Source organism: Glutamicibacter sp. BSL13 (genome assembly GCF_052928425.1).
Genome location: NZ_JAVGCZ010000009.1, coordinates 1 through 56,646, shown reverse-complemented (window position 1 = coordinate 56,646; position 56,646 = coordinate 1). Strand labels below are relative to the sequence as shown.

52 protein-coding genes and 5 tRNA genes are annotated in these 56,646 nt (G+C 64.8%); 25 read left to right on the top strand and 32 right to left on the bottom strand.

Translation table 11 applies throughout. From position 1 onward, the window contains the following. Positions 1–104: 104 nt before the first annotated feature. Positions 105–851 carry a formylglycine-generating enzyme family protein gene (locus RCJ92_RS03000; RefSeq protein WP_446753736.1) on the top strand — a complete coding sequence of 249 codons (747 nt, stop codon included), beginning with the start codon at positions 105–107 and terminating at the stop codon, positions 849–851. Between the two features lie 349 nt (positions 852–1,200). On the opposite strand, the gene RCJ92_RS02995 is transcribed toward RCJ92_RS03000, so the two are convergent. Together RCJ92_RS02995 and rpoB are read right to left on the bottom strand one after the other, a co-directional pair. Continuing rightward, positions 1,201–5,091, bottom strand: coding sequence for a DNA-directed RNA polymerase subunit beta' (locus RCJ92_RS02995; protein WP_138177170.1), 3,891 nt, complete (start codon positions 5,089–5,091; stop codon positions 1,201–1,203). Positions 5,092–5,204: 113 nt separating this feature from the next. Further along, positions 5,205–8,711 carry a DNA-directed RNA polymerase subunit beta gene (gene rpoB / locus RCJ92_RS02990; protein ID WP_138177167.1) on the bottom strand — a complete coding sequence of 1,169 codons (3,507 nt, stop codon included), beginning with the start codon at positions 8,709–8,711 and terminating at the stop codon, positions 5,205–5,207. 400 nt (positions 8,712–9,111) lie between these two features. Between rpoB and RCJ92_RS02985 the strand changes: the two genes are divergently transcribed. Both RCJ92_RS02985 and RCJ92_RS02980 read left to right on the top strand, forming a co-directional pair. Continuing rightward, a complete protein-coding gene (locus tag RCJ92_RS02985; protein WP_446753735.1) occupies positions 9,112–10,302 on the top strand; it encodes an acetyl-CoA C-acetyltransferase in 1,191 nt (396 codons plus the stop codon). A 49-nt stretch (positions 10,303–10,351) separates the two neighbouring features. Next, positions 10,352–10,855 (top strand): aminoacyl-tRNA deacylase, encoded by a 504-nt coding sequence (locus tag RCJ92_RS02980; protein WP_446753734.1) that lies wholly within the window; start codon positions 10,352–10,354, stop codon positions 10,853–10,855. Here the strand turns inward: RCJ92_RS02980 and RCJ92_RS02975 are convergent. The 8 genes from RCJ92_RS02975 to RCJ92_RS02940 all read right to left on the bottom strand — a co-directional run bounded on the left by RCJ92_RS02975 (position 10,809) and on the right by RCJ92_RS02940 (position 17,036). Then, entirely contained in the window at positions 10,809–11,981 is a 1,173-nt protein-coding gene (locus RCJ92_RS02975; RefSeq protein WP_138177158.1) for an acyltransferase family protein, read from the bottom strand. The two genes, RCJ92_RS02980 and RCJ92_RS02975, sit on opposite strands and share 47 nt — an antisense overlap. 154 nt (positions 11,982–12,135) lie before the next feature. Continuing rightward, positions 12,136–12,513, bottom strand: a complete 378-nt coding sequence (gene rplL / locus RCJ92_RS02970) for a 50S ribosomal protein L7/L12 (RefSeq protein WP_138177155.1) — start codon at positions 12,511–12,513, stop codon at positions 12,136–12,138. Positions 12,514–12,593: 80 nt separating this feature from the next. Then, positions 12,594–13,115 (bottom strand): 50S ribosomal protein L10, encoded by a 522-nt coding sequence (rplJ, locus tag RCJ92_RS02965; protein WP_138177152.1) that lies wholly within the window; start codon positions 13,113–13,115, stop codon positions 12,594–12,596. 1,063 nt (positions 13,116–14,178) lie between these two features. Continuing rightward, on the bottom strand, positions 14,179–14,880 hold the full coding sequence (gene rplA, locus RCJ92_RS02960; RefSeq protein WP_138177150.1) for a 50S ribosomal protein L1: 702 nt from the start codon (positions 14,878–14,880) through the stop codon (positions 14,179–14,181). A gap of 130 nt (positions 14,881–15,010) precedes the next feature. Further along, positions 15,011–15,442 carry a 50S ribosomal protein L11 gene (gene rplK / locus RCJ92_RS02955; protein WP_054820895.1) on the bottom strand — a complete coding sequence of 144 codons (432 nt, stop codon included), beginning with the start codon at positions 15,440–15,442 and terminating at the stop codon, positions 15,011–15,013. Between the two features lie 128 nt (positions 15,443–15,570). Beyond that, positions 15,571–16,512, bottom strand: a complete 942-nt coding sequence (gene nusG, locus RCJ92_RS02950) for a transcription termination/antitermination protein NusG (protein ID WP_391495635.1) — start codon at positions 16,510–16,512, stop codon at positions 15,571–15,573. Between the two features lie 74 nt (positions 16,513–16,586). After that, positions 16,587–16,841 carry a preprotein translocase subunit SecE gene (gene secE, locus RCJ92_RS02945; RefSeq protein ID WP_421014034.1) on the bottom strand — a complete coding sequence of 85 codons (255 nt, stop codon included), beginning with the start codon at positions 16,839–16,841 and terminating at the stop codon, positions 16,587–16,589. 122 nt (positions 16,842–16,963) lie between these two features. Beyond that, positions 16,964–17,036 (bottom strand) — tRNA-Trp (locus tag RCJ92_RS02940). Positions 17,037–17,304: 268 nt separating this feature from the next. Here RCJ92_RS02940 and RCJ92_RS02935 point away from each other — a divergent pair. After that, the gene (locus tag RCJ92_RS02935; protein WP_421014035.1) at positions 17,305–18,504 is read left to right on the top strand and encodes a pyridoxal phosphate-dependent aminotransferase; all 1,200 of its coding nucleotides are present in this window, start codon (positions 17,305–17,307) and stop codon (positions 18,502–18,504) included. A 97-nt stretch (positions 18,505–18,601) separates the two neighbouring features. Here RCJ92_RS02935 and RCJ92_RS02930 read toward each other — a convergent pair whose 3' ends face one another. Together RCJ92_RS02930 and RCJ92_RS02925 are read right to left on the bottom strand one after the other, a co-directional pair. Next, positions 18,602–19,285, bottom strand: coding sequence for a LuxR C-terminal-related transcriptional regulator (locus RCJ92_RS02930; protein WP_446753733.1), 684 nt, complete (start codon positions 19,283–19,285; stop codon positions 18,602–18,604). After that, a complete protein-coding gene (locus tag RCJ92_RS02925; protein WP_446753732.1) occupies positions 19,278–20,552 on the bottom strand; it encodes an ATP-binding protein in 1,275 nt (424 codons plus the stop codon). The genes RCJ92_RS02930 and RCJ92_RS02925 overlap by 8 nt, the downstream gene beginning before the upstream one ends. 126 nt (positions 20,553–20,678) lie before the next feature. Here RCJ92_RS02925 and RCJ92_RS02920 point away from each other — a divergent pair, with 126 nt between their 5' ends. The 4 genes from RCJ92_RS02920 to RCJ92_RS02905 all read left to right on the top strand — a co-directional run bounded on the left by RCJ92_RS02920 (position 20,679) and on the right by RCJ92_RS02905 (position 23,933). Further along, positions 20,679–22,076: a PspC domain-containing protein gene (locus RCJ92_RS02920; RefSeq protein ID WP_421014037.1), complete on the top strand. Its 1,398-nt coding sequence runs from the start codon at positions 20,679–20,681 to the stop codon at positions 22,074–22,076. A 12-nt stretch (positions 22,077–22,088) separates the two neighbouring features. Beyond that, on the top strand, positions 22,089–22,334 hold the full coding sequence (locus RCJ92_RS02915) for a hypothetical protein (protein ID WP_138177132.1): 246 nt from the start codon (positions 22,089–22,091) through the stop codon (positions 22,332–22,334). A gap of 93 nt (positions 22,335–22,427) precedes the next feature. After that, positions 22,428–22,670: a PspC domain-containing protein gene (locus RCJ92_RS02910; RefSeq protein WP_054821522.1), complete on the top strand. Its 243-nt coding sequence runs from the start codon at positions 22,428–22,430 to the stop codon at positions 22,668–22,670. Positions 22,671–22,904: 234 nt separating this feature from the next. Next, on the top strand, positions 22,905–23,933 hold the full coding sequence (locus RCJ92_RS02905; protein ID WP_138177128.1) for a 6-phosphofructokinase: 1,029 nt from the start codon (positions 22,905–22,907) through the stop codon (positions 23,931–23,933). A gap of 134 nt (positions 23,934–24,067) precedes the next feature. Here RCJ92_RS02905 and ygfZ read toward each other — a convergent pair whose 3' ends face one another. From ygfZ to RCJ92_RS02890, 3 genes are all read right to left on the bottom strand, one after another. Next, positions 24,068–25,147, bottom strand: a complete 1,080-nt coding sequence (gene ygfZ, locus RCJ92_RS02900; protein ID WP_446753731.1) for a CAF17-like 4Fe-4S cluster assembly/insertion protein YgfZ — start codon at positions 25,145–25,147, stop codon at positions 24,068–24,070. Continuing rightward, positions 25,144–25,782 carry an FABP family protein gene (locus RCJ92_RS02895; RefSeq protein WP_346921558.1) on the bottom strand — a complete coding sequence of 213 codons (639 nt, stop codon included), beginning with the start codon at positions 25,780–25,782 and terminating at the stop codon, positions 25,144–25,146. The genes ygfZ and RCJ92_RS02895 overlap by 4 nt, the downstream gene beginning before the upstream one ends. 261 nt (positions 25,783–26,043) lie before the next feature. Then, positions 26,044–26,784, bottom strand: coding sequence for a hypothetical protein (locus RCJ92_RS02890; RefSeq protein WP_360028157.1), 741 nt, complete (start codon positions 26,782–26,784; stop codon positions 26,044–26,046). Between the two features lie 128 nt (positions 26,785–26,912). Here RCJ92_RS02890 and RCJ92_RS02885 point away from each other — a divergent pair, with 128 nt between their 5' ends. The 9 genes from RCJ92_RS02885 to asd all read left to right on the top strand — a co-directional run bounded on the left by RCJ92_RS02885 (position 26,913) and on the right by asd (position 35,278). Next, positions 26,913–27,575: a winged helix family transcriptional regulator gene (locus RCJ92_RS02885; RefSeq protein ID WP_138926614.1), complete on the top strand. Its 663-nt coding sequence runs from the start codon at positions 26,913–26,915 to the stop codon at positions 27,573–27,575. Positions 27,576–27,663: 88 nt separating this feature from the next. After that, complete coding sequence (mshD, locus tag RCJ92_RS02880; RefSeq protein WP_446753730.1) at positions 27,664–28,614, top strand: mycothiol synthase; 951 nt, start codon at positions 27,664–27,666, stop codon at positions 28,612–28,614. A 98-nt stretch (positions 28,615–28,712) separates the two neighbouring features. Continuing rightward, positions 28,713–30,932: an RNA degradosome polyphosphate kinase gene (locus RCJ92_RS02875; RefSeq protein WP_138177114.1), complete on the top strand. Its 2,220-nt coding sequence runs from the start codon at positions 28,713–28,715 to the stop codon at positions 30,930–30,932. Positions 30,933–30,973: 41 nt separating this feature from the next. After that, the gene (locus RCJ92_RS02870; RefSeq protein ID WP_138177111.1) at positions 30,974–31,939 is read left to right on the top strand and encodes an NUDIX hydrolase; all 966 of its coding nucleotides are present in this window, start codon (positions 30,974–30,976) and stop codon (positions 31,937–31,939) included. 128 nt (positions 31,940–32,067) lie between these two features. After that, on the top strand, positions 32,068–32,397 hold the full coding sequence (locus tag RCJ92_RS02865; RefSeq protein WP_054821456.1) for a GNAT family N-acetyltransferase: 330 nt from the start codon (positions 32,068–32,070) through the stop codon (positions 32,395–32,397). Between the two features lie 80 nt (positions 32,398–32,477). After that, positions 32,478–33,281 (top strand): thymidylate synthase, encoded by an 804-nt coding sequence (locus tag RCJ92_RS02860; RefSeq protein WP_138926616.1) that lies wholly within the window; start codon positions 32,478–32,480, stop codon positions 33,279–33,281. Next, a complete protein-coding gene (locus tag RCJ92_RS02855; RefSeq protein WP_446753729.1) occupies positions 33,278–33,844 on the top strand; it encodes a dihydrofolate reductase in 567 nt (188 codons plus the stop codon). The genes RCJ92_RS02860 and RCJ92_RS02855 overlap by 4 nt, the downstream gene beginning before the upstream one ends. Further along, positions 33,841–34,065: an NF038396 family protein gene (locus tag RCJ92_RS02850; RefSeq protein ID WP_054821454.1), complete on the top strand. Its 225-nt coding sequence runs from the start codon at positions 33,841–33,843 to the stop codon at positions 34,063–34,065. Before RCJ92_RS02855 ends, RCJ92_RS02850 begins: the two co-directional genes overlap by 4 nt. Before the next feature lie 94 nt (positions 34,066–34,159). Further along, positions 34,160–35,278 carry an aspartate-semialdehyde dehydrogenase gene (gene asd / locus RCJ92_RS02845; RefSeq protein WP_446753728.1) on the top strand — a complete coding sequence of 373 codons (1,119 nt, stop codon included), beginning with the start codon at positions 34,160–34,162 and terminating at the stop codon, positions 35,276–35,278. A gap of 133 nt (positions 35,279–35,411) precedes the next feature. Here asd and RCJ92_RS02840 read toward each other — a convergent pair whose 3' ends face one another. From RCJ92_RS02840 to RCJ92_RS02810, 7 genes are all read right to left on the bottom strand, one after another. Further along, positions 35,412–35,978: an AAA family ATPase gene (locus tag RCJ92_RS02840; protein WP_138926619.1), complete on the bottom strand. Its 567-nt coding sequence runs from the start codon at positions 35,976–35,978 to the stop codon at positions 35,412–35,414. A 63-nt stretch (positions 35,979–36,041) separates the two neighbouring features. Further along, positions 36,042–37,121 (bottom strand): UDP-N-acetylmuramate dehydrogenase, encoded by a 1,080-nt coding sequence (locus RCJ92_RS02835; RefSeq protein ID WP_138926620.1) that lies wholly within the window; start codon positions 37,119–37,121, stop codon positions 36,042–36,044. An 8-nt stretch (positions 37,122–37,129) separates the two neighbouring features. Continuing rightward, positions 37,130–38,335, bottom strand: a complete 1,206-nt coding sequence (locus RCJ92_RS02830; RefSeq protein WP_249354522.1) for an MFS transporter — start codon at positions 38,333–38,335, stop codon at positions 37,130–37,132. A gap of 2 nt (positions 38,336–38,337) precedes the next feature. Then, the gene (locus RCJ92_RS02825) at positions 38,338–38,778 is read right to left on the bottom strand and encodes a MaoC family dehydratase (protein ID WP_138177092.1); all 441 of its coding nucleotides are present in this window, start codon (positions 38,776–38,778) and stop codon (positions 38,338–38,340) included. 3 nt (positions 38,779–38,781) lie between these two features. Beyond that, positions 38,782–39,228 (bottom strand): FAS1-like dehydratase domain-containing protein, encoded by a 447-nt coding sequence (locus RCJ92_RS02820; RefSeq protein WP_446753727.1) that lies wholly within the window; start codon positions 39,226–39,228, stop codon positions 38,782–38,784. A gap of 57 nt (positions 39,229–39,285) precedes the next feature. Further along, the gene (locus RCJ92_RS02815) at positions 39,286–39,540 is read right to left on the bottom strand and encodes a hypothetical protein (protein WP_138177086.1); all 255 of its coding nucleotides are present in this window, start codon (positions 39,538–39,540) and stop codon (positions 39,286–39,288) included. An 84-nt stretch (positions 39,541–39,624) separates the two neighbouring features. Beyond that, positions 39,625–40,569, bottom strand: a complete 945-nt coding sequence (locus tag RCJ92_RS02810; RefSeq protein ID WP_446753726.1) for a DUF2797 domain-containing protein — start codon at positions 40,567–40,569, stop codon at positions 39,625–39,627. 347 nt (positions 40,570–40,916) lie between these two features. Here RCJ92_RS02810 and RCJ92_RS02805 point away from each other — a divergent pair, with 347 nt between their 5' ends. Beyond that, entirely contained in the window at positions 40,917–41,678 is a 762-nt protein-coding gene (locus tag RCJ92_RS02805; RefSeq protein WP_446753725.1) for a GTP pyrophosphokinase, read from the top strand. 119 nt (positions 41,679–41,797) lie between these two features. Here RCJ92_RS02805 and RCJ92_RS02800 read toward each other — a convergent pair. Continuing rightward, a tRNA-Met gene (locus RCJ92_RS02800) sits at positions 41,798–41,871 on the bottom strand. Between the two features lie 47 nt (positions 41,872–41,918). After that, a tRNA-Thr gene (locus RCJ92_RS02795) sits at positions 41,919–41,990 on the bottom strand. 503 nt (positions 41,991–42,493) lie between these two features. On the opposite strand from RCJ92_RS02795, the gene RCJ92_RS02790 reads away from it, so the two are divergent. Then, positions 42,494–42,568: transfer RNA gene (locus RCJ92_RS02790), tRNA-Thr, on the top strand. 281 nt (positions 42,569–42,849) lie between these two features. Here the strand turns inward: RCJ92_RS02790 and RCJ92_RS02785 are convergent. Both RCJ92_RS02785 and RCJ92_RS02780 read right to left on the bottom strand, forming a co-directional pair. Continuing rightward, positions 42,850–43,842, bottom strand: a complete 993-nt coding sequence (locus RCJ92_RS02785; protein WP_446753724.1) for an IS1249 family transposase — start codon at positions 43,840–43,842, stop codon at positions 42,850–42,852. Positions 43,843–44,280: 438 nt separating this feature from the next. After that, on the bottom strand, positions 44,281–46,182 hold the full coding sequence (locus tag RCJ92_RS02780; RefSeq protein WP_346921568.1) for a DEAD/DEAH box helicase: 1,902 nt from the start codon (positions 46,180–46,182) through the stop codon (positions 44,281–44,283). A gap of 304 nt (positions 46,183–46,486) precedes the next feature. Between RCJ92_RS02780 and RCJ92_RS02775 the strand changes: the two genes are divergently transcribed. After that, complete coding sequence (locus RCJ92_RS02775; protein ID WP_446753723.1) at positions 46,487–46,891, top strand: hypothetical protein; 405 nt, start codon at positions 46,487–46,489, stop codon at positions 46,889–46,891. A 108-nt stretch (positions 46,892–46,999) separates the two neighbouring features. On the opposite strand, the gene RCJ92_RS02770 is transcribed toward RCJ92_RS02775, so the two are convergent. Together RCJ92_RS02770 and RCJ92_RS02765 are read right to left on the bottom strand one after the other, a co-directional pair. Beyond that, on the bottom strand, positions 47,000–48,157 hold the full coding sequence (locus RCJ92_RS02770; RefSeq protein ID WP_446753722.1) for a cystathionine gamma-synthase: 1,158 nt from the start codon (positions 48,155–48,157) through the stop codon (positions 47,000–47,002). Positions 48,158–48,183: 26 nt separating this feature from the next. Next, positions 48,184–49,554 (bottom strand): pyridoxal-phosphate dependent enzyme, encoded by a 1,371-nt coding sequence (locus RCJ92_RS02765; RefSeq protein ID WP_446753721.1) that lies wholly within the window; start codon positions 49,552–49,554, stop codon positions 48,184–48,186. A gap of 157 nt (positions 49,555–49,711) precedes the next feature. Between RCJ92_RS02765 and RCJ92_RS02760 the strand changes: the two genes are divergently transcribed. Next, a complete protein-coding gene (locus tag RCJ92_RS02760) occupies positions 49,712–50,665 on the top strand; it encodes a DNA-3-methyladenine glycosylase family protein (protein WP_446753720.1) in 954 nt (317 codons plus the stop codon). A 6-nt stretch (positions 50,666–50,671) separates the two neighbouring features. On the opposite strand, the gene RCJ92_RS02755 is transcribed toward RCJ92_RS02760, so the two are convergent. Together RCJ92_RS02755 and RCJ92_RS02750 are read right to left on the bottom strand one after the other, a co-directional pair. After that, a complete protein-coding gene (locus RCJ92_RS02755; RefSeq protein ID WP_138177068.1) occupies positions 50,672–51,052 on the bottom strand; it encodes a thioredoxin family protein in 381 nt (126 codons plus the stop codon). A gap of 118 nt (positions 51,053–51,170) precedes the next feature. Further along, positions 51,171–51,252 (bottom strand) — tRNA-Tyr (locus tag RCJ92_RS02750). A 180-nt stretch (positions 51,253–51,432) separates the two neighbouring features. Between RCJ92_RS02750 and RCJ92_RS02745 the strand changes: the two genes are divergently transcribed. Beyond that, positions 51,433–51,921: a YajQ family cyclic di-GMP-binding protein gene (locus RCJ92_RS02745; RefSeq protein ID WP_054821547.1), complete on the top strand. Its 489-nt coding sequence runs from the start codon at positions 51,433–51,435 to the stop codon at positions 51,919–51,921. Positions 51,922–52,010: 89 nt separating this feature from the next. Here RCJ92_RS02745 and htpX read toward each other — a convergent pair whose 3' ends face one another. Both htpX and RCJ92_RS02735 read right to left on the bottom strand, forming a co-directional pair. Further along, positions 52,011–52,886: a zinc metalloprotease HtpX gene (gene htpX, locus RCJ92_RS02740; RefSeq protein ID WP_054821548.1), complete on the bottom strand. Its 876-nt coding sequence runs from the start codon at positions 52,884–52,886 to the stop codon at positions 52,011–52,013. 237 nt (positions 52,887–53,123) lie between these two features. Next, entirely contained in the window at positions 53,124–54,401 is a 1,278-nt protein-coding gene (locus RCJ92_RS02735) for an MFS transporter (protein ID WP_446753719.1), read from the bottom strand. 112 nt (positions 54,402–54,513) lie between these two features. On the opposite strand from RCJ92_RS02735, the gene RCJ92_RS02730 reads away from it, so the two are divergent. The 3 genes from RCJ92_RS02730 to RCJ92_RS02720 all read left to right on the top strand — a co-directional run. Further along, positions 54,514–54,945 (top strand): Fur family transcriptional regulator, encoded by a 432-nt coding sequence (locus RCJ92_RS02730; RefSeq protein WP_396277030.1) that lies wholly within the window; start codon positions 54,514–54,516, stop codon positions 54,943–54,945. 176 nt (positions 54,946–55,121) lie between these two features. Then, a complete protein-coding gene (gene rarD / locus RCJ92_RS02725) occupies positions 55,122–56,060 on the top strand; it encodes an EamA family transporter RarD (RefSeq protein ID WP_138926626.1) in 939 nt (312 codons plus the stop codon). Positions 56,061–56,141: 81 nt separating this feature from the next. Beyond that, a partial coding sequence (locus tag RCJ92_RS02720) for a GNAT family N-acetyltransferase (RefSeq protein ID WP_446753718.1) occupies positions 56,142–56,646 on the top strand: 505 nt, incomplete at its 3' end.

Sequence of the window (56,646 nt, the reverse complement as noted above, 5' to 3'; positions counted from 1 at the left end):
AGTCGGGCGTGCCCGGAAACCTGCCAGTTTTGCCAGGACCCGAAGTTGTCCGCACTTGTACCAGTGAACGACCGGCTTGCGGGACGGCATGGGAGCATTATGGAATGCTGACCTTTGACCTTCGTCCGCTACCAGCCGGACAAGTGGAATTGCATGATGCACGACGGAAACGTCGCTGGACCGTCGATCTAGAACCTTTCGAGATCGGGGCCACTTCCGTCACCACGGCACAGTACGCGCAACTGATGGGTACCAGCGAAACAGGCTCCCAGGAACCCGTGGTGGATATCAACTGGTTAGAAGCCATCATGTTTTGCAATGCAGCGTCAATGAATGAAGGACTTGCCCCTGCATACATCATCGATGCCGGTGAGGTGACTTGGCAGACCAACGCCTCTGGGTACCGCTTGCCCACGGAAGCCGAATGGGAATACGCCTGCCGCGCCGGCACAACGGGGCCACATTACGGCCCCCTCGATGCCATTGGGTGGACAGCAAATGACAAGGTAGAGAAACCGCAAGAAGTTGGTCAAAAACTACCCAATGCCTTCGGACTCCACGACACCCTTGGAAACGTATGGGAATGGTGTTGGGATCTACTCGATCCGGCCCGCTACGGAGAATACCGGGTCTTCCGCGGGGGAGGTTTCGCTGATAAGTCGTGGAGCGTGCGGGCTTCGACGCGTCGGGGTGGTGCGCCTGGGATGAGCCACCCGGACCTTGGTCTGCGCATGGCACGGGGTGTCTTCGATGACGCACAGGCAGCGCAAGGCTGGTCAGCCGATGCTGATTCTGAACGGGGAAAGATCACTGGCATGCTGCCATCGGGATGGACGCCCCGGCGATACTGAGACTGACCAAAGCAGGCCAGCCCATGTACACGGCGGCGGGTATCCCACAGAAGGTTCCCCTTGCGGACGGATCAGCCTAGTGCCGAGGACTGCGGACAAAAGTTCTGAGGAATTCGGAAACTGACAGTTGTCGTACTACGGTCCCCTCCCCTGCCCGCCTCACTCCGGCAACGCGCTCGCTCTACGCACGGGTCACCGATCCGAGGGTTGCCGGGTCCTGTTCACGGCTGAGCCACAGAGTTTGGTGTTCACCGCTGGGCAAAGTCCTTAACGGGCGAAGCCCGTCCCCACCGCAAAAGAGCGGTGGGCACGGGCTTCGCCATCTGGAGCCGACGGGGCTGCTTCCGGTTTAGCGGAAGTCCTGCCCGGTGTCGTAGTCATCCATCGAGATGGCCTGGAACTCGGGCGAGAGCCCGCCGTCCAGTCCGTCGTCGTACAGGCCCGAGGAGAAGGCCGAGGTGCCGGTGAACAACGTGGCCTTGGCCTCGTCGGTCGGCTCCACGGTGACCTGGGTGTAGCGGTCCAGGCCGGTACCGGCCGGGATCAGCTTACCGATGATCACGTTCTCCTTCAGACCCAGCAGCGGATCTTCCTTGCCCTCCATGGCGGCCTGGGTCAGTACGCGGGTGGTCTCCTGGAAGGAGGCCGCGGACAGCCACGAGTCGGTCGCCAGCGAGGCCTTGGTGATGCCCATCATCTCGTCACGGCCGGCTGCCGGACGCTTGCCCTCGGCCACGGCCTTGCGGTTCGCGGCGGTGAAGCGGGCACGGTCGGCCAGCACACCCGGCAGCAGGTCGGTCTCACCGGACTCAATGACGGTGATGCGACGCAGCATCTGGCGCACGATGACTTCCACGTGCTTGTCGTGGATGCCCACACCCTGGGACTGGTACACGTCCTGGACCTCGCGGACCAGGAACTTCTGGGCCTCACGCGGGCCGAGGACGCGAAGAACCTGCTTCGGGTCCAGGGTACCGCTGGTCAGCTGGGTACCGGCCTGCACGTGCTGACCTTCCTCAACCTCCAGGCGCGCACGGCGCAGGATCGGGTAGGCCTGCTTCTCATCCCCGTTGTCCGGGGTGATGATCACGCGCAGCTGCTTCTCGTCGTCCTCGATCGACACGCGACCGGTGACTTCGGCCATCGGAGCCACACCCTTGGGGGTACGGGCTTCGAAGAGCTCCTGGATACGGGGCAGACCCTGGGTGATGTCATCAGCCGAGGCCACACCACCGGTGTGGAAGGTACGCATGGTCAGCTGGGTACCGGGTTCACCGATGGACTGTGCGGCGATGATGCCCACGGCCTCGCCGATGTCCACGGTCTTGCCGGTGGCCAGCGAACGGCCGTAGCAGTGTGCACAGGTTCCCACGGCCGAGTCACAGGTCAGCACGGAGCGTACGCGGATCTCATCCACGCCCGCGTCGTACAGCTTCTGGATCAGCACGTCGCCCACGTCCGAGCCGGCTTCGGCCAGCACGTTGCCCTCGGCGTCCTTGACGTCGGTGGCCAGCGTGCGGGTGTACGCCGAGTTCTCCACGGTGTCGTGCAGCTTGCGGAAGCCGGCGATGTCCTCGGCGATCGGCACGGTCAGGCCGCGGCGGGTGCCGCAGTCCTCCTCGCGCACGATGACGTCCTGGGACACGTCCACCAGACGACGGGTGAGGTAACCGGAGTTCGCGGTCTTCAGCGCGGTATCCGCCAGGCCCTTACGGGCACCGTGGGTCGCGATGAAGTACTCCAGCACCGACAGGCCCTCACGGTAGGAGGACTTGATCGGGCGAGGAATAATTTCACCCTTCGGGTTGGACACCAGGCCGCGGATACCGGCAATCTGGCGCAGTTGCAGCCAGTTACCACGGGCCTTGGAGGTCACCATGCGGTTAATGGTGTTCAGTTCCTCCATGCCCTCCTTCATCGCGTCGGCGACCTCGTCGGTGGCCTTGGTCCAGATGTCAATCAGGTCCTGGCGACGTTCGGTGTCGGCGATCAGGCCCTTGTCGTAGGAGGCCTGCACCTTGCGGGCACGCTCCTCGTACGGGGCCAGGATGGCGGTCTTGTCCATGTTCGAGGTGATGTCCGAGATCGCCACGGTCACGCCCGAACGGGTTGCCCAGTGGAAACCGGCGTCCTTCAGGTTGTCCAGCGTCTCGGCGGCAATCACCTTCGGGTAGCGCTCGGCCAGGTCGTTGACGATCTCCGAAAGCGCGTCCTTGCCCGCCACCTTGGCAACCCACGGGTAGTCGGCCGGCAGGGTGTCGTTGAACAGCACCTGGCCCAGCGAGGAGTCGATCAGCGCCGGGGTGCCCTCTTCCCAGCCTTCCGGAGCAGGCTGCTCGGCGGACGGGACGAAGTTCTCCACGCGGATCTTGATCGGGGCGTTCAGGTGCAGGTCCCCACGGTCCATGGCCATGATGGCCTCGGCGACCGAGGTGAACACGCGCCCGGCACCCTTCTCCTGCTCACGCTTGGTGGTCAGGTGGTGCAGGCCGATGATCATATCCTGCGACGGCAGGGCGACCGGACGGCCGTCCGACGGCTTGAGGATGTTGTGCGAGGAGAGCATCAGGATGCGCGCCTCGGCCTGGGCCTCGGGGCTCAGCGGCAGGTGCACTGCCATCTGGTCGCCGTCGAAGTCCGCGTTGAACGCGGCACACACCAGCGGGTGCAGCTGCAGGGCCTTGCCTTCGACCAGCTGGGGTTCGAAGGCCTGGATGCCCAGGCGGTGCAGGGTGGGTGCACGGTTGAGCAGCACCGGGTGTTCGGTGATGATCTCTTCGAGCACGTCCCACACCTGCGGGCGGTAGCGCTCCACCATCCGCTTGGCGCTCTTGATGTTCTGCGCGTGGTTCAGGTCAACCAGGCGCTTCATCACGAACGGCTTGAACAGCTCCAGGGCCATCTGCTTGGGCAGACCGCACTGGTGCAGCTTCAGCTGCGGGCCGACCACGATGACCGAACGGCCCGAGTAGTCAACACGCTTACCCAGCAGGTTCTGGCGGAAGCGGCCCTGCTTGCCCTTGAGCATGTCGGACAGGGACTTCAGCGGGCGGTTGCCCGGACCGGTGACCGGGCGGCCACGGCGTCCGTTGTCGAACAGCGAGTCGACCGCTTCCTGCAGCATGCGCTTTTCGTTGTTCACGATGATCTCGGGGGCACCGAGATCCAGCAGGCGCTTGAGGCGGTTGTTGCGGTTGATCACACGACGGTACAGGTCGTTCAGGTCCGAGGTGGCGAAGCGGCCACCGTCGAGCTGAACCATCGGGCGCAGTTCCGGCGGGATCACCGGAACGGCGTCCAGGACCATGCCCTCGGGCGAGTTGTCCGTGGTGAGGAACGCGTTGATGACGTTCAGGCGCTTCAGGGCACGGGTCTTCTTCTGGCCCTTGCCGTTGTCGATGATCTGCTTGAGGTTCTCGGCCTCGCCCTTCAGGTCGAAGGTGGCCAGGCGCTTCTGGATTGCCTCGGCACCCATCGAGCCCTCGAAGTACAGGCCGTACTTCTCGCGCATGATGCGGTACAGGCCCTCGTCACCTTCCAGGTCGGCGACCTTCAGGCCCTTGAAGCGCTCCCAGACGGCGCGCAGGCGCTCGGCCTCGGCCTTGGAACGCTTCTCGATCTGCTGAACGGTCTTCTCCGCGTTGGTGCGGGCCTTGTTCAGCTCGGCACCCTTGGCCCCGCCGGCCTCCAGGCGCTCCAGCTCGGCTTCCAGGTCCGCCAGCACGGCACGCTTGTCCGCTTCGGCGTTGTTGGCCAGCTGGCGCAGCTCCAGGTCGTGCTGGGCCTGCAGGTTCGGCATCTCGGCGTGGCGACGGTCTTCGTTCACGCTGGTGATCATGTAGGCGGCGAAGTAGATGACCTTCTCCAGGTCCTTCGGCGCCAGATCCAGCAGGTAGCCCAAGCGCGAGGGAACGCCCTTGAAGTACCAGATGTGGGTGACCGGAGCGGCCAGCTCGATGTGGCCCATGCGCTCACGGCGCACGTTGGCGCGGGTCACCTCGACGCCGCAGCGCTCACAGATGATGCCCTTGAAGCGCACGCGCTTGTACTTGCCGCAGTAGCATTCCCAGTCGCGCGAGGGACCGAAGATCTTCTCGCAGAACAGGCCGTCCTTCTCGGGCTTCAGGGTGCGGTAGTTAATGGTTTCCGGCTTCTTGACCTCGCCGTAGCTCCAGGCGCGGATCTGTTCCGCGGTGGCAAGGCCGATGCGCATGAGGCCGAATGAGGAATCGCTGGACATATGGTCCTTATCTCTCTTCTCTGGTGTCTGAAGTCAGTACGTGATGGGTAAGTCGGTCTCACCGACCCGGCGCCGGGCACGCGGTGCGTGCCGCGGCGGCAGGCTGGTGGTTCCTAGACTTCCTCGACGGAGCTGGGCTCGGACCGCGAAAGGTCGATGCCCAGTTCTTCAGCGGCACGGAACGATTCCTCGTCCGATTCGCGCATCTCGATGGTGTTGCCGTCGGTACCCAGTACCTCGACGTTCAGGCACAGCGATTGCATTTCCTTGATGAGCACCTTGAACGATTCCGGAACGCCAGGCTCCGGGATGTTCTCGCCCTTGACGATCGCCTCGTAGACCTTCACGCGACCGTGAATGTCATCGGACTTGATGGTCAACAGTTCCTGCAGGGTGTAAGCCGCACCGTAGGCCTCCAGGGCCCACACTTCCATTTCACCGAAGCGCTGGCCACCGAACTGGGCCTTACCGCCCAGCGGCTGCTGGGTGATCATGGAGTACGGGCCGGTGGAACGGGCGTGAATCTTGTCGTCCACCAGGTGGTGCAGCTTCAGGATGTACATGTAGCCCACGGAGATCGGATCCGGGAACGGTTCGCCGGAGCGGCCGTCGAACAGGCGGGCCTTGCCGGTGTTCTTCACGAGCTGCTGGCCGTCGCTGGTCGGGTTCACCGAATCCAGGATGCCGCGGATCTCCTCCTCGGAGGCACCGTCGAACACCGGGGTGGCCACGGTGGTCGAACCGGTCTGGCGCGGCAGGTTCGGCAGGTCCTTGACCCACTCCGGCTCGTTCTCGATGGTCCAGCCCTGCTTGGCGGCCCAGCCCAGGTGGATTTCCATGACCTGGCCGACGTTCATGCGCCCGGGCACACCCAGCGGGTTCAGCACGACGTCCACCGGGGTGCCGTCCTCCAGGAACGGCATGTCCTCGATCGGCAGGATCTTGGAGATGACGCCCTTGTTGCCGTGACGCCCGGCGAGCTTGTCACCGTTGGTGATCTTGCGCTTCTGGGCCACGTAGACGCGCACCAGCTGGTTCACGCCCGGGGAAAGGTCGTCGTCGTTGTCGCGATCGAAGATGCGCACGCCGATCACGGTGCCGGACTCGCCGTGCGGCACCTTCAGCGAGGTGTCACGCACTTCGCGGGACTTCTCACCGAAGATCGCGCGCAGCAGGCGCTCCTCGGGGGTCAGCTCGGTTTCACCCTTCGGGGTCACGCGACCCACCAGGATGTCCCCGGCCTCGACCTCGGCGCCGATGTAGACGATGCCGCGGTCATCGAGCTGGGAGAGGATGTCCTCGGACACGTTCGGGATGTCGCGGGTGATTTCCTCGGCGCCCAGCTTGGTGTCGCGGGCGTCAACCTCGTGCTCCTCGATGTGGATCGAGGTCAGCACATCGTCGGAGACCATGCGCTGGGACAGGATGATGGCGTCCTCGAAGTTGTGGCCTTCCCAGGACATGAACGCGACCAGCAGGTTCTTGCCCAGGGCCAGCTCACCGGCATCGGTCGAGGGACCGTCGGCGATGATCGACTGGTACTCCACGCGCTCGCCTTCGGAGACGCGCACGCGCTGGTTGTAGGCGTTGCCCTGGTTGGAGCGGGCGAACTTCATGATCGGGTACATCGACTCGGTGCCGTCGTCGTTCATCACCACGACCAGGTCGGCCGAGACCTCGGTGACCACACCGGGCTTCTGCGCGACCACGGAGTCACCGGCGTCCACCGCGGCGTACTTCTCCATGCCGGTACCCACCAGCGGGGACTCGGAGGCCAGCAGCGGCACGGCCTGGCGCTGCATGTTGGCGCCCATCAGCGCGCGGTTGGCATCGTCGTGCTCCAGGAACGGGATCAGGGCGGTGGCCACCGACACCATCTGGCGCGGGGAAACGTCCATGAAGGTCACTTCGCCCGGCTCAACGAGCACCGGCTCGCCGCCGCCGCCCTTTTCACGCACCAGCACGGTGTCCTCGGCAAAGTGACCGTCCTCTGTCAGCGGTGCGTTGGCCTGGGCGATGAAGTGCTGCAGCTCGTCATCGGCGGTGAGGTACTCGACCTGGTTGGTCACCACGCCGTCCACGACCTTGCGGTACGGGGTCTCGATGAAACCGAAGGCGTTGATGCGCCCGTAGGTTGCCAGCGAGCCGATCAGGCCGATGTTCGGGCCTTCCGGGGTTTCAATCGGGCACATGCGTCCGTAGTGCGAGGGGTGCACGTCTCGCACTTCCATGCCTGCGCGGTCACGCGACAGACCGCCCGGGCCCAGTGCCGAGAGGCGGCGCTTGTGGGTCAGGCCGGCCAGCGGGTTGTTCTGGTCCATGAACTGGGAGAGCTGCGAGGTTCCGAAGAACTCCTTGATCGCGGCCACCACCGGGCGGATGTTGATCAGGGTCTGCGGGGTGATCGCCTCCACGTCCTGGGTGGTCATGCGCTCACGCACCACGCGCTCCATGCGCGACAGGCCGGTGCGGACCTGGTTCTCGATCAGTTCGCCGACCGCGCGGATACGGCGGTTGCCGAAGTGGTCGATGTCATCCACGGCGACCGGGACCTGAACGATCTCGCCCTCGCGGGTGCCTTCGATGGTGCGCTCACCGGCGTGCAGGGCAACCAGGAAGCGGATCATGGCGACGATGTCGTCGATGCTCAGCACCAGGGCGCTTTCGGCGTTGACCGGGGTCTCCACGCCGAGCTTGCGGTTCAGCTTGTACCGGCCGACCTTGGCCAGGTCGTAGCGCTTGGGCTCGAAGTACATGTTGCGCAGCAGGGCCTGGGCGGCTTCCACCGTCGGCGGCTCGCCCGGACGCAGCTTGCGGTAGATGTCCAGCAGGGCCTCGTTCTGGTCCTTGATGCTGTCCTTCTCCAGGGTGGCGCGCACCGAGTCGTACTGGCCGAATTCGGCCAGGATCTTCTCTTCGCTCCAGCCCAGGGCCTTGAGCAGCACGGTGACCGACTGCTTGCGCTTGCGGTCCAGGCGCACGCCGATCTGGTCGCGCTTGTCGATTTCCAGCTCGAACCAGGCACCGCGCGACGGGATGATGCGTGCGGAGTAGATGGTCTTGTCACTGGTCTTGTCCGGGGCGGACTCGAAGTAGGCGCCCGGGGAACGCACCAGCTGGGAGACGACCACGCGCTCGGTACCGTTGATGATGAAGGTACCCTTGTCGGTCATCAGCGGGAAGTCGCCCATGAAGACGGTCTGCTGCTTGATTTCGCCGGTTTCATTGTTCATGAACTCGGCCTTGACGTACAGCGGGGCGGCGTAGGTGGCGTCACGGTCCTTGCACTCGGCGATCGAGTACTTCGGGTCGGCGAATTCCGGCTCCGAGAAGCTCAGGGACATGGTCTCCTGGAAGTCTTCAATCGGGGAGATCTCCTCAAAGATCTCGGCCAGTCCGCTGACGTCCGGCACACTGTTGTCACCGACGGACACGGCGGCGGCCAGGCGCTCCTGCCACCGCTCATTACCGATGAGCCGGTCAAAGCTCTCGGTCTGCAGTGCCAGCAGGTTCGGCACTTCAAGGGGTTCGTGAATCTTTGCAAAAGAAAGTCGGCCAGCGTACGCAGCGTCGCGAGCCGAACTAGCGGTTTGGTTGTTAGAGGTGCTCGAGGCGACCAAGATGGATCCTTCCACAGACCGTCAGGTTTCCGAAGCGTCCCGTTGTGCTAAGGTTCCTGCCAGTGGCTGGTACCCTCGTTACATACGAACCCACCGCTATATGAAGGTCGCATGCGCATACAGTCGGGGCGCAAATTTCCACTGTACCCCATGCGCGCAAGCTTGTCGATAGCAATTTTCCATTTTCGTGTTATAGTTCTGCGCGCGCTTCGCCCCCGGTGAGCCCCCGGCCCGGATGAAGCGTTTCGGTTCCTAGTCAGCGCCCACACCGCCGGCGTTCTCGCGTCCCACACCCCGCAACACCATCCGTTTTCCTGTGGTGAAGTGCACATGGATTAGTCTTGTAGTGACAGAACATCACCCCAGTTTTCTGGTTGCTTTTCGAATGGAAGTGGTTGCCGTGTCCTCACCCCAAGATGCCGTGATCGTCGGCGGAGCCCGCACCCCCTTTACCCGTTTCAAGGGGGCCCTGGCCTCCCAGACCGCGGTCGACTTGGGGGCGGCGGCCATCGCCGGCGCCCTGGACAACGCCGGGGTCTCCCCCGAGCAGGTCCAGTCGGTCATCATGGGTCAGGTCGTCCAGGCCGGTTGTGGCCAGAACCCCGCCCGCCAGTCCGCCATCCGGGCGGGCATCGGCTGGGACACCCCGACGGTGACCATCAACAAGGTATGCCTTTCCGGGCTGGCCGCGGTCACCGACGCGGCGCGCATAATCCGCCTGGGCGAGGCCCAGGTGGTCATCGCCGGCGGGCAGGAGTCAATGTCCAACACCCCGCACCTGCTGCCCAAGTCCCGTTTCGGGTGGACCTACGGGGACATCACCGCGGTGGACTCGGTCGCCCATGACGGCTTGACCGACGCCTTTGACGGCAAGTCCATGGGACTGAGCACCGAGGAGAAGAACACCGAGCTGGGGATCGAACGCGGACCGCAGGACGAGGTGGCGGCCTCCAGCCACCAGCGGGCGGCCGCTGCACAGGGCAACGGGGTCTTTGACGAGGAGATCGTGGCGATCTCCGTGCCCCAGCGCAAGGGCGAGCCGGTGATCGTGGACAGCGACGAGGGCGTGCGCCCCGAGACCACCGCCGAGACCCTCTCCGGGCTGCGTCCGGCCTTTGACCGCGATGGGACAATCACCGCCGGCAACTCCTCCCCGCTCTCCGACGGGGCCGCGGCCCTGGTGGTCACCTCGCGCGACTACGCCGAGCAGCACGGGCTGAAAATCCTGGCGGTCATAGGCGCCCCCGGCCAGGTGGCCGGACCGGACAACTCGTTGCATTCCCAGCCCTCGCACGCCATCCAGGACGCCCTGGCCAAGGAGTCCCTGCAGGTCAAGGACCTGGACTTCATTGAAATCAATGAGGCGTTCGGCGCCGTGGCCTGCCAGTCCCTGGCCGACCTGGACTACCCGCTGGAGAAGACGAACATCCACGGCGGAGCCATCGCCCTGGGCCATCCCATTGGCGCCTCCGGGGCCCGCCTGGCGTTGACCGCGGCACTGGAGCTGTCGCGCCGGGACTCGGGGACCGCCGCGGTGAGCCTGTGCGGCGGCGGTGGGCAGGGCGAGGCCCTGCTGCTGCACCACGCCTAACCTGCCCTCCCCCGGGCAGCCTTCCCCGTCACGGAAAGCGAGTGCGCTGTTGACCGAATCCCCTGAAGCCCCGAATGAGGCGCTCACCCGCATCAGCCTGGATGCGAGCCGGCGGAACATCCCCATTGAGATTGTTCCGCGGGCCGCGGCCTCCTCGCTGCGTGAGGCGGCCGCGAATCTGGGCATCGCCGAGCACCGGCTGCTCAAGACCCTGGTGCTCAAGCGCAGCAACGGTACGTACCTCTTCGCGCTGATCCCCGGCGGCAGGAGCCTGAGCTGGCCCAAACTGCGCTCGGTGTTGGGGGTCAACAAGCTCTCCCTGCCCCACGGGGACACGGCGTTCGAGGTGACCGGCTATCGTCCCGGGACGATCACGCCCCTTGGCGCGTTGACCCCGTTGCCGCTGTTCATTGACGCCACGGTATTCCAGGGCGAGCAGCAGGCCATGGTGGCCCTGGGCAGCGGGGATCGGCTGCACGCCGTGCTGGTGGCGGCCCAGGATCTGGTCAGTGGATTTGACGCGACAGTGGCAGATATTTCCGTTCCGGAATGACCGGGCTCGGCTTGCGCGCGGCGAGGCTGCGCACCCACTGCACCGCCTGGGTGGCCCGCAGGGTGAATTCGTTGCGCAGCCACAGGCCTGCCGGCTTCTCCACGTACCGGGCCACAACATAGGCCAGCGCCAGCATCAGCGCGACGGTTCCGACCAGCAGCACGTATTTGTTGAGGACCGCGCTCAGGTGCGCGATGATCCACCAGCCCCACAGCTCGTGGAACAGGTACAGCGGGTAGGTGAGCATTCCGGCGGTCACCATCCAGCGGGCGTGGATCCTCTGCAGCGGGGTCAGCGTGCAGGCCAGCAATAGGGCAATGCACAGCAGCACCAGCAGTGAGAAGTGCCAGGCGGGGATCTGCACCCCCGATAGATAGGCCGAATCCTGTGCTCCCTTCAGGCCCGTGAAGTAGCAGGCGAGCAGGGTGTTGAAGCCGACCAGCAGCCAGCGCGCCGGGGTTTGCCGGTCCCGGTACATCAGGTAGACCACCATGCCCAGGCTGAACAGCGGGGCATACTGCCCCATTACCCATTCCTGGGCCTTGTCCGCCTCGGCCAGGTGCAGCGCCACGCCCAGCAGCGGCCAGGCGAAGCTCAACGCCAGGATGGCCCGGTTCTTGGCCAGTCCGAAGGCCAGCAGCACGGCCAGGATCGCGTAGAAGCGCAGTTCAACCCAGAGCGTCCAGTACACCCCGTCCAGATCCCTGACGCCCATTCCGCTTTGTGCCATGGTCAGGTTGGGAACAATATCGCCTTCGGTGCGTCCGTCCTTCAGCTCGGGCCAGAGCCGGAAGGTGAGCAGGGCGGCGGCGATGACGGCCAGCCAGTACGCCGGGTAGAGTCGGCCCAGGCGGGAGGCCAGGAATTGGATCAATCCCTTGCCCTGGATGGACATCAGGATCACGAAGCCGGAGATCAGGAAGAACAGTTGGACGCCGATACTGCCGTAGATGGTGAATTTGCCCAGCACCGGCCAGGCGTCGACGGCTTCGGCGCCCCAATAGCCGTGTCCCCACGCGGTGTAGTGGTAAAGCACGACCACCAGCGCGGCAGCGATACGAAGGGCGTCCAGCAGACCGAGCCGCGGGGCCGGTCGTATTGCGTTGGGCTGTTCATTCTTCGGCACATTAAACACCGTAAGCGACGAATATGAATAGCTCCTGTTAATAGAATCGTTATAGTCCGATAACGATTTTTTCCCCTTTAACGGCCCGGGGCCCCGTGGACGATTGCTCGTCCGCGGGGCCCCGGGGAGTAAGGCTGCGAGTGACCGCTGAAGCTTACTTGAGGGTGACGGTAGCGCCAGCGCCTTCCAGTGCTTCCTTGGCCTTCTCGGCGGCGTCCTTGTCGGCGCCTTCCAGGATCGGCTTCGGAGCGCCGTCAACGAGCTCCTTGGCTTCCTTCAGACCCAGCGAGGTCAGAGCGCGAACTTCCTTGATGACTGCGATCTTCTTGTCGCCAGCCGACTCCAGGATCACGTCGAACTCGGTCTTCTCTTCAGCAGCAGCTTCGCCAGCGCCGCCGGCCGGACCGGCAACGGCAACAGCAGCGGCGGTGACCTCGAAGGTCTCCTCGAACTGCTTCACGAACTCGGACAGTTCGATGATGGTCATTTCCTTGAATGCGTCGAGCAGCTCGTCGGTGGTGAGCTTCGCCATGGTGGCGTCCTTTCGGTTATGGATCCCAGATCTGGGAACCGTAATGATTTGGGGTTACGTTGCGAGAGAATCGCGTCAGCTTAGGCTTCCGCCGGAGCTTCCTCGGCAGCTTCGCCACCGTTCTCTTCGAGCTTGATACGCAGTGCGTCCACGATGCGTGCAGCGGCCGAGGCCGGGGCCTGCAGAACGCCTGCAACGCGGGCGAGCTGGTGTTCGCGGGACTCCAGTGCAGCCAAAGCGGCAATGCCAGCTTCATCCAGGGCGGAGCCCTCGAAGAAACCGGACTTGATGATCAGCTGCTGGTTGCTCTTGGCGAACTCCGTGAGGCTCTTGGCGGCGGCAACTGCATCGCCCTTAATGAAGGCGATAGCGGTTGGACCGGTCAGCTGGCCTTCGAACGCGTCGATGCCAGCTTCCTTTGCTGCGATTTCAGTCAAGGTGTTCTTCACAACCGCGTACTTAGTCTCCTGACCAAGCGAACGGCGCAGTTCCTTGAGCTGTGCAACGGTAAGCCCACGGTATTCGGTCAGGACAGCCGCGCTGGATTCCTTGAACTCGGCAGCGATCGACTGGATCGCGGCGTTCTTGGTCTGCGTTGCCATAACACTCCTTCCGGGGTTCAGTTCGGTACCGTTTCATAACCGGCGGAGCGCATAAAAAACGCCCCGCGCAGGAGCACAGGGCAGCTCAACTCACATAAGCAGTTGAGACAATCTATGTAACCTGCGTTGGCAGTCCTTGCGGACACTTCGGAGCGGTTCTCCAGTGGAAAATGCTCAACCGACGGTCTTCGGTTCTTCCATCCTAGTTTGAGCGCGCCCCATACTCCAAATCCCGGAGGTCGTCTTGGCCTATGATCTGAACCACGGCCGGGCCCAGCCCTACTCCCCCGCCGGCGGCCCACGTGTGGCAGTTTGCAAGACTTCACGGTCTCACCTGGACGATCCTCGGTCGGCGTTGCGGCCGGCCTGCGCTTCGCCGCACCCGGCTCAACTGGCGGTTAAAAGGACAAGGCCCATTGCCAGCACTTGGGGGACGCTGACAACAGGCTCTTGTCGACACGAAGCTTGGGGAAACTTCGGTGTCCAGTGATTGCATAGTCTTGGGGGTCCCATGCAATCACCGCCGATTCACATCGGTGTCTTCACAGTATCACCACCAACCCGTCTACATGCAACTCGGGGTTCAGGTCATCTCACGAGCCAATCATGCTGTCCCAGCAAGCACTTTTCCTCCCTTTGAACCAACAGTTTGCATTAATTTGGCGAACCTGGAAATAGCAAACCGACGTTCATTTCAGGGCATAAAGCCCGAGATTCTGCGGCAAAACGCCCCGGCGAGAGCGTGGAGCGCAATCCAACTCACAGGAGACTTCCAAGAACTCCCAGAAAACCTCAAGGTCGGTATGTCCGCTGGAGCCAGCCCACGGGCTCCGAAGGGCAGCTGGTCAAGTCCGGAATTTCGCCCAGAGCCAACTCCCCTGCGTGATAATTCTTCCAAAAGCTCATGTCGCAGCCGGATGGCAAGGAACTGGAGCGCGTGCCCAGGCTCCCGGCCCTGTGTTCCTGCCGCTGCCGGATTGGCTCAGGGACGGCAAAAGCCTCGGCCCCGAACCGCCACCATCAGGTGGCAGGCCGGGGCCGAGGCTTCAGTGGAACTGGGTGACTAGGCGCTCACGCGGGTCACGTTCGGGTCCAGGGCGATGCCCGGGCCGAAGGTGGTGGCGATGGTGGCCTTGGAGATGTAGCGGCCCTTGGAAGCCGAAGGCTTCAGGCGCAGGATCTCTTCCAGAGCGGCTGCGTAGTTCTCGGTCAGCTGCTTGGCATCGAAGGATGCCTTGCCGATGATGAAGTGCAGGTTCGAGTGCTTGTCGACGCGGAAGTCGATCTTGCCGCCCTTGATGTCGGTGACAGCCTTGGCCACGTCCATGGTCACGGTGCCGGTCTTCGGGTTCGGCATCAGGTTACGCGGGCCCAGGATCTTACCCAGGCGGCCAACCTTGCCCATCAGATCCGGGGTTGCCACGGCGGCGTCGAAGTCGGTCCAGCCGCCCTGGATCTTTTCGATCAGGTCGTCGGAGCCGACGAAGTCGGCGCCGGCGGCGCGGGCAGCTTCTGCCTTGTCGCCGTTGGCGAAGACAACCACGCGGGCGGTCTTACCGGTGCCGTGCGGCAGGTTCACGGTGCCGCGAACCATCTGGTCGGCCTTGCGAGGGTCAACGCCCAGGCGGAAGGCGACCTCAACGGTCGAGTTGGTCTTCTCGCCGGCGATCTCCTTGGCCAGGGCGATAGCCTCGGCTGGCTCGTAGAACTTGTCAGCCTGAATCTTGGCCGCGGCGGCCAAGTATGCTTTGCTGCGCTTTGCCATCTGCGTTTTCTCCTTATGCAGTCGTGGTCTTGAGGACCGCGCTCGGTCCTGCCACTGGCGGGGCCTGCCAGGCAGGTCCCCTGTTGAAATGTTGGTGGTTGCAGCCGTTGCGGGCTGCAGGGTGAGGGTCTTAGCCCTCGACGGTGATGCCCATGGAGCGGGCGGTGCCGGCGATGATCTTCGAAGCAGCTTCCAGATCGTTCGCGTTCAGGTCAGCCATCTTGGTGTTGGCGATTTCCTCAACCTGGGCCTGGGTCAGCTTCGCAACCTTGGTGGTGTGCGGGGTGGCCGAACCCTTGCCAACGCCTGCAGCCTTCTTGATCAGCTCGGCAGCCGGCGGGGTCTTGGTGATGAAGGTGAACGAACGGTCTTCGTACACGGTGATTTCAACCGGAACAACGTTACCGCGCTGCGACTCGGTGGCAGCGTTGTAAGCCTTGCAGAATTCCATGATGTTGACGCCGTGCTGACCAAGGGCAGGACCGATCGGAGGAGCCGGGTTAGCGGCGCCTGCCTGGATCTGCAGCTTGATAAGTCCGGTGACCTTTTTCTTTGGGGCCATGTCGGGTCCTTCTACTCTTGCGTTTCCCGCGGCACAGGAGCGTGACACGGGCTGATGGCCGCCGTGGCGCGGCGGCCGAACGTGCCCGGCTCACGCAAAGCAAACGTGAGGGGCACGAAGACTCAATACTACTGGATCTTGGTGACCTGGTTGAAGTTCAGGGTCACCGGGGTCTCGCGCTCGAAGATCGAGACCAGCACCACCAGCTGCGCGGCCTCCAGCTTGATCTCGGAGATCGTGGCCGGCATGGTTTCGAACGGTCCGTCGTTGACGATCACCGATTCGCCAACCTCGAAATCGACCTTGACCTCGGTGATCGGTGCGCGGCCCGGCTTCGAGGCGGAGGGCTGCTCGGTCGGATCCACCACGGTGTGCTCCAGCATGGAGAACACTTCATCCAGGGTCAGCGGATTCGGGTCGTGGGCGTTGCCCACGAAGCCGGTCACGCCCGGGGTGTGTCGAACAACACCCCATGAGGCGTCGGTTAGTTCCATGCGAACCAGCACGTAGCCGGGGATGCGCACGCGGCGCACGATCTTGCGCTGGGTGTTCTTGACCTCGACGACCTCTTCCATCGGGACCTGGATCTCATAGATGAAGTCATCCATGTCCTGGGTCTGGATGCGGGTCTCCAGGTTCAGCTTCACGCGGTTTTCGTAACCGGCGTAGGTGTGGATCACGAACCAGTCGCCGGGCTGGCGGCGCAGCTTGGCGCGGAACTCTTCCTTCAGCGCCTCAACGCTGACGGCCTGCTCGTCCTCTTCGGCAACGGCTTCGGCCACTGCCTCGCTGGCGTCCTCGTCGGCCTCGGCAACCAGTGCCGGATCATCGGCGGTGTCCGCGGCGATGTCATCGAGCTGTACAGGCTGCGAGGCTTCGTCGAGGGTTTCCTCTTCGTCCAGGGCGCCCTCGGCGTCCACGGTGCCTTCAACATCCACGGTGCCGTCGGTGTCGGAAGTGCCGTCGGCGAAGATGACATCTTCGGCATTGCCGGTCTGCTCGTCATTGGTCGCGACGAACTCGGCTTCTACCTCGTTGTTATTCTGCGGTTCGAGTTCCTGGTCGGACACTGCAGCTCCTGCTTTCTTCTACTGATGTACACCTGGGGCCCTGACGCGCCGCATGGCGGCTCGCGCAGGAAATTCTACTGCTCTGGCCTGTTTGTGAACAGGAGGGTGGACCCTGCCCCGAAGACAAAGTCCAGGGCCGTCACGATGAGCATCACGATGACAACGAAGGCGATGACAACCAGGGTGTAGTTGATCAATTCGCTACGGGTCGGAGTCACGACTTTTTTCAGTTCCGAGATGACCTGCCGGACGAACAGGGCGATGCGGCCGAAAAATCCGCGACGGGATTTCTTGTCATTTCCCGGATGGGAGACAGCTGATTCGCTCACCGTGTTCCTCGTTTCAATAAAATAGGCCAGTTGAAACAATCACGGTGTGTCGCAGCCTGGCCGACCACAACACACCGTGACGTGAGATTCGCTGTGCGATTTTTTCGTCAATCGCTACTGCGCAGGGCAGACAGGACTCGAACCTGCAACCTGCGGTTTTGGAGACCGCTGCGCTACCAATTGCGCCACTACCCTTCGAGTTTTCACTCTGGTGACATCAACTATATCTGAACGTGCCAGAGCAGCTGATCACCACCGGCGCCTTCGCACCGAGAAATAACTCTACGCAATGATCAGATGATTGTCGAACTGACAGGGAGCAGTGTGCCCTACACCGCATTCGGGGCGTCCTGGTGGGCCACCCGGCGCGTCATCTTGCCCGGCCGAGCATGAATCCAGCCCTGCCTTGGCCTTAAGCTAGTGGTACGTACTCATCTTCTCAGACGTCAGGATGCCCCCAGATATGTCTAGAATCTCCCGCCGCATTGGCGCCATCTCCGAATCCGCAACCCTGGCGGTGGACGCCAAGGCCAAGGCGCTGAAGGCCGCCGGCCGTCCGGTGATCGGGTTTGGTGCCGGCGAGCCGGATTTCCCGACCCCCGACTACATTGTCCAGGCCGCCGTGCAGGCCGCCCAGGACCCGCGCAACCACCGCTACTCCCCGGCCGCTGGCCTGCCGGAGCTGCGTGAGGCAGTGGCGGAAAAGACGCTGCGCGATTCGGGCTACAAGGTCGAACCGAATCAGGTGCTGATCACCAATGGCGGCAAGCAGGCGGTCTACAACACGTTCGCCACCCTGCTGGATCCGGGCGATGAGGTCATCATCCCCGCCCCCTACTGGACGACCTACCCGGAGGCGGTGCGCCTGCACGGCGGGGTTCCGGTGTCCGTGTTCGCCGGCCCGGAACAGGGCTACAAGGTCACCGTGGAGCAGCTGGAGTCGGTTCTGAGCGAACGCAGCAAGGTGCTGCTTTTCGTCTCCCCGTCGAACCCGACCGGCGCCGTCTACTCCCCCGCCGAGGTCGCTGAGATTGGCCGCTGGGCGGCCAGCAAGGGCCTGTGGGTGGTCACCGACGAGATTTATGAGCACCTGATCTATGGGCAGGCCGAGTTCTCCTCGATCGCCACGCTGGTGCCGGAGCTGGCCGACAAGGTCGTGGTGCTGAACGGCGTCGCCAAGACCTATGCCATGACCGGCTGGCGGGTGGGCTGGATGATCGGCCCCAGTGATGTCATCAAGGCCGCCACGAACCTGCAGTCCCACGCCACCTCCAACGTGGCCAACGTGTCCCAGCGCGCCGCCCTGGCCGCGGTGGCCGGGCCGCTGGATGCGGTGAACGAGATGAAAACCGCGTTCAATCGCCGCCGGTTGGCGATCGTCGAGGCGCTGAACGCCATTGACGGGCTCTCCTGCCCCACCCCGGAGGGCGCCTTCTACGCCTACTCGGATGTGCGCGGCCTGCTGGGGCGCGAGATCCGCGGGAAGGTGAGCACCACCAGCGCCGAACTGGCCGCGCTGATCCTGGAGGAGGCCGAGGTTGCGGTGGTGCCCGGTGAGGCCTTTGGCCCTTCCGGCTTCATCCGCATGTCCTATGCCCTGGGCGACGCGGACCTGGCCGAGGGTGTCGCCCGGATGGCCGCCCTGCTGGGCGAAGCCAAGTAGCACTGGCGCCCTGAGCGGCACCGAATACGCATCACGGCTGTGGCCGGAACCTGGGTTCAGGTTCCGGCCACAGCCGTTCCGGGCTTTCGGGCACCGGTCACAGGATCTTGCGGTCTACCGCCCACCGGGTCAGTTCATGGCGGTTGGACAGCTGCAGCTTGCGCAGCACGTTGGAGACATGGGACTCGACGGTCTTGACCGAGATGAACAGCTCCTTGGCCACTTCCTTGTAGCTGTAGCCGCGGGCGATCAGCCGCATCACCTGCAGTTCCCGATCCGAGAGCAGGTCCAGTTCGGTGTCGATATGCTCGGGCTGGCTGCTGCCGAAGGCGTCCAGCACGAACCCGGCCAGCCGGGGTGAGAAGACCGCGTCCCCGCCAGCCACCCGCCGCACTGCATCGGAAATCTCGGGACCGGAAATGCTCTTGGTGACATAGCCGCGCGCCCCACTGCGGATCACGGTGACCACGTCATGGGCCGCATCCGACACGCTCAACGCCAAGAAGCGGGTCTGCGCCAGCAGGTAGGCGCACCCGCGCAGCACCTCGGCTCCCCCGCCCCCGCGTCCGCCGGGCAGGTGCACGTCCAGCAGCACCACGTCCGGGCGCAGTGCGGTGATCTGCTCGATGGCTTGTTCCACGGTGCCGGCCTCCCCAACCACCTTCAGGTCGGGATCCAGGTCGCTTTTCAGTCCCGAACGAAAGATGGCGTGGTCATCGACCAGCAGCACCCGGATCGGTGCCTCGGGCTCCTGGGTGCCTGCGGGCACTGGGTCAGTCATGGTGGTTTGCCTTTCCTGCCGTGGTGCGCGGCATCTTCAACTGTATTTCGGTTCCCTGCTCGCCGCTGCGGATCTTCGCCTCGCCGCCGGCCCGCTCCATCCGGCCCAGGATCGATTCGCGCACGCCCTGCCGGTCCGGGTCAATGTCCTGCGGGTCAAAGCCGTCCCCGCGGTCGCGGATGAACACCTCCACGGCCTGCTCACCGCATTCAATGAACACCGAGATCAGCCCGGTTGCGTGCTTGGCCGCGTTCATCATGGCCTCCCGGCTGGCCTGCACCAGGGCGTGCTGCCCCTCGAACCCCTGTGCGGAGCCCACGGAGACCACATCCACCTCGCGCAGCATCAGCTGCTCGATTTGCGCCGCTTCCTGGGAGATCTCGGCCACCACGTCACCCTCGGAGACGTCCTCGTCCCCGTACAGCCACTGGCGCAGTTCACGTTCCTGGCTGCGGGCCAGGGCCCGCACCGCGGCCGGGTCACCGGACCGCTTCTGGATCACGGCCAGGGTCTGCAGCACCGAGTCGTGCAGGTGTGCGGCGAACTCGGCGCGCTGTGCCGCGGCCTGTCGGGAACTGCGTTCGGCCAGGTAGTCACGCCACAGCCTGGTGCCAAAGGGCAGCAGCACCACCAGCGCCCCGCCGAAGATCGCCAGCGCCGCCCAGATCCCGCCGATCAGATCCGAGGTGCTCACCGTCCCGTTGACAATCAGCAGCAGCCCGCCAATGACCAGCAGCAGCCCGACCACCAGCCGGCTCAGCGCCGCGGCACGTTCCTTGCGGGTGGCCTGCGGGCCGCCGCGCCCGTCAATCTGCAGCCAGGCCAGCAGCACCCCGGCCACGATCCCAATGCTTGGCCAAATCAGATCCCAGCGGATGTTCCACCCCAGCCATTGGCCCAGGGCCAGCAGGGCCAGCACCGTGAGCACCACGCCCACAAGCACCTCACGCATGGACCCCAGCTTCAGGGCGACTTCTCGGGGGTTCAGGCTGCCGGGGGCGTCCAGGCCCAGCTCCTCGGCCAGGCTGCGCCGCCGGGTGCCGGTGCTGCGCTGCTCATCGGCCTGGGACTCCTGGCTGCTGGGGGTGAACACCCACAGCCAGGCGTACAGCACGGCCCCGATGCCGCCGATGGCCGTCAACAGCAAAAACCCCAGGCGCACGTAGCTGACCGGCAGGTTCAGGTGCTCGGCCAGCCCTGCGCAGACACCAGCCAGCAGGCGCGATTCGCTTCTGACGATGCGCCGGGGCTGCTCGGGTGTCTCCATGGTTCAAGTCAAGCATGTTCGCAGGGTCTTTCCCCAGACCCACGTGGCGTTTTACGGGTGCCCTCAGGGTCGAATCAGGGTAGTACCTCATAGCGGGGGCGGGGCAAGGCGCGAAAGAATGGGGGCATGGACCAAGATCACTCCTCGCACAAAATCTTCGACAGCCTGCGTCAGCAGCAGATCCGCCGCAGCGAATCGCAGTGGCTGGGCGGCGTGGCCGCCGGCATCGCGCAGCGCCTGCAGGTTGACGCGGTGCTGGTGCGCGGTGTGGCGGTCGCCCTGGCCCTGCTGGGCGGAGTGGGCTTGATCGCCTACGGCCTGGCGTGGGCGTTCCTGCCGGATGAGAACGGCCAAATCCACGTCGAGCAGGCGCTGCAGAAGAACTGGACCAGCGGCATGACCGGTGCCCTGGTCACCTTTCTGCTCGGTGTCGGGCCCGCCCCCTGGGCCTTTAGCAGCATCGCCCCGTTCGTGTGGCCGCTGCTGATTGTCGCCGGCGTGCTGTTCGTGGTCTTTAGCCGCAACAACACGAAGTTCGCCCGCGGTCCGCGCCCCACCGACGCCGACGCCCCGACCTATCCGGCGGATGCCAGCGGACACACCGGCAGCACCGCAGTGGTGCTGCATGATCCGGAAGTCAGCTGGCAGGACCCGGCTCCTTCAGCGAACCCGGTGGATGACACGGTCCGCGCTGAGCAGGACCTGCCACGGCAGCCCGGGCCGCAGAACATCTTCGGGCGTTCGGCCTCCGACGCACCACCCCGTTCCCGCTTCAACATCAAGGAGCCCACCATGGAGTCCGATTCGGGCCACTACTACCCCGGCACCCAGCCCCCTTCCGGGCAGGATGAGTACACCGGCAAGGATTACTACACCGGCAAGGAGGCCAAGGGCAAGCAGAAGATTCCGTTGGCACCCCCGATCCCAGGTTGGGTGGCCACCATCATTGTCGGGGCGACGGCACTGATCATTGCCGTGGTCTTCGGCCTTGACTACCTCGGACTGGTCGACTTCCCCGGCGGCTCCTGGCCGTTGGCGCTGTCCCTGGGCCTGCTCTTCGTGGGCCTGGCCCTGGTGATCGCGGCCCTGGCACACCGCACCAGTGGGGGCCTGCTGGGGTTGGCGATCCCGCTGCTGGTGCTGACCCTGATCTTCGGCAACTCCGGGGCCGTAAGCAGCAGCGGATTTGGCACAAGCTCCGGCGGGGTCATCACTTCGGACAGTGACGGTGAGTACAACGCGATCTTCAGCAACGCCACCATCGACCTGCGACAGTACGCCGACATCACCTCACCAACCACCGTCGAGGTCAACACCGTCTTTGCCTCGGTGAACCTGCGGCTGCCCGAGGAAGTGCCGGTACGCATCCAAAGTGATGGCATCTTCCTCTCCCAGCACGGTAGCGGCGCCCCGGGGAGCAGCGACTCGAGCAAACCACTGCTGATCGTGGACGTGAACGGCGCCTTCTCAAAGATCAATGCGCTGCCCTCGGACTCCAGCACCGTGACCACCCCAGATTTCTAAGGATGAGCAACAATGACTCCCGAAAAATATGACCGTTCCAAGTTCCCCACCGGAACGCTGGTATTCGGATTGATCCTGGTTCTGGTGGCGCTGGCACAATTGAGCCGTCACGTGCTGTCCTGGGACTTCGACGCCCCGCTGTTCTTTATCGCGTTGATTGCCCTGGCCGGTGTCGCGTTGATCGTCTCGGGCATCGGCTCTGCCCGGCGGGCGGCCAAACGCAAGGAGTACCCGCCACACGACTCGACCACCTTCTAGTACCCTGGGGTACTTTCACCCCGCGGCCCGTCCCCGAGGCGGACGTTGGCCGAACCCATTCTTTTGACGAGCACTATCTAAGGACGGACCCTGATGGATAAATTCTTCAACTCCCTGCGTTCCATGCCGCTGCGTCGCGGACCGGCGCGTATGGCCGGCGGTGTGGCCGGCGGCATTGCCGACAAGTTCGGCTGGGACGTATCGCTTGTGCGGATCGCGATGCTGCTCTCCTTCCTGCTGCCGGTCATTGGCATTGGCGCCTACATCGTGGCGTGGCTGCTGATTCCGGCCCAGGATGGCAGCATTATCCTGCAAAAGTGGTTGCGCGCGCTGTAGCGGCCGCGTCCCGGCAAGCGGGGCGAGAGTGGCGGCGAGTACACCGGAAGGGATCTTCCCCGGTGTACTCGCCGCCACATCCTTAAGCCGATAGACTCGCAACGTAGACGGCTCAACGGGGCGCTGTGGACAACGACAGATGATGAACAGATCCAATCCATGAGGGTGGCTGGCCCGCTGGTCCTGCTCCCCACGCATCGGTGCGGCTGTTCGTCCCGGCAGAAATGAGCAGATATGCGTATTGGCCTGTTGACCTCCGGCGGCGACTGCCCCGGCTTGAACGCCGTCATCCGCGGCGCCGTGCTGAACGGCATCAAAAGCTACGACTATGAATTTGTCGGGTTCCGTGACGGCTGGCGCGGGGTCAAGGAAGGCGACCTGATGCCGCTGCCGCGCCACCAGGTGCGCGGCATCTCCAAGCAGGGCGGAACAATCCTGGGCACCTCACGCACCAACCCGTTCGAGGGCGAAAACGGGGGTCCGGAGCAGATCCGCCAGACCCTGGCCCGGCTGGAGGTGGACGCGGTCATCGCGATCGGCGGGGAGGGCACCCTGGCCGGGGCCCAGCGCCTATGCGAAGCGGGACTGCCGATTGTCGGAGTCCCCAAGACCATCGACAACGACCTGGACGCCACCGACTACACCTTCGGCTTCGACACCGCCAACCAGATCGCCGTGGAGGCCATTGACCGGCTGCGCACCACCGGCGAATCCCACCACCGGTGCATGGTGGCCGAGGTGATGGGCCGCGACGTGGGCTGGATTGCCCTGCACGCCGGCATGGCCTCCGGCGCCCACGCGATCCTGATCCCCGAGGTGTCCACCAGCATGGAACAGATCTTCACCTGGGTGCGTGAAGCCCACGAACGTGGCCGCGCACCGCTGGTGGTGGTGTCCGAGGGGTTCGTGCCCGAGGGTGAGGATGCCGCGTTCAGCTCCCGCGGGGTGGACCGCCATGGTCGGCCCCGGCTGGGTGGGATCGGTGAAGTCCTGGCCCCGCTCATTGAGCAGAACACCGGCCTGGAAACCCGCGCCACCGTGCTGGGACACATTCAGCGCGGCGGCGTGCCGACCGCCTTTGACCGGGTGCTGGCCACCCGCCTGGGCATGGCGTCGGTGGATTCGGTGGCTGCCGGCCAGTGGGGCACCATGGTGGCCCTGCACGGCACGCAGATTAACCGGGTCCCGCTCAGCGCGGCGGTGAACAACCTCAAGCGCGTGCCGCAGGACCGCTATGACGAGGCAAAGATCCTCTTCGGCTGACCCGGCCGCACATCATCCCGGCCCCGGCCCCCATCGCGGGGCCGGGGCCGGGGCGTTTAACGGCCGCGGGCCACCGCTGCCCTCCAGAGGAAGAAGGCAGCGGTGGCCCGCGGCGGTGCGTACTTGGCGCCTGGTCAGCCGCGTGGCGGGCGCAGGAAGCCGGTGAACCGGCCGGCCACCTGGCCGGCCTCCGGTGAAACGATGACCTCCTGGGCGGCCGGGTAGCTGCTTTCACCGTCCTGGACCACCAGTTCGGCATCCGGCTGCACATTGCGGCGCAGCGTGGCCAGGGCAATCGGCCCGGCCTCGTAGTGCAATGCCACCGAGGTGACCCGGCCGACAACCCGTTCCCCGTCCTTGACCGGTGAACCGGGCGCAGGCAGGGTGTGCATGGACCCGTCCAGGTGCAGCATCGCCAGGCGACGCGGCGGATGGCCCAGGTTGTGCACCCGGGCAATGGTTTCCTGGCCCTTGTAGCAGCCCTTGTTCAGGTGCACCGCGGTACGCAGCCAGTCCAGTTCGTGCGGGATGCTCTTGTCATCGGTGTCCACGATGAACCGCGGCTCCCAGGCCGCGATGCGAAGCGCCTCCACCGCCATGGTCCCGGCCAGGGACAGGTCCCCGACCAGGGAGGCCAGCTGCTCCAGCGGCACGATGTACTCAAACCAGGGCCGTTCCAGGCCCGGGTGCTCCCCGGTGGAGTACGCATGTCCCCCGCCGATCACATTCGGCCAGGGGTTCTCCCACACCACATCGCCCAGTTCGGGGCGCGGCCTGGTGCTGGCAATGACCCCGTGGGTGTTTGAACAATCCACGACTTCAACCCGGGACATGAACCGCATCGAGTTCAGGTACTCGGCCAGCGGTTCGCCGCGCCCGGGCTCGGCGATGATCCACAACAGGTCGTCGGCGGCCAGGATTTTCAGCTCATGCTCCACCCGGCCCTGGACGCTCAACAGCAGGCTTTGGGTGCTCTGCCCCGGCTTCAGATCGCTCAAGCGCTGGCTGCTGATGGTGTCCAGCCACGTCAAGCGGTCTTCGCCGCGCAGCTGCAGGATGTCCAGGTGGCTCAGGTCCGCCACCGCGGTCCCGTCGAAGAGGCTGCGGGCCTCACGGGTCGGTGCCCCGTAGTGGGCGGCAACCCCGGCATCCACGCCGGAGGCCTCCACGGCCCCGTCACGCTGCAGCAGAACCGAAGTGTACTTTTTGCTCATTCCTGGTTTCCGTCTTCTCCCGCTTGGCCCGGCTCGGTCTGGCCAACCCGTTTCAGGGCCGCCGACGCGTGGGCCTTCAAATCGCTATCGCCCTGTGAGACGTCCCAACGCCAGAACAGGTCCCCGCCCACCAGCCCGTAGATGCGGGTCGAGGAGGCGTAGGGCTTCGAGTTTTCGCTGCGCAGCAGGGCCTCGGTCGCCAGCTGAATGCGCGGGCCGTTGATGACCCCGTAGTACAGTTCGCTGAGACCGCCCGGATGGTTGATGCTGGCCTGGATCTTGAAACCGTCTTCGGTGCGCAGCTTCTCGACATCGTCGGCCGAGCGCAGCACCGGGAACGGGTCGCCGGGAGTCATGCCCGGGCCAGGGTCGGCGGCTTCCTGCTTGCGGTCCAGGGACCAGAAGCCGGACTCGACGGCCAGGGGGCGCAGCCGGGTGCCTTCGGCATCGGTGAGCCAGGATTCGCTGCGGTACTCCAGGTAGGGCAGACCGGTGTCCCGGAAGGTCACCTGCTGCCAGAAGTGCTCGTCATCTGCTTCGCCTTCGCCCAGCTTGCCCGAGCCTTCCCAGACACCGATCAGCCAGGACAGCGGAACGAGTTCCGGGGTGAGATCCGTGGGAATTTCAATAGCCATAACGGCGCTCGCTTTCCGTGGATGTAAATGAAAGAGGCGCACACCCTGCGGTGTGCGCCTTTCCTACTTCTGCCCCTTGAAAAGGCGCTTGACAACCAGTCCGGCGAAACCGGCCATGCCCAGACCGGCAACGGTCAGCAGCGCCAGGTAGAAGATCTCTAGTGCAAGGTAATTTTCGTTCATGGCTCCATCCTAGCGCGCCGCGGGCGCAGGTTACTTAATCAACGAGAGGCGAATCACGTGCCCTCCGTCATTTCCGATTCAGACCTGCCCGAGCACCTGCATGGCGTACCAGCTCAGCGACCCGGTCAACAGCAGGATCAGCGTGGATACGGCGAGCATGTCCTCCACCCGCTTCACCGCCCGGCTGGCCAGGGTGATGGCCCGCAGGCAGCCCACCAGCACTCCGGCGAGCGCACCAATCAGCAGGCAGTGGTACCAGGCCAAATCCAGCGGCAGCGCGCTGCTCGCGGCGCCGAGGGCCGCACCGGTGAGCGGGGCCAGGAAGATGACGGCGCGGTCCGGCAGCCGGGTCATGGCGCAGGCCCCGGCACCGAGCAGGGCGATGACGCTGACCAGGATGATGCCAAAGCCGCTGGGTGAGGCCCCCAACGCGGAGAGTCCAGCTCCCTGGGACACCACGGCCAGGCCGCTGATTCCGCTGACGGTGTTCGACAGCCGGCCGCTGGCCCCTGTCCCCCTGAACACCTGGGACATGAACACCAGCGGGACTCCGACCGCGATGACCAGCATGCTGGCGCCCATCCCCACCGGGCCGAGCATTCCCACGGCGAAGAAGGTGGCCAGCAGCCCGGCCAACGCCAGGATGATGCGCAGCGGCCAAGGCTGGGTGCTGCGGGTAAGGGTGGGCCAGCTGTAGGCGAAAAGCAGCTGCAGCACGGCGGTGATCGCTCCCACCGAGAGACCCGGGGTGTCCAGGGTCGCCGCCACGAGCAATGCGGCCGCGGCGAGCAGCCCGCTAATCAGTACCTTGACTCTCAAACTGTCCATCCTGGATCGTTGGCAACGCGCACATGGGGCAACTCGCGTTTATGACGTTCGGTGTTCTTTATACTGTGACACGTAAAAGAGATTTTTTCGTCAAACCACCCGGCAGGAGGTTCCAGCACATGGCGCACCTGCTGCTCTTGGGTGAAGAACGCGAAAACGCCTGTGTGCTGCCCGCGTTGGAGCTGCTCAGCCATGATATCCGACAGCTGCCGGCCACCAGCGATTCCCTGCGCCACGCCGGGCCCGCGCAGGCTGTCATCCTGGATGCCACCGGGGATCTGGCTGCGGCCCGGACCGCCTGTCAGCTCGTGGCCGCGACCCTCAACCTCCCCCTGCTGGTGGTGATCCTTGAAGGCGGGTTGACGGTGATGTCCAGCGAATGGCGCGCCGATGACTTTGTGTTGCCCACCGCCTCACCGGCCGAAATTGAGGCGCGCCTGCGCATGCTGCTCAGCCGCGGGCCGTCCGCCACCGGCCCGGTAGACGCCGAACCGGTGGCGGGGCTGCGCATTGACGAGCTGAGCTACACCGCCAAGATTGATCAGCGGGTCCTGGACCTGACGTACAAGGAATTTGAGCTGCTGAAGTATCTGGCCCAGTTCCCGGGACGGGTGTTCACCCGTGAACAGCTGCTGCATGAGGTGTGGGGTTACGACTACTACGGGGGCACCCGTACGGTGGACGTGCACGTGCGCCGCCTGCGAGCGAAGCTGGGCACCGATCATGAACAGCTGATCGGTACCGTGCGCAACGTCGGCTACCGCTTCCACGCCGAGCAGTAGGACACCGCTTCACCTCCGGCCGGTTCACTGCTGGCACATCCCGGGTGATGTTGCGTTCTGGTGGCGGCACGGGACTAGTGTGGGGTTTATGAGTACCCAGCCCAAGCTCCCCCTCAGCGTTCTGTCCTTGCCCGGCGCCGCCGATGACCGGTTGCGCCGCCAGGTCATGGACTTGGCCCGCACCGCCCAAGTCAGTGACGGCAATCCCCCGTTCAGCGAGCAGACCTTCATTGACCTGGCTGCCCAGCAGGCGGACCGCAGCCTGCTGGGCGTGTACGCGTACGCGGCCGAGGACAGCACCGAGGAACTGCTGCTGGGTGCGGCCATTGCCGTGCGCGGTGCGGAAACCGAGCCGTGGACGGTGGAACTGGTGGTGCATCCCGATTACCGCCAACGCCAGGTGGCCGGCAACCTGCTGCAGCAGCTGGGCGGTTCCCTGGATCTGTCCCAGGCCCAGGGCTGGGCGCACGGCGCACACCCTGCCGCGCAGGTGCTGGCCGAACGCCACGGGCTGCAGCGGCAGCGGGAACTGAACAAGATGCGCCGCACCCAGCAGCAGCCGCTGCCGGTGGCGCAGCTGCCCGAGAACCTGCAGCTTCGCACCTTCGTCCCCGGCCAGGATGAACAGGCCTGGCTGCAGGCCAACGCGGCAGCCTTCGCCGACCACCCGGAGCAGGGCTCGCTGACCCTGGCCGACCTGCAGGCGCGCATGGCCGAGGACTGGTTTGACCCCGAAGGATTCTTCCTGGCCGTGGACCAGGACGAAGCGGTGCTGGGGTTCCATTGGACGAAGCTGCCCCAGCCCGAACCCGGCACCGCCCGGGTGGGTGAGGTGTACGTGGTGGGGGTGACCCCCGGCGCGCAGGGTCTGGGCCTGGGCCGCAGTTTGACCGCCACCGGGGTCAACCATCTGCTGGCCCGCGGGGTGGAGGCGGTCATGCTCTATGTGGATGCGGAGAATACCGCAGCGGTGAAACTCTACGAGTCCTTGGGCTTCACGGTCTGGGATGTCGATGTGATGTACGGGCCTGCGCGGTAGGATTGGCGCTAGGCAATGCGGCGCCTGACAGGGCTTGTCCCCCGGTGGTGTCCGCCATTGCATGACCGGCACCCTGAGCCAGGAAGCGAGATCAGCTGATGACCAAACCCGTGCTCCCACCAACCAGCAAACTCAAGGATGTGCCTTCCTCGGAGGCCACCGTGGACCGGATCGGCTTGCCGGACATTGCCCCGGCCGCCACGCTGCCCATAGGCGGTTTCTCCGCCGAGCGCTTCCTGGACCGGGAGATCAGCTGGTTGGACTTCAACGCCCGGGTGCTGGAACTGGCCGAGGACGAGGATCTGCCGCTGCTGGAGCGGGTGAACTTCCTGTCCATCTTCACCTCGAACCTCGATGAGTTCTTCATGGTGCGGGTGGCCGGGCTCAAGCGCCGCATCGCCACCGGCCTGGCGGTGCCGGCCGCCACCGGGATGAACCCGGTGGACCAGCTGGAACTGATCCTGGCCAACGCGTACAAGCTGCAGCTGCGCCACGCGAAGGTGTTCGCCGATTCGGTGCGTCCAAAGCTGCAGGAAGAGGGCATTGCCCTGGTCGGGTGGAAGGACTTGAGCCCGAAGGAACGCGACGAGCTGTCCCAGTGGTTCATCAAGCAGGTCTTCCCGGTGCTCACCCCGCTGGCGGTGGACCCCGCCCACCCGTTCCCCTACATTTCCGGGCTGTCGCTGAACATGGCCGTGGTGGTGCGCAACCCGCAAACCCAGAAGGACCTGTTCGCCCGCTTGAAGGTGCCGGACACCATCATGCGCCTGATTTCCGTCGACGGGCTGCGCGCGGCCCACTCCTCGCACAGCCAGGCCCGGTTCATTGCCCTGGAAGATGTCATTGCCGAGCACCTGGACCAGCTGTTCCCCGGCATGGACATTGTCGAGCACCACTTCTTCCGCATCACCCGCAATGAGGACCTGGAGGTGGAAGAGGACGACGCGGAGAACCTGCTCCAGGCCCTGGAGAAGGAGCTGCTGCGCCGCCGCTTCGGCCCGCCGGTGCGCCTGGAGGTCGCCGATGACATCAACCCGCAGATCCTGGAACTGCTGGTGCGCGAACTGGGCATCGAGGACGATGAGGTGTTCAAGCTGCCCACGCCGCTGGATTTGCGGGGGCTGGGCGTCATTGCCGGGCTGGACCGCACCGAACTGCACTACCCGAAGCATGTGGGGCACACCTCCAGCCTGCTGAACGTCTCGGAAACCTCCAAGGCGGCCAACGTCTTCGCCGCGGTGCGCCGGCGCGACATCCTGCTGCACCACCCCTATGACTCGTTCTCCACCTCCGTGCAGGCCTTTTTGGAGCAGGCGGCCGCGGACCCGAAGGTCATGGCCATCAAGCAGACGCTGTACCGCACCAGCGGGGACTCGCCGATCGTGGACGCGCTGATCGACGCGGCCGAGGCCGGCAAGCAGGTGCTGGCGCTGGTGGAGATCAAGGCCCGCTTCGATGAGCAGGCCAACATCACCTGGGCGCGGAAGCTGGAGCAGGCCGGGGTACACGTGGTGTACGGCATCGTGGGGCTCAAGACCCACTCCAAGCTGTCCCTGGTGGTGCGCCGCGAGGGCGACAAGCTGCGGCGCTACTGCCACATCGGCACCGGCAACTACCACCCGCGCACCGCCCGCTACTACGAGGACCTGGGCTTGCTCACCTGCGATGACACCGTGGGCGAGGATGTCTCCAAACTGTTCAACCAGCTCTCGGGCTACGCCCCGCGCTCCACCTACCAGCGTCTGCTGGTCGCCCCGCGCTCGCTGCGCTGGGGGCTGGTGCAGCGCATTGAGCAGGAGATCGCCAACGCGCAGGCCGGCATCGACTCCCGGGTGGTGATCAAGGTCAACTCGATGGTCGACGAGACCATCATCGACGCCCTGTACCGGGCCAGCCAGGCCGGGGTGAAGGTCGATGTGATCGTGCGCGGGATCTGTGCGCTGCGTCCCGGGGTCCCGGGGCTGAGCGAGAACATCCGGGTGCGCTCGATCCTGGGCCGGTTCCTGGAGCACAGCCGCGTGTTCATGTTCGCCAACGACGGGGACCCGGTGGTCTACATCGGTTCGGCAGACATGATGCACCGCAACCTGGACCGCCGGGTGGAGGCGCTGGTGTCACTGGCCGAACCGGAGGACATCGCCAACCTGATCGCCATCCTGGACCGCTACCTGGATGAGCAGACCTCGTCCTGGCACCTGCTGGCGGACGGGGACTGGGAGCGACACCACCGTGACGCGGACGGCCAGCCGCTGCTGGATGTGCAATCATGGCTGATCGAGACCCACTCGCGCCGGCGCAACCCGGGTCGCGGAAACTAGTGGCAGCCAATCAGATCAAAGGATCGACCAACACCGTGCTCATGATTCAACGGTCCTCGGATCCCGAGGAAATCCTGCTGGGAGAATTTGACGTCATCGCCGCCGGGGCCATCCCGTGGCGTGTGCTGAACGACGAACTGCAGGTCCTGATCATTCACCGGCCCCGCTACGACGACTGGTCCTGGCCCAAGGGCAAGCTCGATGACGGGGAATCCATCCCCGAATGCGCGGTGCGCGAGGTCGGGGAGGAAGTGGGCCTGCAGGTGCAGCTGGGCATCCCGCTGGAGGCCACCGCCTACACCGTGAACCAGAAGGCCAAGGTCGTCTACTACTGGGCGGCGGCCCTGGCCAACGGGGATGAGCCCACCGTGGACGGGGACGAGGCGGACGAGGCCCGCTGGGTGGGGGCCAAGCAGGCCAAGTCCATGCTGACCAACCCCAGCGACGCGGCCCCGCTCGATGACCTGATCGAGGCGCACCTGGCCGGACGGCTGGATACCCGGGCCTTCATGCTGGTCCGCCACGCCAAGGCCAAGCCGCGGGCGAACTGGACCCGCGAGGAGGGCCAGCGCCCGCTGGCCGCCACCGGCCGGCGCCAGGCCCAGGCCCTGGCCCGGCTGCTGAACTGCTGGAAGCCCCAGCACGTGGCCACCAGCCCCTGGGTGCGCTGCGTGCAGTCCATCACCCCCTATGTGACCGAGCACCAGATCAAGCCGAAGCTGGTGAACTCCATGACGGAGCATGCCGCCCAGCGCAAACCGGAAAAGACGGTCAAGTCACTGACCAAGCTGCTGGACAAGGTCCGCTCCCAGGTGCTGTGCACCCACCGCCCGGTCCTGCCGCTGATCCTGCCGCTGCTCTCCGCACGCTCCTCCCAGGCGGTGCGCAAGCTGCTGCCCACGGCCGACCCCTACCTGCAGCCCGGGGGCATGATCGTGCTGCAGCAGCCGGTGGGGGCGCATGAACGCATTGTCTCCATTGAGATCCACGCCCCGTACTCGGATTAGCGGCACACCCTGGCCCGCTTCCCGCCCTGGCCTGCACGCTGGCCCGCTACGCGGTCTTGGACTGTGTTCGCGGCGCGTACTAGGCTAGGAGAACAGTGGGATAACTCACCATGGGAAAGAGGAGTGCCATGTCATCACAGGATTCCGCGCAACCGCTTGCAAAGATCGTCCACCAGGGATTGCGCCTGGATCACGAGCCGGGCCGGGGACGCTATTCGCTGTGGCACGGTTCGACCTATGTGGGGTTCATCGGCTACCACCGCGACGGGGACGTGGTGACCTTGCAGCACACCATCGTCAATGAGGAATTCGGCCGCCGCGGCTACGCGCGGGCGCTGGTGACCCTGGTGCTGGATCAGCTGCGTCAGGAGGGGGCGAAGATCATCTCCGAGTGCACCTACGTGGATGACTACCTCAAGCGCTACCCGGAATACCAGGACATGCTCATCCGCCAGTAGACCGGGCGCGTGAGGATGTCAGCAAGGTCGCGCCGGCCCGCGCTGTACGTGGCCTTGGCGCTGCGCCTAGACTTGATCGGGTGAGCATCCCAACCCCCTATGAAGATCTGCTGCGCGAAGTGCTGGAAAACGGCACCCACAAGGAAGACCGCACCGGCACCGGCACGCTGTCCGTCTTTGGGCGCCAGATCCGCTTCGACTTGTCCGAATCCTTCCCGCTGATCACCACCAAGCGGGTGCACTTCAAGTCCGTGGCCGCCGAGCTGCTGTGGTTCCTGCGCGGGGACTCGAACATTTCCTGGCTGCAGGAGCAGGGGGTGCGCATCTGGAACGAGTGGGCCGACCAGGACGGTGAACTCGGCCCCGTGTACGGGGTGCAGTGGCGCTCCTGGCCCACCCCGGACGGCGGGCACATCGACCAGATCAGCCAGGTTGTCCAGTCGCTGAGCCAGAACCCGGATTCGCGTCGGCACATCGTCTCGGCCTGGAATGTCGCCGAGATCTCCAACATGGCGCTGCCCCCGTGCCACATGTTCTTCCAGTTCTATGTGGCGGACGGAAAACTGTCCTGTCAGCTCTATCAGCGCAGCGCCGACATGTTCCTGGGGGTGCCGTTCAACATTGCCTCCTACTCGCTGCTGACCCTGATGCTGGCCCAGCAGCTGGGCCTGCAGCCCGGCGAATTCATCTGGACCGGCGGGGATGTGCACATCTACTCAAACCACATGGACCAGGTGCGTGAGCAGCTGGGCCGGACCCCCTACCCGTACCCGCAGCTGCGCTTCGCACGCACCCCGGACTCGATCTTCGACTACACGCTGGAGGACTTCATCGTGGACAACTACCAGCACCACCCCACCATCAAGGGCAGCGTGGCCGTATGAGCCCGACCCACCGCAGCGGCACCGAACAGCGGATGGTCGGGGCCATCTGGGCGCAAACCACCGACGGGGTCATCGGGGATGCGGGCACCATGCCCTGGCAGGTTCCCGAGGACCTGGCCCACTTCAAGCGCATCACCGAAGGACACCCGGTGATCATGGGCCGGCGGACCTGGGAGTCCTTCCCGGAAAAGTTCCGTCCCCTGCCCGGGCGCACGAACATCGTGCTCACCTCCGATGCGCCAGCCCATGACAGACTGCGCGCCGCCGGGGCACAGCCGGCCTCCAGCCTGGAGCAGGCCCTGGAACTGGCCGAGCGCGCGGCAGGCAGTGAGGAAATCTGGATCATCGGCGGCGGCAAGGTGTACGCCGAAACGCTGAACCTGATCGACACCGCCATCATCACCGTACTGGACCTGAACCTCGACGGGGACACCCGGGCCCCTGAGCTGGGGGCGCAGTTCACGTGCAGCCTCTGCGACCCGGCCGAGGGCTGGCACACCTCCAAGACCAACACCGGGTACCGTTTCGAATCCTGGCAACGAACGAAGGACTTGACCAAGTGAAAGAATCCCTGGCCGCGCTGAAGAAGAGCCCCGAGGGCCTGTTCATCATCGGCTACATGCTTTTCCCGCTGCTGGCCCTGGTGGTGGCCGTGCTCGGCTTCTTCCTGGTGCTGGGCGGGCACCGGATTTTCGGTGTGATCCTGCTGCTGGTGCCCACGCAGCTCTTCATTTTCGGGGCCTACTGGGCGATCACCAACCGCAAGCGGCTGATGGCCGAATAACCCGCTGATCCGCCGGCGCACCCCAGGGTGCGCCGGCGTTGTTATATCCGTAACGAATCGCGGCAGGCGAAGACAAAACCCCTACCATGGATTCATGACTTCTTCTGTTGGTTTTGTTGGTTACCGTGGCATGGTCGGCTCCGTGCTGATGCAGCGCATGGTTGAGGAGGGCGACTTCGCCAACCTGGATCCGGTGTTCTTTTCCACCTCGAACCCCGGCGGCAACGCACCGGATTTTGCGTCCGGCGCAGACAAGCTCCAGGACGCCTATGACATCCAGGCCCTGGCCAAGCTGCCGATTATCGTCACCGCCCAGGGCGGGGACTACACCAACACCGTTCATCCGCAACTGCGTGCCGCCGGCTGGGACGGGCTGTGGATCGACGCGGCCAGCGCACTGCGGATGAACGACGACTCGGTGATCGTGCTGGACCCGGTCAACCGCAATGTCATTGACGCTTCCCTGGCCGCGGGCACCAAGGACTTCGTGGGCGGCAACTGCACCGTCTCCTGCATGCTGATGGGCCTGGGCGGGTTGTTCCGCAACAACCTGGTCGAGTGGGGCACGGCCATGACCTACCAGGCGGCCTCCGGCGGCGGCGCCCGGCACATGCGCGAACTGCTCACCCAGTTCGGGGACATCAACTCCTCGGTTCACGCCGAGCTGGCCGACCCGGCCAGCGCCATCCTGGAAATCGACCGCCAGGTGCTGACCACCCAGCGTGAATCCCTGGATGCGGCACAGTTCGGCGTGCCGCTGGGCGGTTCGCTGATTCCCTGGATCGACGCGGACCTGGGCAACGGCCAGTCGCGCGAGGAGTGGAAGGCCGGGGTGGAGACGAACAAGATCCTGCAGACCTCCGGGGACAGCCACATCATCATGGACGGGTTGTGCGTGCGCATCGGCGCCATGCGCTCGCACTCGCAGGCCTTGACCCTGAAGCTGAAGGAAGACCTGTCCATCAGCGAAATCGAGAACCTGCTTGACGGGGACAACCAGTGGGCCAAGGTGGTTCCCAACCAGAAGGAGGCGACCATGAGCCGGCTGACTCCGGTCGCGGCCTCCGGCACCCTGGATATCCCGGTGGGCCGCATCCGCAAGCTGGAGATGGGCCCGAAGTACATTTCCGCGTTCACCGTGGGCGACCAGCTGCTGTGGGGTGCGGCCGAGCCGCTGCGCCGCATGCTGGCGATCGCGCAGGGCCGGCTGTAGCCACCACCCTGACTAACCGGCGGCGGCCACCGAATAATAGTCTTCGGCGGCCGCCGCCGCTTTATGCCGCCCGCCCCGATCTCTTGACCCGTGTACCGCTGTACGGATCCGGGCAGGGGCCGCGCGCCGCCGGTCAGCGCAGCCGGCGCTGTTCGCGCAGCTGCTGGACCCAGCGCTCGGTCTGCCGTGGATGCTGCAGGTGCACAACATGCAGCCCCGGGAAACGGGCCTCCAGGGTCGGAATGACCGGTTTGAGCTGGTTGCGGGTGTTCCAGCCCCAGCGGATGATGTGTTCCTTGTCGGTGAAGAAGGTGTGCAGCGCAGGCTCGTAGTTCCCGTTCCACAGCTCCTCACCCCGCCGCCGGCGCCGGACTGTGCGGGCAATCAGCCGGGCCATGGTGATTGGGGTGGGGTAGTCCAGCCAAAGCAGCGTGTCGGCCCGCGCCACGATCAGCGGGCGAACCTGCCGGTACTGCAGCTCGATGACCCACCGGGGACCGGCGATGAAGTCCTTGACGTCCTGGACGAAGGCGGGCCGTGGGGTCCACTGCGGGCCATGGTGCAGGCTGTCGATTTCCACCCGAGGATAGTTCAGCAGCCCGGCGAGCTGGTCACACAGCGTGGTCTTCCCGGCACCGCTGACCCCGGCCACGGTGAGGCGCTGCGGGTGCCAGGTAATGGGGTCGTTCACTGTGTGCACGCGACCAGCTCTCCTTAGTCGATGACCGCGTCGGGGCGCGGCCTGTGGCTGTCTGCCGGGAGGCTACAGGGCCACCTGTTCGTCCAGGCTCAGCCCGATCAGCAGCGGCTCGTTGACCAGTGTGATGCCGAACTTCTCCGCAACCCCGCGGCGGATGGTGCGCGCGATGGCCAGCACGTCCTGCGCACTGGCCTCCCCCCGGTTGGTGATGGCCAGCGTGTGCTTGGTGGACAGGGCGGCCCGGCCTCCGGCCACCAGGTAGCCCGAGGTGTGCTCCAGCCCGTAGCCCTTGGAAAAGCCGGCCTGGTCGATCAGCCATGCCGCCGAGAGCTTGACCTTGCCCGGCTCGGCCACCGGGTAGTGCGGGGCGTTCTGCGGCAGGTGCTGCAGCACTTGCTCGTCCACGATGGGGTTGGTGAAGAACGAACCGGTGGAATGCGAATCCAGGTCCGCCGGGTCGTAGACCATTCCCTTGCCGCGGCGCAGTTCCAGCACGGTGCGGCGCACCTCGGCGGCCGAGGCGCGCTCCCCCACCTCCACCTCCAGGCGGCGGGCCAGTTCGGCATAGCGCACCGGGGATGATTCGGCACGGTACGGCAGCAGGAAGCTGACCCGCAGGACCACGTAGCGTGGGGAGCCGTCCACGCTGGTGCGCTTGATCAGCGAATCGCGGTAGGCGAACTGCAGCTCCGCGTTGCTCAGCGTGATGATCTTGCCCTGTTCACGGTCAAAGACTCGCACGTTTTCCAGTGTCTGGGAGACATCCGCACCGTAGGCGCCCACGTTCTGCACCGGGGTGGCCCCGCTGCTGCCCGGGATTCCGGACAGGGCCTCAAGGCCGCTGAGCCCGGCATGCAGGCTGTGGGCCACCACCGCGTCCCAGTTTTCCCCGGCGGCTACGGTCAGCCGTGCGGTGTCGGTGGAGATTTCCTGGACATTGATGCCCTTGGTGGCGATCCGGATGACCGTGCCGGCAAAGCCTTCGTCGCTGATCACCAGGTTGGATCCGCCGGCGACCAGCAGCACCGGGATGCCTTGGGCGTCGGCTTCGGCCAGGGCCTGGACCAGGTCGGCTTCGTGGTGGGCCTCCACCAGTTTCCCGGCCGGGCCGCCCACGGCGGTGGTTGTCAGGTGCTTAAGCATTCAGCGTTTCACTTTCCCTGCATCGATTGTTCACTGTCGCCGGTGTCTTTAGGATATCCGGCGGCGTTGGAGGAGAGGACCAGGGCCAGCACAACCAGCAGTGAAATGCTGCTCAAGGCCGGCAATAGCCCGATCTGGTTGGCCAGCAGGCCCAGCAACGGCGGGCCACCGAGGAACGCGCCGTAGCCGATGGTGGACACCACTGATACCCGGGCCGCGGCATGCAGCGGGTCATCCGAGGCCGCGCTCATGGCCAGCGGGAAGGTCAACGCCACACCGATCCCCCACAATCCCAGGGCGGCGAACGCCACCGGCAACGACTGGCCGGTGCTGAACAGCAGCAGCCCAATCAGCGCCAGCACCGCGCTGACGCGGATCATCACCACCCGTCCAAAGCGCAGGATCAGGTCCCCGCCCAGCAGCCGCATCGCGGTCATCGCCGTGACGAACACGGCGTAGCCCAGGGCCCCGGTGGATTCGGTGGTGCCGTACCCGTCGGCGAGCGCCAGGGCCACCCAGTCCCCCGCGGCCCCCTCGGCCAGGGCCATGCCCAGCACCAGCACGCCCAGCAGGATCGTCTGCGGTTCGCGCCAGGCCCGGCCCAGCGAACCCTGCCCGCTGCCGTGGGCCGCCCGGCTGTTGTCCGGCCCGAAGTACCGGGAACCGAGAAGCACGATCACTCCGATCAGCACGCCCATCACGGCATAATGCGCCGCAATGGTGATCTGCAGTGCGGCGGCCGCCGCCCCGATGCCGGCGCCGAGCACCGTGCCGATCGAGAAGAAGCCGTGCAGCATGGACATCACCACCCGGCCCAGACTGCGTTCCATGGCCGCGCCCTGCACGTTGGAGGCCACGTTCCAACTGGCAATCCCCAGCCCCTGGGTGAACAGGAAGATCCCGGTCAACCAGGGCAGGTGCCAGAGGACCGCGCTGATGCCCACCAGGGCCAGGGAGGTTCCGGCCAGCACGGCGCACAGTCGCATCACGTTCGCCGCGCCCAGCCGGGAGACCAGATGCCCGGAGAGGCTGACGGACAGGAAGGAGCCGGCGCTCAGGCACAGCAGCAGCAGTCCAACGCTGGCGTGGTCCAGTTGCAGCTCATCACGCAGCGAGGGCAGCCGCGCCACCAGGGTGGCCAGCAGCAGGCCGCTGGCCAGGAACGCGGCCATCAGGGCGTTGCGCCAGGCCACGGCCTGCGGGGCGGGCTGCAAACTCAGAGCTGCACCACGGCCTGGGACTTGACCAGCACCTTGGTGCCGTCCACGCTGACCGTCAGGTCGATGCGGGCGGTGCGGGCCTCGGCGTCCAACGCCCCGACCTTGCCCTCCACCGTGATGGCGGTGCCGGGGTGCTCGGCCGGGTTCGTGCCGGCCGGGTCCTGCACCACGACCGGCTTGGTGAAGCGGGTTTGGTAGTCAATGACCGCACTGGGGTCCCCCACCCAGGCGCTGACCACGTCCACGGCCGCGCCCATGGTGAACATGCCGTGGGCAATCACGTTGGGAAGCTCCACCTCGGTGGCGAAGCGCTCATTCCAGTGAATCGGGTTGAAGTCGCCCGAGGCGCCGGCGTAGCGCACCAGGTCGGCCCGGTTCACGTGCAGCGTCGTTGCCCCGATCAGCTGTCCCTTTTCCAGGGTGTCAAAATCAATCATGGTCTACTCCTCGCCCCGCACCAGCAGGGATGAAACGGTGGTGGCCACCTTCTGCCCGTCCACGGTGGAGATCTCGGCACGGGAGGTGATCATCGCCCCGGCTCCCATCCTGCGCACCTGGTCCACGTGCAGCTCGGCCACCAGCTCATCCCCGGCAATGATCGGCCGGTGGTGGGTGAAACGCTGGTCGGCGTGCACGACACGGGAGAAATCAATACCGGATTCCGGGTCGGTGATCAGGCGCGCGTCGGCCCGCTGCGCGATGATGATGGCGAAGGTCGGCGGGGCCACCAGGTCCCGGTGGCCCAGTTCCTTGGCCGCCTGCAGGTCGTAGTGGGCGCGGTGGCTGGCCTTGGTGGCCGCGGCGAACTCACGGATCTTTTCGCGGCCCACCTGATAGGGCTCATCCGGCGGGTAGACGCGTCCGACCAGGTCGGGGTTGATGCTCATCAAAGCTCCTTGATTGGCGTGGGAGATTTTGGGGTCCGGATTTCAGAACGGTGCGGACTATTTTTTCTTCTTCGGGCTTTGCAGGCCGTTGGCAATGCGCCAGGCCCGCACATCGCGTGAGCGGACGACCAGTGAACCGATGTGCAGGCACATGCCCACGGCCATCATCCCGATGGCAAAGAACAGCAGGGGCCGTGAGGGCAGGTTGATGCCGACAATGGCCAGGATGATGCCGCCGCCCATGAGCGCCAACGCGGAGAACACGAATTTCTTGTAGCGCGTTGAGGCCGATTCCCAGGGAGTGTTGGTCATGACTTCCAGTCTAGTTCAGAGCCCTTGGCGTGCCGGGATTGATGTGTGAGTATCGGGCCACGAACTCAGCAAGCCGTCGCCGGTTCAGAACAGGCTGGCTTGTCCCCCATGGTCAACGAAGTGCGCCTGGCGCAGCACCAGCGCGCGGGTTTTCAGCTCTGCCAGATCCAGCAGCACCAGTTCGGTATGTTCCCCGGTGTCGATCATCAGGGTTTGGCCCAGCACCCCGTGGATGCGCAGTGAGATCCCCTCACCACCCGGGATGGCGGGGTCCTTGCGGTGAATGCTGCGGGCATCCCAGGCGTTCACAACCTGCTGGGCGTACGTCGGCTGACGCCAGAGTTCATCGAGCAGCGTGATCCCATAGCGGTCAAGGCCGCGCTGTGATTCCAGCATCCGGTGAACTGCCCGGGCCGCAGCACGGTTCAGTTCCTCGAGACTGGCCAGATTGTGGCCCCAGCTCTCCAGCCCACGGATCTTGGCCTTCTGCCGCACCTGTTGGCGGATTCCGCATTGCTCGGTGACCAGGTCTTCCAGGACCCGCACGGCGGCACCGTCCGGAGCGTGGGCGACATAGCGGGCAATCACCGCTCCCTGGGTGGCCAGCCGGGACCATTTGCTTTGCTCCGAGGCGGTACCCACCTTGGTGGTTCCGTCCGCGAAGGAGGCGATGTAGAGCAAGTGCGGTTGCTCCAGGTAACGGCGCAGACCTTCGGGGGCCTGTCCGGTCTTGTGAAAATGGTGCATGAACTTGGTCTGGTCCAGCCTGCGGCAGGTCGCGCACTGGGTCCCGGAGGCAATGACCCTGCTATGGGTACAGACATTGTGCCGGCGGGTTCCATCCGAGTCCATCAGCACGTGACCCAGGCACCAGCGTTGCACGCCAACCTCCAGGGCCATGGTGCGACCGAGCTCCAGCGGTTCATTGATCCATTCGGTACCCTTGCGTAGGCGCAGCACGGGCGCCGGATCATGTCGGGAAAAGCTGATCCCGTGGCACAGTCGGAGACTGTCGCGTTCCAGTGCCATTGCTTCCTTTCACACGTTTGGACCCGCTCCACGGTAGGCTATGCGCCCGGCATCCGGCCAGCGGACAACCACCGAGCTGAGCAGAATCAGTGCAACCACACCATACGGTCCCGGCCCCGTTGGGGGCCGGGAAGCACATTGGATCCCGCCGAGTTTCTAATAGGATTCCAAGACGCGGACTATAGTCTGCCAGACAGGACGTATGCTTCCTACGGGTCCACGAATACCGTGACACCAGCGACCCGCCCTTCTCACTCGTGAGGTGACTACCGATTAAGCCAGGAAAAGATATCGCCACGACGGAAACCTCCCAGGTTCCGTCCGGTCTGAACCCCACCCCGGGCCTGATGCTGGACTTCGCGCAGTCGCTGCGCCAGAAGCTGCCCCGGTTCATGATGGAGTACCGTTTCGGCGTCGATGAGATGTTGACCAAGGTGTCGATTCTGCGTGAGGAATTCATCCACCTGCACCAGTACAACCCGATTGAGCACGTGACGTCCCGGGTCAAAAGCCCTGAGGGGATCTTGGAGAAGGTAGTCCGCCGCGGTTGCGCGCCGACCCTGGAGGAGATTCGCCGCAACATCACCGATATTGCGGGCATCAGGATCACCTGCAGTTTCCTGAAGGACACCTATCACGTGCTGGACATGATCACCTCGCAGCACGATGTGCGGGTCTTGGCGATCAAGGACTACATCAAGAACCCGAAGCCGAATGGCTACAAGAGCCTGCACGCGATTGTTGAGCTGCCGGTCTACCTCTCCGAGGGGCCAGTTCCGGTCATCGTTGAGGTGCAGATCCGCACCATTGCCCAGGATTTCTGGGCCAGCCTTGAACACAAGATCTTCTACAAGTACGAGGGAGAGGTTCCCGAGCACCTGCTCGATAACCTGACCGCCGCCGCCAACGCGGCCGAACACCTCGACCGCCACATGGAACACCTCTATGACGAGGTGCACGGAGAGGCAGCCGGTCCGGCGGCCGGCGCCCCCGACCCCTCGGCAGACCAGCGGTTATGGGAGCAACTGTGGCAGCTCGCCCAGCAAAATGACCTGATCCAGGGAACCACCCGGGATCTGCGCACGGATGCTGGAGACGCCGCGGGCTAACCGGCGAACACCTTGATGACGGGCCGGGCAAAGAATATTGGCGCGGCCCGTCACCGATGTAGATCCAAAAGCCCCGGATACGCAAAATGCCCCGGCAATCCGGGGCATTTTCCTTGGGGTAGCGGTGGCGGGACTCGATCCCGCGACCTCACGATTATGAGTCGTGCGCTCTAACCAGCTGAGCTACACCGCCACAAGTGAGAAGTCATCCAGTAGAAGCCAAGAAGACTTCCCACTCAGAGCCCCCTGCCGGAATCGATCCGGCGACCTCGTTCTTACCAAGAACGCGCTCTACCACTGAGCTAAGGGGGCAACGAGTAAATACTCTACACGGATTCGGCCGCAAATAAAAATTCACCGCCGGCACCCAGACAAGTCCGGATCCATCCACAAAAGGCCAAGTCAAAGCTGGGTTAGGAAGCAGCTATTCAAGGCCGGAAAGTGCAGATGACACAACAACCAGTACAGTGACGCTACTCACGACGCGGCTGACGTCGGCGGTGGAAACGCCGCAGCCCCCACTCGTGGCCTAGCGAAACTCTCCGCGCATTCACCCTGCCCCTTTTGGGAAGAAAAAAGCCCCACCGGATCTCACCAGCGCGGCTCGCGTCGCGAAAGGGCTCTACTCCGGGACGGGCCCGCACCTTGTCATCTACGGCCCTGAATCGGCCGCGACCACAGACCCTGCTTCCATCACCGAGGGGCCGCTGGAAGCGCCTCTAAATCCCGACAATGAGTAGGGGAATCGTGATCCATCGCACTTCGGGCGACGAATTTTGAAATGCATCGCAGAATGTGTAAAGTATTTACCTGTTGCCCCCTTAGCTCAGTGGTAGAGCGCGTTCTTGGTAAGAACGAGGTCGCCGGATCGATTCCGGCAGGGGGCTCCAGTCAAGAGGATGGTTCGTATTCACGAACCATCCTCTTTTGCATTTCCCCACGGACCTGCAGTCCCGCAATTTCGGGTTAAGTCCCAAAATGTGTGTATGGACTCGTTGTCATGTTTGCGTCATCGGCGTCCGCCCCATCCTTTTTGGATGCCGTTACCGTCTTCGTAGCTGAAGTGCCGGCCGTATAGTTCGGGGCCCGGGTCTTCTTCGGTTACGGGTCGTGGGGCTGGTTTGGCCGACCAATGCTTGGGGGTCACGAAGCTCCATGGATCCACCGGGTTCTACGTCCGCTGGTACAGGTGCCAGCTCACCAAGGACATGGCATGTTTGGCTTTCAGGCCGCGGTGGGCCCGCAGGTGGTCTTTGATGCCAGCGTTGATGCCTCCTTCCAAGGGGCTGGTGGTCCGAGGAAGCGTCTCATCTTCTGCGGCCATTTCTAACCATGTGAACAGTTGCTTATTCTTCAGCAACCCGTGAATGAGGCGATCAGCTCGACGTAGGCGCAGATGCGTGTACCACCAGACCTGGTTGGGCTTGACGTGCAAGGGTCTGTTGCCGGCGTGGTCCTTGGCGTAGGTGCGGGCTTTGAGGGTGGTTTCGTGCATGGCCCGCCAGGCCATGAATTGTTCTTCCCACTTGTTGGCCAGTTGAAGTGTGGTGATGTCTTTCAGCGCCTTGATCAGTGAAAGGAGTTGCTGACCTGGGATGGTGCGGGGGTTGCGGGTCAGGTGTTTGTGGATGGTTTGTCGGATATGGAAGTAGCAGCGTTGGATGCGGGTTTCGGGCCATAGCGCTTTGATGACAGATTCCAGGGCGCCGTGCCCGTCAATGATCACTAGGTCCGGGGCTGGCAGACGTTGCAGCAGCAGGGTCCAGGAAGCGACTTTTTCGCGGTCGCAGTATTGCCAGCCGATGATGTGTTGGCCGTTGTAGGCGGTAAGGGCGCAGAAGCCGTTGAAGTAGGTGCCGTCGAGCATGAGGTACCGGTGTTGTTCCCCAGTCGGGATCAAGGTCGGGTGAACTTTCCAGCACCAGTAGGTGTTGCGGTAGAACGTGGAACGGGCAATGCCGGTGTCGGACACGGAGAGCTTACCGGTGGCCCATTGGTGGAAGGCCCTGAATTGAGCTTTGGCGGTGGTGTCTGGACGGGCCAAGGTACTTGACGCGCCGCAGATCTTACACCGCCAGCGGGTGCGCCCGGAGCTGGTTTTCCCGTTCTTGACGAGCTTATTTTTGCATACACCACAGGTAGGTCGGTTTCCAACTTTTGCCACGGTACATGCTTTCAAAGCATGTGATTGAGGTGTTGCCCCTAGTGGTTAGATGGTTTTGAGGGTTTCTGTACACACATTTTGGGACTTAACCCGCAATTTCCCGACCGTGTTCGCCCCACCGATGCCGCGGACGGCACTGCCCCGCTTCCAGGTCGCCGCACCGGGCCCCTGCATGCCCTGCAGCATCCCGGCCAATCATCCGCGTTGCCGTTGCTCCGGCACCGCGTCAAAAGCCCTGCAAAGACCCGTGGAAGGCCTTTCAGGAGTGGGCAGCTGGCAGGATCCACGCCTTCCGCGGCTGGCGGTTCACGCGCGTTGCAGGACACAGCCCTCCGGTGCGCGGTTCGCTGGGATCCGGCCGCTTCGGTTAAACACCAAGGCCGGTTCCGCACCCCCGACAGAGGTGTTGAACCGGCCTACTTGGAGCCTTAGTGGGTATTAGTACTCGCGGCGACCACCACGGGCGGCGCTGTCATTGAAACGGCCCTTGCTGCGTCCGCCGAAGCGCTTCTCGCCACCGCGACGCTCGTCGCGGCCGCCGTCACGGAAACCACCATTGCGCTTGCGGTCCTTGAAGCTGCCGCGGTCCGAACGGAAACCACCACGACGGTCGTCATCGCGGTCGCGACGGCCACGCGGGCCCCGATCCAGTTCCAGGTTGATCGGCTCGCCGCCGATGCGGGTCTTGGACAGGGCACGCCACTGGTCCTTGGACAGTTCGGCCGGCAGCTCAACCAGGGTGTGGTCCGCGCGGATGTCAATGCCACCAATCTGTGAGGAGTTGAATCCACCCTCGTTGGCCAGGGCACCGACAATGGACCCGGGCTGCACGCGGTTGCGGCGTCCCACTGCCAGGCGGTACATGGCGTTGCCCTCGGCAGCGCCCTTGCGCTGCGGACGCTGGCCCGGCTCACGGCCTTCCCGGTTCATGCGGGCCTGCTTGGACGGCGGGATCACCGGTTCCTCCATCAGCAGCGGGCGTCCACCCTGGGCCATCAGCGCCAGCGCGGCGGCGATTTCCAGGTGGTCCAGCTCTTCATGCTCGGTGGCGAACTTCTCCACGATCTCGCGGAAGGCGCTCAGGTCCTGACCAACGATGGTCTGGTCGATCCGGTCGGTGAACTTCTGGATGCGGCGGTTGTTCACCGATTCCACGGTGGGCAGCTGCATCATGGACACCGGCTGGCGGGTGGCCTTCTCGATGGCGCGCAGCAGGTACTTCTCGCGTGGGGTCATGAACAGGATCGCGTCCCCCGAGCGGCCGGCACGGCCGGTGCGGCCAATGCGGTGCACGTAGGACTCGGTGTCATGCGGGATGTCGTAGTTGATCACGTGGCTGATGCGCTCCACGTCCAGGCCGCGGGCGGCCACGTCGGTGGCCACCAGGATGTCAATCTTGCCCGCGCGCAGGTTCTCCACGGTGCGCTCACGCTGCTGCTGCGGGATGTCACCGTTGATGGCGGCGGCGGTGAAGCCGCGGGCCTTGAGCTTGTCGGCCAGGTCCTCGGTGGCCATCTTGGTGCGCACGAAGGTGATAACTCCGTCGAAGTCCTCGGATTCCAGGATCCGGGTCATCGCGTCCAGTTTGTGCGCCCCCATCACCTGCAGGTAGCGCTGGGTGATGTTGGTGCCGGTGGTCTGCTTGGACTTGACCGACACTTCCTCGGGGTTGCGCAGGTACTCGGAGGCGATCCGGCGGATGGCACGCGGCATGGTGGCGGAGAACAGGGCCACCTGCTTGTCTTCCGGGGTGGCTTCCAGGATCTTGTCGACCTCTTCGGCGAAGCCCATGCGCAGCATTTCGTCGGCCTCGTCCAGCACCATGTACTGCAGGTTCGACAGGTCCAGCGAGCCCTTGTTGATGTGGTCGATGACGCGGCCCGGGGTGCCGACCACGACCTGGGCGCCACGGCGCAGGCCAGCCAGCTGCGGGCCGTAGGGGGCACCGCCGTACACGGGCAGCACGGTGAAGTCATCCAGGTGCTTGGCGTAGGAGGTGAAGGCCTCGGCAACCTGCAGGGCCAGTTCACGGGTCGGTGCCAGCACCAGGATCTGCGGGGTGCGGGACGGACCGTTCAGGTCAGCGACCTCGGCCATGCGCGAAAGCGCGGGCAGCGCGAACGCGGCGGTCTTGCCGGTACCGGTCTGGGCCAGGCCCACGACATCGCGGCCCTCAAGCAGCAGCGGGATGGTGGCGGCCTGAATCGGAGAGGGCTTTTCGTAGCCCAGGTCGACCACGGAAGCCAGCACGCGGGCGTCCAGGCCCAGCTCGCTGAACAGCACGGTCGGCTCGTCGCTGCCGTTTTCGTTGGTGGAGTTCTCGGTGGAGTTGACGGACATGTCAGTAGACACGAACAGATACCTCATTCGTTAGGGGAAGGCCTACGCGTCCCCAAAAAAAACGACGAATAGGCTACACAGTCAAAAACAACTCACGCTCATCAAGCGTTCCCCTATGACATAAATATCCGCACACACTTTGCGGATTCACAACACGAGAAAGGCTCCGGCCTCAAAAATTGGGCAAGATGCGAGGGATGCCCGATGTTCGCGAACAATCCATTCTATCGGCATCGGCCGCGCAAAGACAGGGTCGAGGTGGTGTGAGATCAGGCACCGCGCCCCCTGCACTAAGCTGGCTGGTGTGAAAAGCAACGGTTCCAAGCCTGCGTCCGCCGCGGCGCAGATGCCTTCCGCCCTGCGCATTGCCCGGCTGTGCTGGGTGTTGGCCGCCGCGCTGTTCCTGGGTTTTGCCGCGAGTCTGTTCGCCACCGCCGCGCGCTCGACCGAACCGTCCACCGGTCCGTGGCTGCTGGCCAGCATCCTGGGCGCCGCCGGGGTGCTGGTGCTGCGGTTGGCCCTGCGGCTGTGGCGTTCGGACCGGGCGGCCCGCACCCAGCTGACCTGGCTGGGGCTGATTGCCGCGCTGCCGATGCTGCTGCGCTTTGGACGCTATTCCCTGCTCGCGGCAATGGTGCTGCTGGCCGTGGCCCTAATGTGGACCCCCGCCGGGATCAGGTACTTCCGCGCCCTCTCCCCCCGAGCATGACGGCGCTAAGCATCCGCCCGTCATTCCCCGCTTAAACCTCCCGTCCCCGCACAGCCTGACGCTGCGCGGGGACGGGTGTGTGATTCGGGCGCTGCCCGCCGTGGCCGGTTACAGCTTGGCGAAGGCCTGCTCCAGGTCGTTGATCAAGTCCTCGGCGTCCTCGATGCCCACCGACAGGCGGACCAGGTTCTCCGGGACCTCCAGCTCGGTGCCCTTCACCGAGGCGTGGGTCATCTCCGAGGGGTAGTTCATCAGCGACTCGATCCCGCCCAGGGATTCGGCCAGCTGGAACAGCCGGGTGCTCTCGGCCACCGTGCGGGCGGCCTGAGCGCCCCCGGCGAACTGCACCGAGACCATGCCGCCGAAGTCGCGCATCTGCTTCTTGGCAATGTCATGTCCCGGATGGTCCTCGAAACCCGGGTAGAGCACGCGCTCGACTTCCCTGCGTCCGCGCAGCCAGGCCGCAACCTGGGCGGCGTTCTCCGAGTGCGCGCGCATGCGCACGCCCAGGGTCTTCAACCCGCGGGTGGTCAGGTAGGCGTCCAGCGGCCCGGAAACCGCGCCCACGGCGAACTGGATGAATCCGATCTTCCCGGCCAGTTCATCGTCGTTGACGATCACCGCACCGCCAACCACATCCGAGTGCCCACCGATGTACTTGGTGGTCGAGTGCACCACGATGTCCGCGCCCAGCGCCAACGGCTGCTGCAGGAATGGGCTGGCGAAGGTGTTGTCCACCACCAGCAGTGCGCCGTGGGCGTGGGTGACCTCGGCGACCGCCTGAATGTCCACGATCTTCATCATCGGGTTCGATGGGGTTTCCAGCCACACCATCTTGGCCTGGTGCTGGTCGATGGCGGCCGCCAGGGCCTGAGGGTCGCTCATGTCCAGGGCGGTGTTGGACACGCCCCAGGGGCCCAGCACCCGGTCGATCAGCCGGTAGGAGCCGCCGTACGCGTCGTTGCCCAGCACAATGTGGTCCCCCGGGCGCAGCAGCGCACGAATCAGGGAATCCTCGCCGGCCAGCCCGGAGCTGAACGAAAACGCGTGCCGGCCTCCCTCGGCGGCGGCCAGCTGCTCCTGCAGGGCGTCGCGGGTGGGGTTGGTGCCGCGCCCGTAGTCGTAGCCGCCGCGCAGCTTGCCGATGGCTTCGGGGGCGTAGGTGGTGGAGAAGTGGATCGGCGGGACCACTGCACCGGTGCGCGGCTCAAACTCTTGGCCGGCGTGGACAAAGCGGGTGTTGAAACCCTGGGCATTCTGGCTCATCGATACCATCCTTTGCGTCGGGAAGTTTAGTTGATCAGGTGGTCAAGCAGTTCGTCATGGGTCAGCGGACACAACACCTCGCCGTCGCGGGTGACCAGCACCGCGCGGTGCTGCTGCAGCAGCGCCTGGGCATGCTCCAGGCTCTGCCCGGCGCCCAGCAGGGGCAGAGCCTCGGTCTGCAGGTCCCCTACCGGGGTGCGTGCCGGGGTTCCGGCCAACAGGGCTTCGGCCACCAGTTCGGCGCTCAGCACCCCGCGCACCTCGCCAATGCGGGCCGGCAGGGTGCCGGTGGCGACCACCAGGGCCGAGGCGGGGCTGGCCTTCAGCGCGGCCGCGGCCTGGGCCAGCGTGGTCTGCGGGGACAACACCTGCAGACCGGTGGGGTCAATGTCCTTGATGACCTGCTCCACCAGGGCGGGTTCGCCCGATTCGGAGCTGAATCCCTGGGCCTGCATCCAGGTGTCGTTGAAAATCTTGGCCAGGTAGCCGCGTCCGCCATCCGGGGCGATCACCACGACCACGTCGTCCTCGCCCAAGTCCTGGGCCACGCGCAGCGCCGCGGCCACGGCCATCCCGGAGGAGCCGCCCAGCAGCAGGCCTTCCTCACGGGCCAGGCGCCGGGTCATCTCGAAGGCCTGGGCGTCGGTGACCGCCTCGACGCGGTCGGGCACCTGCGGGTCGTAGTTGCCCGGCCACATGTCCTCCCCCACGCCTTCCACGAAGTAGGGCCGTCCGGTGCCGCCGGAGTAGACCGATCCGTCGGGGTCCGCGGCGATGACCTGTACCGGCCCGCTGGCCCGGTCGGCGGAAACCTGTTTCAGGTAGCGTCCGGTGCCGGTGATGGTTCCACCGGTGCCGGCACCGATCACCACGTGGGTGAGCTTGCCGTCGGTGTCATTCCAGATTTCCGGTCCGGTAGTCTCAAAGTGGCTCTCCGGGGCGCCGGGGTTGGAGAACTGGTCGGGCTTGTAGGCACCGTCAATTTCGCGCACCAGCCGGTCCGAGACCCCGTAATAGGAATCGGGCGAATCGGGGGCGACCGCGGTGGCGGTCACCACGACCTCGGCACCGTAGGCACGCAACACGTCCCGTTTTTCCTCGCCCACCTTGTCCGGTGTGACGAAAATGGTGACATAGCCCTTCAGCTGCCCCACCATCGCCAGCCCCACACCGGTGTTGCCGCTGGTCGGCTCCACAATGGTGCCTCCGGGACGCAGGGCCCCGCTCTGCTCGGCACGCTCCACCATCTTCAGGGCGATGCGGTCCTTGATGGACCCGCCGGGGTTAAGATATTCGAGCTTGACCAATACAGTGGCCTTGATGCCGTCAGTCACCCGGTTGAGTTTGACCAGGGGCGTGTTTCCGATCAGATCCAAGACTGTGGACGCATACTTCATGTCAAGCACTTTACCGCCGCAGGTCATCTAAGTCGCCGCGCTGCGTAGCTTTGCGTCATTGAATTGACAGGCATCCTCCACCCGGGGGACGCAAAGGGTGAGCATTGCAGAATTCAGGGAGGGAACCGAAAGCTTGTCGCAGCAACCATTACCGAAAGTGGCGCAGCAGCACTGGCTGAGCCCCGAGCCGGTTGACCTGCGCTCCACCCTGTCCATCCTGCGCCGGGGCATTGGGGATCCAACGATCCGCTTGGAGCAATCCCAGGCCTGGCTGGTGTTCGCCACCATCGACGGGGATGCGACGCTGCGCATTGAGCTGGAGGCCGACCGGCGTTCGGCGAGCTTCAGCGCCTGGGGCCCGGGCGCGCAATGGGCGCTCGCCCAAGGGCCGGCGCTGCTGGGGGCCGAGGATGATTGGAGCGGGTTTGACGAGACGGCGTTCGCCGTATCGCTACCCGATGTGGTGCGCCGCAGCCGCAGCGAACACCCGGCGGTGCGCCTGCCGCGCACCGGAAGGATTTTTGATCATGCCGCCGGGGCAATCCTGGAACAGCGGGTAACCGGGATCGAGGCGAACTACGCCTGGCGGTGGCTGATCAGGCACTATGGGCGCCCGGCCCCCGGGCCCGCACCGTCGGGGATGCGGCTGTTTCCGCTGCCCGAGGCCGTGGCCGGGATCCCGCGCTGGCATTGGCAGCAGGCACGGGTGGAACACAGCCGTGCCGCCACGATGATCCGCCTGGCCCATGTGGCCCGGCGCCTGGAGCGCTGGGCGGCACTGGGACTGAATGACTCGATGCCGGGCACCACCGGGTCCGGCACGCTGGAGGCGGCGCTGCTCTCCATCAGCGGGATCGGGCCCTGGACGGTGGCCGAGACCCTGCAGCGCTCGCACGGCTCACCGGACCACATTTCGGTTGGCGACTACCACCTGGCGGATTTCGTGGGCCAGGTGCTGGTCGGCCACAGGGTGGATGACCAGCGGATGCTGCAGCTGCTCGAACCGTACACCGGACACCGGCAACGAGTTGTCCGGTTATTGCAGCTCTCCGGGCAGCGCAAACAGGGCTTTGGGCCACGCTACACGCCGTTGGATCACCGCAACCGCTAGCAGCAGCTAGTTGGTTTCTTCCTGCTGGGCGGCTTCCTCGGCGATCTGGGCGTGCACCTCGGACATGTCGATGCCCTTCACCGCGGTCACCAGGTCCTCAAGCTGGGCACCGTTCAGGGCGCCGGGCTGGGAGAAGACCAGAACCTTTTCGCGGAAGGCCATCAAGGTCGGAATCGAGGAAATGTTTGCGGCCCGGGCCAGTCCCTGCTCGGCTTCGGTGTCCACCTTGGCGAACACCACTTCCGGGAACTTCTCGGAAATCTGTTCATACACCGGGCCGAACTGCTTACACGGTCCGCACCACTCTGCCCAGAAATCCACCAGGACGATGTCATTGCCTTCGATCAGCTGCGCGAACTCTGTTTCAGTTACATCTACTGTTGCCATGGTTCAACGGTAACCGACTTCGGGCGTTGGCGCTTAGTTTGGCGGGGAAAACAGCCCGCCTCCCCTGCCCGGAAACCAAAAAAATCCTCCAGATCTTGTGGATCTGGAGGATCATTTGTGGCAGATACTGGATTCGAACCAGTGAAGGCATAGCCAGCTGATTTACAGTCAGCCCCCTTTGGCCGCTCGGGTAATCTGCCCGGTTGTTCTGGTGGGAACGAGAAATAACTCTACCGGAACTTTTTGCAGATGAAAAATCGAAAGCTGCCCATTTGCTGTAATGCTCATCACCTCCGGTAAACGCCTGAGCAAACCGGTAGGCTATGAGTCAGATTTGAGCCAAACACTCACCAGTCCAACAAACCACAAGGAGAAGATTCGTGGCCAGCGATTCATCATTTGATGTTGTCAGCAAGGTGGACAGCCAGGAAGTGTCCAACGCACTGAACCAGGCAAGCAAGGAAATCTCCCAGCGCTACGACTTCAAGGGCGTCGGCGCGGAAATCGACTTCAGCGGCGAAAAGATCCTGATGAAGGCGAACTCCGAGGAGCGGGTCAAGGCAGTGCTGGACGTGTTCCAGTCCAAGCTGGTCAAGCGCAACATCTCGCTGAAGTCCCTGGATGCCGGGGAGCCTTTCGCTTCGGGCAAGGAATACCGGATCGAGGCCAGCATCAAGGAGGGCATCGCCCAGGATGTGGCGAAGAAGATCAACAAGCTGATCCGTGACGAAGCACCCAAGGGCGTGAAGTCCATCATCCAGGGCGATGAGCTGCGCGTGTCCTCCAAGTCCCGCGATGACCTGCAGGCCACCATGGCACTGCTGCGCGACTTCGAGGATGTTGACCTGCAGTTCGTCAACCTGCGCTAGCCCCGCGTGCCGGCGGCAGCATGAAAGCCGGTGTCCCATGACGTTTAACGCGCCATGGGACACCGGCTTTTGCGTGTGCTGCCTAAAAATTAGTTGCCGCGGGCCATGGCCTCCAGGCGTGCCACGCGCTCATCCATTGACGGGTGGGTGGAGAACATGCGCTTGAGCCGGGAGCCGAACGGGTTGGCGATCATCAGGTGGGAGCTGTTGACGACCTTCTGGTCTTCCTGCGCCAGCGGGGCCTGGTCGATGCCCTGCTCCAGCCGGCGCAGGGCACTGGCCAGCGCCAGTGGGTCGTTGGTCAGGCGGGCGCCATCTTCGTCAGCATCGAATTCTCGGGTGCGCGAGACGGCCATCTGGATCACCGAGGCGGCCAGCGGCGCCAGCAGCGACAGGGCCAGGATGGCCAAGGGGTTCACGTTGCGGTTCTCGTTGTTCCCGCCCCCGGCGCCGAAGAACATCAGGAACTGGGCGATCGAGGTGATCACCCCGGCGATTGCCGCCGCCACCGAGGAGGTGAGGATGTCCCGGTTGTACACGTGCATCAGCTCGTGCCCCAGCACACCGCGCAGCTCGCGTTCGTTCAGGATGCGCAGGATCCCCTCGGTGCAGCACACCGCCGCGTTTTCCGGGTTGCGTCCGGTGGCGAAAGCGTTGGGTGACTGGGTGGGTGAGACGTACAGCCGCGGCATGGGCTGCTGGGCTGCCATGGACAGCTCGCGCACAATCCGGTACATCTCCGGCTGTTCCTGTTCACTGACCGGGTAGGCGTGCATGGAACGCAGCGCGATCTTGTCACTGTTCCAGTAGCCGTAGGCGGTGGTGCCCAGGCCAATGAGCGCGAAAATCCAGATGAAGGAGCTGTTCCGGGTTCCTGAGGCGATCAGGGAGCCCAGGGCCAGCAGCAGGGCAAACATACCGCCGAGCAGCAGGGCGGTTTTCAGGCCATTGTTATGTTGATGCACGGTGGGTTATCGCTCCCGTATCGTACTGAGCCGAACTTCTTGGCAGTGTGCGTGGTCAAAAGGTGTGGGCAAAATGTGTGGGCCAGGACCTCCGCCTTGGAGGACCGTGCCCCTGATCTTGCTCATCATCCTTTAGTTTATGCAACGATTGCCCCGCCCCATAGGTTCCATCTCGAGCCTATCGTCCAGCTCACAGCGTGCTGCGCGCGTCACGGCCGGTCTCGGCCGCCCACCGACCTAGGGTTCGGGGTGGCGGGAATCGTAGCGCAGGAAGCCGCGGCGCCAGCGCACCAGCAGCACGGCCACCAGCACACAGCACAACCCCCCAACCACCAGGGTCAGCCCCTCACCCAGGAAGCCCGCGGCGCCTCCGGAGAGCATCTCCCCGACCCGCGGCCCACCGGCGACCACCACGATGAACACTCCCTGCAGCCGGCCCCGCATCTGATCCGGGGCCGCGACCTGCAAGATGGTGGTGCGGAAGACCGAGGAAATGGAATCGGCGATCCCGGCCAGCAGCATGAAGAACATCGCCGGAAGCAGCCACCCGCTGGCCGCCTCGGGCCCGGAGGGCTGCCCGGCGGCCAGCACCACGATCACGCCCAGCCCGCTGATGGCCACGCCCCAGATGCACACGCTGATGAACACGGCCACACCCTGGCGGTTGATCCGGCTGTAGGTGCCGGAGAACAGCCCGGCCAGCAGGGCACCACAGGCCGCGGAGGCCAGGAGGATGCCCACCGTGGTCTCTCCCCCGCCGATCATCACCGCGCCGATGGCCGGCAGCAGCGCCCTGGGCGCCGCCAGGATCATGGCCGCCATGTCGATCAGGAAGGTCATGCTGATGTTCGGCTGGGTCTTCAGGTAGCGCAGCCCGTCGATGACCGAGGAAAGACCCCGTCTGGCGACCTGTTCGGCCGCCGGCAGGGCCGGCAGGCGGAAGACCGACCACACGGCCGCGGTGAACGTGATGGCGTCAAGGGAATACGTCCACTGGTACCCGAACTGGGCCACCAGCAGCCCGCCCAGCAGCGGGCCGACCATCTGCGCCACCCCGAAGGTGACCATGTTCAGCGAATTGGCCGCCGGCAGCAGGTCGCGGCGGACAATGGAGGGAATGATGGCCCCACGGGTGGGCTGGTTGATGCCCGCGGCCGCCGAATGCAGGGCCATCAACCCGTAGAGGACCCACACGCTGCCCACCTGCAGCCACGCCTGCAGCGCCAGCGCGCCGGTGATGACCCACAACGCCAGGGCCGAGTATAGCGCCACCTTGCGCCGGTCGTGCGTGTCGGCGATGGCCCCGCCGTAGAGCCCGGTGATGATCAGCGGCACCAGGGTGAACGCGCCCAGCAAGCCAACATGGAAGCTGGACTGGGTCAGCGCATAGACTTCCAGGCTGACCGCGATCAGGGTCATTTGGGTTCCCACGGCGGAGAGCGAGTTGCCGATCCACAACCGGCGGTAGGCCGGGCTTTGCCGCAGCGGGGCGACATCCATCAAAAAACTGGGCACCCCAAGATCCTACGCATCCTTGCCCCCTCACCGGCTCCCGGGATGGTGGCCCGCCGTCATGTGACGAGATCACCGGTTGACAGATCCCAAGCACCTGCGTGCAATGGTGGGTATGGATTACGCCAAACTGCTGCACGATAACGACCTGAAGGCCACCGGTGCACGTTTGGCGTTGCTTAGGCAGCTGGCCACCGAACCGCACCAGAGCGCCGAGGCCCTGGCCCGCGCCCTGTCCGAGGGTCAGGTCGCACTCAGCTCGCAGGCGGTCTACAACGCGGTCAACGACCTGACCGATCACGGGATCCTGCGCCGGTTCACGGTGCCCGGCACGGCGGCCCGTTATGAGATTGACCCGCACGACAACCACCACCATGCCGTGTGCGTTACGTGCGGGCGGGTGGAGAATGTTCCCTGCGCCCACGGCTCCGCCCCCTGCTTCCACCCCGGTGGGGCCACCAGCTTCAGCATCGACATCGCCGACGTGCTGTTCTACGGGCAGTGCAAGGAACGCTGTGCGCTGGGCGATCAAGTGGTGGCAGGTTAGGCACCATCCGGTCTATGGGCGGATGAACCACGGTTTGTGTAGGGCGCATGACCGAACCGATGACGAAACCGGGGCGCTGGAGCAGTAACCTTTAATGGCGCCCGTTGCCCCTTGGCAGCTTCCAATGTGGCGTCGCACCCCTTTCCCGGTCCACCACAGATTGGCAACCACAGACTATGACTGACACCGCTGGTGCCTCCCCGCGCTCCCCACGCAGCATTGGCATTTTGCAAGGCACCAGCGCATACCTGGTCTGGGGACTGCTTCCGCTGTACTTCCTGTTGCTGCCCGAGATCTCCGCGTTTGAGTTCGTGGCGCTGCGGGTGGTGTTTTCCCTGGTCTTCTGTTTCCTGCTGCTGGCGGTGACCCGGCAGCTGCGGGACCTGGGGACCTTGCTGCGCGACCGGAAGACCACGGCCCGCCTGGTCCTTGCCAGCGTGCTCATCGCGGTGAACTGGACGCTTTACGCCTTCGCGGTGCTTTCCGGGCACGTGCTGGAGGCCTCGCTGGGCTACTTCATCAACCCCTTGGTCGCCATCGCGCTGGGCGTCTTTGTTCTGAAGGAACGCCTCTCGACCTTGCAGTGGGTGGCCATTGGGTTCGCTGTGGCGGCAGTGGTGGTGCTCACCGCCGGCCTGGGCCGGGTCCCGTGGATCTCCCTGGGCCTGGCCTTCTCCTTCGGACTTTACGGGCTGGTCAAGAACCAGGTGGGCAAGAAGGGCACGGCCCTGGCCACGCTCAGTGTGGAAACCATTGCCCTGACCCCGGTGGCGCTGGTCTTCATTGGGGTGCTGACCTATCAGGGCACCTCGGCGCTGTTCGCCGACGGCGTCCCAGGGTTCTGGCTGCTGGCCACCAGCGGGATCATTACCGCGGTGCCGCTGATCCTGTTTGGCGGTGCGGCCCGCCGGCTGCCGCTGAGCACCCTGGGTTCCCTGCAGTTCCTGGCTCCCATCGGCCAGTTCATCCTGGGCCTGCTGGTGTTCCATGAGGTCATGCCCCTCGAGCGCTGGGTGGGCTTCATCCTGGTCTGGATTGCGGTGATACTGATCGTGGTTGACATGTTCCGTGCCCCGCGCACCGGTTCCCTGCCCGAGCCCAAGACCGTGAGCTGAGCGCACCGGCCCGTGCTGCGTTCCCCGCCTCTGGCCGGGCAGGGGGCTTGCCCTGCCCGTGGTGTTCGCTAGGGTGATTTCATGTCCACCCTTCAACAACTGAGCCTGTGCCCGCCCCAACGGCAGGATGTGCCGGAACTGCACCGCATCTTTGCCGACCCCCGGGTGTGGAGCCATGCGCCGGCCAAACGCCATGCCAACGTGGAGAAGACCATGGCCATGGTGGAGGCCTGGCGGGGTTGCTGGCGGCGTGAGGGGTTGGGCCCCTGGGTGATTCGGGCCGCCGGTTCCCGGCAGATCATTGGCTATGGCGGATGTTCGCTTACCCGCAAGTCCTTCTGGAACCTGGGGTACCGGTTCGCGGTGTCCGCCCAGGGGCAGGGCTTCGCCACGCAGGTGGCGCGCCAGGCCGTGGGCCAGGCGAACCGGCACCGCCCCGAGGCCCCGGTGGTCGCCTCCCTGCTGGAACACAATGCGGCCTCGGCACGGGTTGCCCAGAAACTGGGATTCACCCTGGCCTACCGCGGTCCCGACCGGGGCAACCCGGATGCACAGGCCATCCGGCTCATTTATGCGGACCGGGCGC

Excerpts from the sequence above, each read along its gene's own strand:
- rplA (WP_138177150.1), bottom strand. The coding sequence starts at position 14,880 with ATGGCAAAGCGCAGCAAAGCATACTTGGCCGCCGCGGCCAAGATTCAG.
- rarD (WP_138926626.1), top strand. The coding sequence starts at position 55,122 with ATGACTGACACCGCTGGTGCCTCCCCGCGCTCCCCACGCAGCATTGGC.
- RCJ92_RS02810 (WP_446753726.1), bottom strand. The coding sequence starts at position 40,569 with ATGGCACTGGAACGCGACAGTCTCCGACTGTGCCACGGGATCAGCTTT.
- RCJ92_RS02835 (WP_138926620.1), bottom strand. The coding sequence starts at position 37,121 with ATGCTTAAGCACCTGACAACCACCGCCGTGGGCGGCCCGGCCGGGAAA.
- RCJ92_RS02885 (WP_138926614.1), top strand. The coding sequence starts at position 26,913 with ATGGCGCACCTGCTGCTCTTGGGTGAAGAACGCGAAAACGCCTGTGTG.
- rplK (WP_054820895.1), bottom strand. The coding sequence starts at position 15,442 with ATGGCCCCAAAGAAAAAGGTCACCGGACTTATCAAGCTGCAGATCCAG.
- rplJ (WP_138177152.1), bottom strand. The coding sequence starts at position 13,115 with ATGGCAACGCAGACCAAGAACGCCGCGATCCAGTCGATCGCTGCCGAG.
- RCJ92_RS02875 (WP_138177114.1), top strand. The coding sequence starts at position 28,713 with ATGACCAAACCCGTGCTCCCACCAACCAGCAAACTCAAGGATGTGCCT.
- RCJ92_RS02825 (WP_138177092.1), bottom strand. The coding sequence starts at position 38,778 with ATGATTGATTTTGACACCCTGGAAAAGGGACAGCTGATCGGGGCAACG.
- RCJ92_RS02995 (WP_138177170.1), bottom strand. The coding sequence starts at position 5,091 with ATGTCCAGCGATTCCTCATTCGGCCTCATGCGCATCGGCCTTGCCACC.
- RCJ92_RS02730 (WP_396277030.1), top strand. The coding sequence starts at position 54,514 with ATGGATTACGCCAAACTGCTGCACGATAACGACCTGAAGGCCACCGGT.
- RCJ92_RS02865 (WP_054821456.1), top strand. The coding sequence starts at position 32,068 with ATGTCATCACAGGATTCCGCGCAACCGCTTGCAAAGATCGTCCACCAG.
- RCJ92_RS02855 (WP_446753729.1), top strand. The coding sequence starts at position 33,278 with ATGAGCCCGACCCACCGCAGCGGCACCGAACAGCGGATGGTCGGGGCC.
- asd (WP_446753728.1), top strand. The coding sequence starts at position 34,160 with ATGACTTCTTCTGTTGGTTTTGTTGGTTACCGTGGCATGGTCGGCTCC.
- RCJ92_RS02820 (WP_446753727.1), bottom strand. The coding sequence starts at position 39,228 with ATGAGCATCAACCCCGACCTGGTCGGACGCGTCTACCCGCCGGATGAG.
- rplL (WP_138177155.1), bottom strand. The coding sequence starts at position 12,513 with ATGGCGAAGCTCACCACCGACGAGCTGCTCGACGCATTCAAGGAAATG.
- RCJ92_RS02815 (WP_138177086.1), bottom strand. The coding sequence starts at position 39,540 with ATGACCAACACTCCCTGGGAATCGGCCTCAACGCGCTACAAGAAATTC.
- ygfZ (WP_446753731.1), bottom strand. The coding sequence starts at position 25,147 with ATGAGCAAAAAGTACACTTCGGTTCTGCTGCAGCGTGACGGGGCCGTG.
- RCJ92_RS02755 (WP_138177068.1), bottom strand. The coding sequence starts at position 51,052 with ATGGCAACAGTAGATGTAACTGAAACAGAGTTCGCGCAGCTGATCGAA.
- mshD (WP_446753730.1), top strand. The coding sequence starts at position 27,664 with ATGAGTACCCAGCCCAAGCTCCCCCTCAGCGTTCTGTCCTTGCCCGGC.
- RCJ92_RS02935 (WP_421014035.1), top strand. The coding sequence starts at position 17,305 with ATGTCTAGAATCTCCCGCCGCATTGGCGCCATCTCCGAATCCGCAACC.
- RCJ92_RS02770 (WP_446753722.1), bottom strand. The coding sequence starts at position 48,157 with ATGAGCCAGAATGCCCAGGGTTTCAACACCCGCTTTGTCCACGCCGGC.
- RCJ92_RS02895 (WP_346921558.1), bottom strand. The coding sequence starts at position 25,782 with ATGGCTATTGAAATTCCCACGGATCTCACCCCGGAACTCGTTCCGCTG.
- RCJ92_RS02780 (WP_346921568.1), bottom strand. The coding sequence starts at position 46,182 with ATGTCCGTCAACTCCACCGAGAACTCCACCAACGAAAACGGCAGCGAC.
- RCJ92_RS02920 (WP_421014037.1), top strand. The coding sequence starts at position 20,679 with ATGGACCAAGATCACTCCTCGCACAAAATCTTCGACAGCCTGCGTCAG.
- RCJ92_RS02910 (WP_054821522.1), top strand. The coding sequence starts at position 22,428 with ATGGATAAATTCTTCAACTCCCTGCGTTCCATGCCGCTGCGTCGCGGA.
- RCJ92_RS02930 (WP_446753733.1), bottom strand. The coding sequence starts at position 19,285 with ATGACTGACCCAGTGCCCGCAGGCACCCAGGAGCCCGAGGCACCGATC.
- RCJ92_RS03000 (WP_446753736.1), top strand. The coding sequence starts at position 105 with ATGCTGACCTTTGACCTTCGTCCGCTACCAGCCGGACAAGTGGAATTG.
- RCJ92_RS02805 (WP_446753725.1), top strand. The coding sequence starts at position 40,917 with ATGCTGGACTTCGCGCAGTCGCTGCGCCAGAAGCTGCCCCGGTTCATG.
- RCJ92_RS02905 (WP_138177128.1), top strand. The coding sequence starts at position 22,905 with ATGCGTATTGGCCTGTTGACCTCCGGCGGCGACTGCCCCGGCTTGAAC.
- RCJ92_RS02765 (WP_446753721.1), bottom strand. The coding sequence starts at position 49,554 with ATGAAGTATGCGTCCACAGTCTTGGATCTGATCGGAAACACGCCCCTG.
- RCJ92_RS02915 (WP_138177132.1), top strand. The coding sequence starts at position 22,089 with ATGACTCCCGAAAAATATGACCGTTCCAAGTTCCCCACCGGAACGCTG.
- RCJ92_RS02925 (WP_446753732.1), bottom strand. The coding sequence starts at position 20,552 with ATGGAGACACCCGAGCAGCCCCGGCGCATCGTCAGAAGCGAATCGCGC.
- RCJ92_RS02870 (WP_138177111.1), top strand. The coding sequence starts at position 30,974 with ATGATTCAACGGTCCTCGGATCCCGAGGAAATCCTGCTGGGAGAATTT.